Source organism: Aquabacterium sp. (assembly GCF_034003525.1).
GTDB lineage: Bacteria > Pseudomonadota > Gammaproteobacteria > Burkholderiales > Burkholderiaceae_C > Aquabacterium.
Map to the genome: position 1 here is coordinate 114,207 of NZ_JAVEYN010000005.1, position 56,824 is coordinate 171,030.

A 56,824-nucleotide genomic window follows, 5' to 3' on the forward strand; every position below is an offset into this window, starting at 1 on the left:
TGTTTTTCAAGCTGCTTGACATACTCGCCCACCTGGATGAGTTGCTTGCGCAGCTCACCCAGATTGACAGCCTGAACCACCTTGCCACGGTAGTCATTCTTGAGTTGGACCTCTTTGTCACGCTCGGCCTGCAGTTCATCGGCCTGCGAGGACAGCAGCAGATACCACCCAAAAAAGACCACCAAGCCAGCAGCCGCAATGAAAGCGACAATCTTGGGCAGCAGTGGCCATTGGCCTGGTTCGTTCGGGTTGAGGCCCCGGAACTGCTCCTGGGCCTTCTCGAACCACTCGTTCAAATCAATGTTTGGATTTGCCATCTTGCGCACCTCAGGACGGTTTGGCCGCGGAGGCAGAAGGTTGCGCAGCGCTGGCGGCAGAGGCCGCAGCTGCGGACACATCTGCAGGCCGCTTCAAACTGATGCGCACCGAGAAGTTGAACAGTCGCTTAGCATCACGCGGGTCTTTAGCTGCACCAACCGCCGCCTTGATCTCCTGCAACTCCGGACGCTCCAGCCACTCGGAATGGTTGCTGGTGTTGCGCAGGAACTCCGAGACACGCTCGTTGGACTGCGCCGTCCCGGTGATCATGACCGACTGACCGTTTTGCTTGACGGACGTCAGGTAGATGCCCTCGGGTGTCTGCTTGACCAGTTCGTTGAGCAGGTAGACCGGCATGTTGCGATCGGTCTGGAGGTCTTCCACGGCGCGTTGTCGTGCCTGCAGAGACTCGATCTCTGCCTTGAGCGAAGAGACGTCCTTGATCTCGGCGTCAAGCTTGCGGTTGGCCTCCGCCAGAAAATCATTGCGCGCCTGCTGACCGCTGATCATCTGCTGCTGGAAGGCATACCAGAGCCCAACCACCACAGCCCCAATGGCCACGGACGCGCCCAGACCTGCGAAAAAAGCCTGCTTGCGCAGTTGCCGTTTTTCCTCACGATGAGGCAAAAGGTTGATCAAAATCATGCGAGAAACCTCCGCATGGCCAGGCCACAAGCGGTGAGGTAAGAAGGCGCTTCGCGACGCAGCTTGCTTTCACGCACAGCCGAACCGAGCTTCATGCCCTCAAACGGATTGACAACCATGGACGCAAACCCGGTGAGTTCAGTGACCCGGTCTTTGAGGCCGGGCAAACCGGCCGTCCCGCCAGCCAGCATCACATAGTGCACCTTGTGGTGCGGGGTACTGGTGAAGAAATACTGCAGGGCGCGGCCGATTTCCTGCGAGAGGCTGTCGACAAACGGTCCCAGGATGGTGGACTGATAGTCTTCAGGCAAATCGCCCGAGAGCTTTTTGGCCTCGGCTTCCTCAAAGGAGAAACCGTACTGCCGCGAGATCAGCTGCGTGAGTTGCGAGCCGCCAAACGCCTGGTCGCGGTCATAGAGCAACTCATCATCGCGCAAGACTTTCAGGCTGGTGTTTTCAGCGCCGATCTCAAACAGGGCGATCAAGGCATCCCTGCCCTCACCCGGCAAGGCACTGACGATGCGCTGCATGGCCAGTCGAGAAGCATAGGACTCGATGTCGAGCACGGCGGGCTTCAAGCCTGCGGCTTCGGCCAGGGCCTGGCGGTCCTGCACTCGGTCTTTGCGTGATGCCGCGATCAGCACCTCGACATCACCGGCAGAAGTCGGGCTCGGACCCACGACGCAGAAGTCCAGGCTGACTTCATCGAGCGAGAAAGGGATGTACTGGTTGGCCTCGGCCTCCACCTGCATCTCCATCTCTTCTTCGCGCAGGCCGGCCGGCAGCATGATCCGCTTGGTGATCACCGCCGACTGAGGCATGGCCATGGCCACCTGCTTGGTACGCGTGCCGCTTTTGGCCACGACCTTGCGGACAGCGTCTGCCACCTCATCGAATTTTTCGATCTGGCCGTCCGCAATCCAGCCTTTTTCAAAAGACTCTGACGCAAACCGATCCAGAATGAACTCGCCAGACCCAGCCTGGCTCAACTCGACCAGCTTCACGCCCGATGAGCTGATGTCCAGCCCGATCATTGCCTGATGCTTGCGGCCTAGGAGCGTATCAATAAAGCTCACACCGTCTCCCATGCGCCCGTCAAAGACGCTGGATAGTTAATAAACCACTTTCAATGCTATCAGCAAAGGATTTGAAACAGAGGGGATAGTTGCCCTGAGTAATCCCCAATCCGTTGCGCCTTGCACACGCCTTACAAGCAGTTTCAATCAGGGCATGATCCTGAACAAAGCTCAGGGCTCCCGTCAGCGGGGCTTCGTCGGGAGTGGTGGCTTCCTATAATGCCCCCTGCATTCGAGCAGACCTCATGAGCCCATCAGAGCCTTCCAGCCACAGCCCCCCCGTCTCGGACACGCCACGCTCCGCCGCCAAAGCCTGGTGGCGTCGCTGGGTGCTGACACCTCTCCTGAAATTGGTTGGCCTGGCCTTTGCCGGCGCCTTGAGCGTGATGCTGCTGGTGGCCATTGGCCTGTGCGTGGCCTACCCCAACCTGCCGGAAGTGCACGGCCTGTCAAGCTACCAACCCAAGATGCCCATGCGGGTGTACGCCAGCAACGGCACCTTGATCGGTGAGTTTGGCGAGGAGAAGCGGCATTTCCTGCCGATCCAGGAAATCCCCAAGGTCATGCGTGACGCCGTGCTGGCCATTGAAGATGCACGGTTCTATCAGCATGGCGGTGTGGACTATCTCGGGGTGCTGCGCGCCGGGTTGGCCAATTTTGGCGAATCTCGCAGCCAGGGTGCGTCAACCATCACGATGCAGGTGGCTCGGAACTTTTACCTGCCGACCGAGAAAACTTTTACCCGCAAGATTTATGAGATCTTGCTGGCCATGAAGATCGAGAGCAAGTTGAGCAAGGACCAGATCCTGGAGCTCTACATGAACCAGATCTTCCTGGGTCAGCGTGCCTATGGATTTGCAGCGGCCAGCGATATTTACTTTGGCAAGCCTATCAAGGAAATCACCGTCGCCGAGGCGGCGATGCTGGCGGGCTTGCCGAAGGCACCGTCTGCGTACAACCCGATCCGCAACCCGCGCCGGGCGACCATTCGCCAGCAGTACATCATCGACCGGATGTACGAGAACCGCTTCATCACAGCCGAGCAGCGCGATGAGGCCAAGGGCCAGGCACTGCGCTATCGCACCAAGGCACCGATTCCGCCCTATGCGGAGTACGTGGCCGAAGCCGCGCGCTCCTTGATGCACGAGCAGTACGGAGCGGACGCCTACACGCGAGGCCTGCAGGTGTACACCTCGATGGACCTGGCCGAGCAAGAGGTGGCAACCAAGGCGCTGCGCAAAGGCCTGCTCGACTTTGACCGCCGCCAAGCCTGGCGCGGCCCCGAGGCCTACATCGAACTGCCCACCGATCCGAAGCAGGTGGACATCATGATCGCCGAGGCCCTGGAGGACCACCCGGACAGCGACACGCTGCGCGCTGCAGTGGTCACACAGGCCGAACCCAAGCGCGTGCTGGCATCCTTGCAGTCAGGCGAACAAGTGGACATCGGCCCGGACGGTCTGAAGGCTGTGGGCAAGGCTTTCACTGATCAGGCCAGCCCGAAACATCAGATTCGCCGCGGCGCCGTGATCCGTGTCGAGCAAGGTAGCGACGGGCAGTGGGCCGTGCGGCAACTGCCCGAGGTCGAGGGCGCTTTCGTGTCCATGGACCCGCGCACCGGACTGATCCGCGCCATGGTGGGTGGTTTTGATTTCGAGCGCAACAAGTTCAACCACGTGACCCAGGCCTGGCGTCAACCTGGCTCCAGCTTCAAGCCCTTCATTTACTCGGCCGCACTGGAGAAAGGCTTCACCCCGGCCACCGTGGTCAATGATGCACCGCTGTTTTACAACGCCGGCAGCACGGGCAGCCGCGCGTGGGAGCCGAAGAACTACGACGGCAAGTTCGAAGGCCCCATGACGCTGCGCCGCGCACTGGCCAAATCAAAGAACATGGTGTCGATCCGCGTGCTCGAGTCCGTGGGGACCCACTATGCCCAGAACTGGCTGACCAACTTTGGCTTTGACGCCGCCAAGCACCCCCCCTATCTACCCATGGCCTTGGGGGCTGGCTCGGTGACACCCCTGCAGATGGCAGACGGCTATGCGGTATTCGCCAACGGCGGTTACCGCGTGAACCCCACACTGGTGCTGAAAGTCACCGACGGACGCGGGCATGTGCTAGCGCAGTACCGCCCAAATGTCCTGGACGAGCGCATGCGTGGCATTGATGCACGCAACGCCTTCGTCATGAACAGCTTGCTGCAGGAAGTGGCCCGCACAGGTACCGCCGCGCGCGCACAGGCCACCCTCAAGCGCCCCGACTTATTTGGCAAAACCGGCACCACCAATGACTCGATGGATGCCTGGTTTGCCGGCTACCACCCCACCCTGGTGGCCGTGGTGTGGATTGGCTACGACCAGCCACGCAAACTGGGCGACCGCGAAACCGGCGGCGGTTTGGCGCTGCCGGTGTGGATCGACTACATGGCCACCGCCCTGCGCAACACCCCGGTGACGGAACTGAGCCCGCCGGAGGGCGTGGTCAACATCGGGGGCGAATGGTTCTACGAAGAGTACACGCGCAGCAGCGGGGTACGCGATGTGGGCCTTCAGAGCCCAGAGGCAGAAGCGGGTACGCCGTCCACCCCGTCGGCATCCGAAAAGAGCGACATTCTGGACATGTTCGGCAAGCCAACGGGGGAGTGAGGCCCACTCCAGGGCCAACTCCTCGCCAGCTGCATCTCGTCAGAAGGTCAGGCCGGGCTTGCTTTGCTCGCTGGCGCAGGCCGAGAGTAGCGCAAAAAATTCGTCACCGCTGCGGGTGTCACGCCAGAGGCCTTCACCGTCCAGCCGGAAATGGAACCCCCCACGGCGTGCCGCCAGCCACAGCTCATGCAGCGGCGGTTGCGCGTTGACAATCAGCTGAGAGCGGTTAGGCAAGGTCATCGTCAACATGCCGCCAGTGCGTGCCGTGTCGATGTCGACCACATCGTCTTCCAGCCACCGATCCACCGTGGACTCGATGCGCGACAGGGCCGCCCGGATGGCTGCGTCGTACTGCGCGTCGCTCAGTCCGTAAGGGGAATCGGGATGGGACATGTCGGCTTCCTTAGAATGCGGGAATGAAAAGCAAGACACAAATTCTACGAGGCGCACTGGCCATCGCCAGTCTTTCGCTCATGACCCTGCTGACAGCAGGCTGCGGCATGAAGGGAGCCTTGTACCTCCCCGCACCTGCAGCGAGCTCCGCTCAACCCTCTACTCCGCCATCCAAATGACACTCCCCGGCTCCCCGTTTCTGGCCTACCGTGGCCAGGACCTCTTCATGGACGACCTCTCGTTGGGCGACATCGCACGCGAGCATGGCACCCCGCTGTATGCGTATTCGCGCCGCGCCATGCTGGCTGCACTCGCTCCTTATCAGAAGGCACTGCAGAGCCGCCCGCATCTGGTGTGCTTCGCCGTCAAGTCCAACTCGAACCTGGCTGTGCTGCAGACCTTTGCCCAGGCCGGCTGCGGGTTTGACATCGTGTCCGGCGGCGAGCTGGAGCGCGTCCTTGCCGCAGGTGGCGATGCGGGCAAGGTGGTGTTCTCCGGGGTAGGCAAGTCACGCCGTGAGATGAAGCAAGCGTTGGAGGCCGGCGTGCGCTGCTTCAACGTGGAGAGCACGGCCGAGCTGGAGGTGCTGTCGGAAGTGGCCACACAGTTGGGCCGCACGGCGCGGGTCAGCCTGCGCGTGAACCCGGATGTGGACGCCGGCACACACCCCTATATCTCGACCGGGCTCAAGGGCAACAAGTTTGGTGTGGCGCATGAGGTGGCCGTGGCCACGTATCAGCGCGCCGCCCAACTGCCAGGCATCGAAGTGGCGGGCATTGACTGCCACATCGGCTCGCAGATCACGGAGATCGCACCCTACCTGGATGCACTGGACCGTGTGCTGGACCTGGTGGAGGCCATCGAGGCGACCGGGGTCACCTTGCACCACCTGGATCTGGGTGGTGGCCTGGGCATCACCTACACCGACGAAACGCCGCCTGCGGCTGACGTGCTGATTGCCCAGTTGCTGGCCAAAATCGATGCCCGTGGACATGGGCACCGCGAGATTGTGTTCGAGCCCGGCCGTTCGCTGGTGGGCAACGCGGGCGTGCTGCTGACGGAAGTGATGTTCCTCAAGCCGGGTGAGCAAAAGAACTTCTGCGTGGTGGATGCCGCCATGAACGATTTGATGCGCCCCGCGTTGTACGAGGCCTTCATGGGCATCGTGAACACGCGGCAGCGGGACAGCGCCACCGAGCTGTGGGATGTGGTCGGACCGGTCTGTGAGTCTGGCGACTGGCTGGGGCGCGACCGACAACTGGCGGTTCAGCCAGGGGACGTGCTGGCGGTTTTGTCCGCGGGTGCCTACGGCATGACGATGGCCAGCAACTACAACACGCGCGGCCGGGCGGCCGAGGTGATGGTGGATGGAGCACAAGCGTGGGTGATTCGGGAACGTGAAGTACCCAGCGATCTGTTCAAGCACGAACATTTGCTGCCACGCTGACCCCAATTGAAGGGTTAACCCTTCAATTGGAATTTCAGACTGCGTAAATATGTTGCCATATTAAGACGGAACGAAAACGTCTAAGGGTGAGTCCCGAGGCGACGTCACTCGCCGACTGCTTCAATACATTGACCCTTTACGGGCACCGCGCAGGTGGCAACGCAAGCCTCCCACCACTCGGATTTACGTCAATATATTGGAGCGATTCATGAAAACAACCCTCGTGGCCTTGGCCGCGCTGAGCGCCGCTGCTGGCGCATATGCCCAATCGTCCGTCACGATCTACGGCGCCTTGGATGCCAGCGTGGCGTATGTGAAAAACCCGACGGACAAGACGGACAAGTCAGCCACCTACCTGAACGACAGCGCGATTACAACCTCGCGTTGGGGCATGCGCGGCACCGAAGACCTCGGCGGAGGCCTGAAGGCCAACTTCAACCTGGAAAGCGACGTCAACATGGGCACCGGGGCCAACAACCCCGCAGGCATGTTCCGTCGCTCAGCCTATGTCTCCCTGGCAAGTGACCAGTACGGAGAGCTGCGCCTGGGCCGCGCGACATCGGTGGCCGTTGGTCATGTTGTTTCTGGCGGCATTGTCCTTCCCAGCAATGCCATGCACGGCACCATGCTGATCGGCGCAGGGTTGGTTCCCGACTTCTTCGTGGCCAACGCCATCACCTACGTTTCGCCGTCGATCTCTGGTCTACGCGCCTCGCTCCAGTACGCTCCAGGTGAGGTGGCGGGTGACAGCAGCGCAGGCAGCTCGACTCATGCGGCTTTGAAGTATCAAGGCGGCAATTTCACGCTGGGCGGCGCTTACGTGAACGTCGAAGAGTCGGCTTCAGGAAATGACGATGGCCGTAAGTGGTACACGGTTGACGGCACCATCACACTGGGTCAGGTCAAGCTGGGTGCGGCTTACTACGACGTGGACCATGGTACCGGCGCCATCACCGCCAGCAAGGTCGACAACCAAGGCTATATTTTGAACGCCAGCTATCAGTTGGACCCCAAAGTCACCTTGTTTGCCGGCCTCATCAAGAGCCTGCAGGATTCGTCTGCCGTTTCACTGCAAGCTCGCTATGCACTGTCCAAGCGCACCACCGTGTACGCAGTCGTCAACCGTGCGGACAACGGCAACGAAGGTGTGAACTTCATCCCGATGTACATCGACGCAGCCAAGGGTGTTCCTAACGCCAAGCAAACCGGTGTCGCCCTTGGCGTGATCCACGCGTTCTAACGCTGAGTTGAACTGTTGCTCACACGACGTGATTTGCCGCGGCGTGTGAGTTCCAGTCAGCAGGCGACCGACACGACGGTGGTTTTGCCCTGCAGAAAATTAGGAGAAACACCAGGATCGACGTCTTCTTAATCGCGAGAAACGTCGCTAACTGGCAACGGTTTAGGTATCCGACTAGGTTCTGCCCCTAGTCCGAAAAAGCCAGCGGGCAGTTTCAATCGAATCACCCCCCCACATGCGGGGTGTGCGACGCGCAAAGCAACCCGCTTTGGCCGCCGCCTCAACAAGATTGGAACCCTGACCATGAAGAAGACTCTCGTCGCCCTTGCAGCACTGAGCGCCACCGCAGGCGCGTTTGCACAGTCGTCAGTCACGCTGTACGGCATTTTGGATGCCAGCGTGGGCTATGTGAACAAGGCCAACACTGCCGGCAAGTCCGCTGTCTACATGAACGACAGCGCCTTGCAGTCGTCTTACTGGGGCCTGCGCGGCTCTGAAGACATTGGCGGCGGATTGAAGGTGAACTTCAACCTGCAGTCCGATGTCCGCACCGACACCGGCGCAGGCAATGCCGACTTCTTCCGCCGCGAGGCCAATGTCTCCTTGGTCAGCGCCACCTACGGCGAACTGCGCCTGGGACGCACGATGTCACCCGCCATTGCCAACGCGCAAGGTGGCGTGGTGACGCCGGGTAACAGCATTGGTGTTTCCGCTGCTGCAGCCACAGGCACCTCTCTGGACTTCTTCACCAAGAACGCCATCACCTACTACTCCCCCGTGATGTCTGGCGTCCGCGCCACCTTGCAGTACAGCCCTGGCGAAGTCGCGGGCGACTCCAGCGCCGGCCGCAAAATGGCCGGCTCGCTGGTGTACACCTCAGGAGCGTTGCGCCTGGGCGCTGCAGCCCAACAGGTCAACGGTGCGACCGACGGAGAAACCTCTCGCACCTGGTACAACGTGAACGGCCAATACACCTTGGGTGCATTCAAGCTGGGTGCTGGATGGTACAAAGTTGACCAAGGCGACACTCTTGACAAGTGCGCAACTCCCACTGGCGCCACTGCAGATGTGTGCCGGGTTACGTCAATTCCATCGAGCCATGGCTACAACCTGAGCGTAGGCTACCAAGTCAACCCCCAAGCGATCGTGTCGGCCACGTACGTGCACAACAACCAGGATTCTTCGCTGTTGAACCTGCAGGCCCGCTACGCCCTGTCCAAGCGTACGACCACGTACGCGATGATCGCCATGGCGGACAATGGCACGAAGGGTGTGAACTTCACACCGTACATGTTCGCAGTCAGCGGTATGGCCGACAAGAAGCAATCAGCCTTTGTACTGGGTATGATTCACGCATTCTGATCAGAGCTGCGTCAAACCCAAAAGCGCCTTCGGGCGCTTTTTCCATGTCCGCGCTGGTGTGCGCCACACACTGATCTCACATCATTCGAACTTGCTCAAAAACAATGGGGCATGAAAAAACCGCCCGAAGGCGGTTTTGAAGTTCGTGCACAAGCAACGAATCAGAAGGTATGGCGAACGCCTGCCCCGATGTAAGTGCTCTTACCGCCCGGGTTGATACCAGCGCCAGCGAACACAGGGGTTTCGCGAAGACCAAGAGCGGTTGCGATGACGTCAGGACCGCCCTGAACCGGGCCGATCGGGCTGCCACCCAGGGTGAAACCAGCAGCGTTAGAAGCCGTACCTTCGTCGTCACGAATTTGAACCGCACGTGCGTACAGCGTGGTGCGCTTGGAGAGCGCATACTCCGCACCCAGCATCAGGCCAGTGTCTTTACCCTTGGTGAAGTTCTTGAACTTGATCTGGGAGACTTGACCCGAGAAGGTCCATTGATTCACGGGCACGCGAATGCCAGCAGCCACAAACTGAATCTTCAGATTGCCGTCACCGGTGCTGCCATTTACATCATAACGACCTTGGCCAAACGCAGCATCCAGCAAAATGCCATTCGAAGGCATCACGTACTTGATACCGAGGTTATACGCTTGGTAAGTATCCAAGGTGATGCCTGCAACTGCAGCGGCGGGCAACTTGGAGCTCACAACGGACACCGACGCATCGTCGAACTCGTTACGATGGTAGCCAATCGTGGCGTTCAAAGCGGAGTCGAACGCGTAATTACCGAAGAAACCAACAGAGCGACCGACCTTGGAGTCGGAGGCTTCAGCGCCGGCACCCGCAGCACCCAGAATGCCGCCCGAAGCAGAGGAAGCCGAACCGCCGCGCTGTGCGTTCACTTTCGAATACGCGCCAGCGTTAGGCGAGTACGCCAGCGAGCCAGTAAAACCACCCGCCTTCAGCCAGTAGCTGATCTGGTTGTCTTGGCGGACCATCAGGTTGTTTGTTGCACCACCTTCAATGAAGAGGTCGGTGGCACCAAAGCGCTCACCGGTCACAAATGCGGTGGAATAGAAAATCGGGGCATATTGACGACCCAGGCGCACTTCACCGAATGGCGTCGTCAAACCAACATAACTTTGACGGCCAAAGATGCGCCCGTCTTGACCCAAAGCACCTGTGTCGTGGCCCAGTTGCCCTTCCAGCACAAAAGAGGCCTTGTAGCCGTCACCCAGATTTTCTTCTCCTTTCAAACCAAACGAGGTCTGCGAAGAACCGCTGGGAGAAACACGCGTCACGCGACCCGGCGCGGCCAAGATACCCGCTGAGGTTGGGACGCCCGGGGCCAATGCAACACCCTTAGTCACCTTAACGTTGTCCACGCTGACGTCAGCGTTACCGTACAGGGTCAGGCTCGATTGAGCGAAAGCGGTACCGGCACCGAAGGTGGCCAGAGCGAGCGCAGCTGCAGTGGTCAGCGCGGTTTTTTGCATCTTGAATCTCCTAATAAAACCCAGGGAGGGTGTCGTGAATTGTTGCTGGCACACCCCAAGAGAGACTCACGGGTTTACACCAGTTTGTGGTCAGCACACTACACACGATGAAGATAGTTCAGCCAGTTGGTAACACTCCGCGGGGCTTAGAAACGACAAAAGGGGCCAAAGCCCCTTTTGCATTCACCTCAAACGAGGTGACTCAGAACTTGTGGCTCAGGCCCAGCGCCACGCCGCTGGAACGCTCACCCTTCACTCCGGTCAAGCCACCTACCGCGATGGCAGACTGTTCATCGTTCGACACGGTGGTTGCCAAGGCGTAGACCGACGTACGCTTGGACAAGCTGTAGATGCCCTTCAACGCAACGATGGTGGCGTCGGCATTGTCTCGAATGGCCGCCCATTCGCTGGCGCGAGAGACAGAGGCCTGAAGCGCGAAAGCACTTGCCAGCGGCACATCCAGACGGACGCCATACAAGTAACGCGCGCCATCCAAACTGATGCCCGAGGCATTGCGGTTGTAGTACCCCGTCACCTTGGTAGCGGTGAAATCGTATGACAGGTAGGCCAGCGCCGACCGCTCCTCGGCGCCAAGGTCGTTGGCCTTGGCTTCCAGGTAAGCAGCGCCAGCACCAAACGCGCCTACGGTGTACTGCAGGCTCAAACCGTAAAGGCGGCCAGTCTTGTCACCGGCGGTTTCGGCGCCGAGAACCTTGGGCTCTCCGGCTCTTGTGCTGTACTGCACTTGCGCGGTCAGTCCGTCGACCAACTTGGGCAGCACGTAGGTGATGCTGTTATCCACACGGCGGTATTTGACAGCGGCCAGCGTCTGGGCAGCGCTGAAGTCATCGTAAGACTGGGCGCCCAGGATATTGCTGTTGCCAGCCAGTGCACCGATCGAGGAGTCCGTGCGCCCCAAACGTAATTCACCGAAACCGCCGCTCAAGCCAATCCATGCCTGACGACCAAAAAAGCGCGTGGAATCGGCTGCACCGGTATCAGGCTTGACGGACGCCTCCAGAGCGAACACGGCCTTCAGGCCGCTACCCAGGCCTTCAGTACCTTTGAGGCCAAAGCGCGAGGAAGCCAGATTGTCAGAACTGACACGGGTGACGGTGTCGCCTGCCTTGACGCTTTCGACGGATGCATCCACCACGCCATAGAGGGTCAGCGAGGATTGAGCGGAAGCCACTGAGGCGGCCGACACGATGGCCAGCGCAAACAGTTTCTTGTTCATGGTTTCTCCCTTGGGCAAAACGCAGCCGCCAACACGGCGCCGGCAGTCCATCGGTGATTATTCTCCGATGCTGACTTGTCCGGGGTAACCGAAAGTCATTGCGTCGTTAGGCGACGACACAGCCAAGCCCGTTAAACGCAAGAAAAAAGGGGCCGAAGCCCCTTTTGATTGCCCAGCGGTCTGAAATGAATCAGAACTTGTGGCTCAAGCCGATGGCAAAGCCGCGAGCGGTCTCGCCGTTAGCAACGGCTGCGCCAACGTCACGGTTCAGGTTATCGTCGTTCTTGACGTTGGTGAACAGTGCATACACAGAGGTGCGCTTGGACAGGCTGTAGATGCCCTTCAGTGCGACGATGGTGGCGTCTTCGTCGGCTTTAACGCCAAACTTGCCGTCCTTGACTTGCGACACCGAAGCCTGCAGTTTGAGGTCCTTGCCAACCGGCACATCCAGACGACCGCCCACAACTTGCACCTTTTCAGCTTGGCCGTCGCGCTTGTCTTGCTCAAAGTAACCGGTCAGCTTGGCCACGCCGAAGTCGTAACCCAGGTAAGCCAGCACGCCAGTGTCATCCACGGAGGCGGTGCGCTTGGCTTGGATGTAGCCCAGGCCAGCACTGAAGCCGCTGGCTGCGTACTGAACGTTCAGGCCGTAGTGGCTGCCAATCTTGTCAGCGTTTTCAGCAACAGGCGCACCCTTGGTACCGTATGCGGTGCTGTACTGCACTTGAGCGGACAGTCCCTCCACAAACTTGGGGAGGATGTAGGTGATGGCGTTGTCGGTACGGCGATACTCATCAGCTGCAAAGGTCTTGGCGATCTTCAGATCGTCGTAGGCTTGTGCGCCGAGGATGTTGCTGTTACCAGCCAACAGGCCAATCGAAGTGTCTTGACGGCCGAAGCGCAGTTCACCGAAACCACCGGACACGCCCGCCCAAGCTGCGCGATCAAAGAAGCGATCCTTGGCGGCACCGGTGTCCACATCCAGAGCAGCTTCCAACACGAAGTTGGCCTTCAGGCCGCCGCCGAGGTCTTCGGTGCCCTTGAAGCCCAGACGCGAGGATGCCAGGTTGTTGGAGGTGACGCGGGTCACGGTATCGGTGCCCTTGACGCTTTCCAGCGAAGCGTCAACCACGCCGTACAGCGTCACGGAAGATTGAGCGAAAGCAGCCGAAGAGGCAGCGATGGCGGCCAGAGCCAACAGGGTCTTTTTCATGGAATTCTCCAAAGTTGAACTACACGCTTCAGCGATGTCGTGAGACGGTGGACGGGTGCTTGGCACCTCGGTTGTGAGCCTGAGAAGCCAGGCCGCGGTCCGCTGAAACTGATGGCATTGCAGCAAAGTTCTGTGACAGATGTGATGACAGCTTTGTCATATGGATATGCACCCTGAATTTCTGTTGCATTGGCGCAACTGGGGTGCCCCGCGGATAATCCGGGCATGAGCATCCAGACCGACGACTTCGACGCCCCTCGCCGGACGCGCATCACGCCCGTCAACCCTTTTGTGAGTGACACCGCCGACCGCGTGGTGGGCGCCGCGGTGACCTCCCCCCTCGAAGACGTGATGGAGCGGGCCCTGCGCCCGAAAGACCTGGAAGAGTACGTCGGCCAGGCCAAAGCCCGAGAACAGCTAGAGATCTTCATTGGTGCCGCGCGCAAGCGGGGTGAGGCGCTGGACCATGTGCTGCTGTTTGGCCCACCCGGCCTGGGCAAGACGACGCTGAGCCACATCATTGCCACCGAGTTGGGTGTGAACCTGCGCCAGACCTCAGGGCCGGTACTGGAGAAACCAAAGGACTTGGCCGCCATCCTGACGAATCTGGAGCGCAATGACGTCTTGTTCATCGACGAGATCCACCGACTGAGCCCGGTGGTGGAGGAGATCCTCTACCCGGCGCTGGAGGACTATCAGATCGACATCATGATTGGTGAAGGGCCTGCCGCCCGCTCGATCAAGCTCGACCTGCAGCCTTTCACCCTGGTGGGTGCCACCACCCGCGCGGGCATGTTGACGAACCCTTTGCGCGATCGCTTCGGCATCGTGGCTCGGCTGGAGTTCTACTCGGCGCAGGAGTTGCAGCGCATCGTGACGCGCTCGGCGGGCCTGCTCGGCGCACCGATTGACCCGGAAGGGGCCATGGAAGTGGCGCGGCGCTCACGCGGCACGCCACGCATTGCCAACCGACTGCTGCGCCGGGTGCGTGACTACGCCGAGGTGAAGGGCAATGGGCGCATCACGCGCGAGATGGCCGACAAGGCCCTGGCGATGCTGGATGTGGACCCGGTGGGTTTTGACGTGATGGACCGCAAACTGCTGGAGGCCATCATCCACCGCTTCGATGGGGGACCGGTCGGCTTGGACAACGTGGCCGCCGCCATTGGTGAGGAGCGCGACACGATCGAGGATGTGATCGAGCCCTACCTGATTCAACAGGGCTATTTGCAACGCACGCCGCGCGGGCGCATTGCCACGGCGACGGCGTTCCGCCACCTGGGTCTGCAGGCGCCTCAGGGGGACAGCCTGCTGGACTGATCAGCGGGCCAGGGACTGCGCGGGCCGCTCAGCGGCGGCGCAGGATGTGGACGTATTCCTCGCGACCGTCGCCTTGCAGGGCTTGCTGGTCAAGCAAGTCGTTGCCGGTCTGGCGGGCAAAGGCCTGGAAGTCGCGCACGGAGCCGGGGTCGGTGGCCAGGACCTTGAGGATCTCGCCGCTGTGCATGTCGGACAAGGCTTTCTTGGCCTTGAGGATGGGCAAGGGGCAGATCAGGCCGCGGGCGTCGAGTTCTTTGTGGATGTCCATGGCGATGCGGGCTGGTGGATCGGTCTGTGTGGATCAGGCCGGGAAGACCCCGGTGGAGAGGTAGCGGTCACCCCGGTCACAGACAATGAACACGATGGTGGCGTTGCTCAGATTCTGCGCCAATTGCAGGGCGGCCCAGCAGGCACCCGCGGCCGAGATGCCGCAGAAGAGCCCCTCTTCGGCCGCCAGACGACGCGCCATGTCTTCGGCATCGGCCTGGCTGACGTAGATAAGCTCGTCGACGCGGCTGGGGTCGTAGATCTTGGGCAGGTAGGCCTCGGGCCATTTGCGGATGCCGGGGATGCGTGAGCCTTCTTGCGGCTGCGCGCCCACGATGCGCACCGCGGGGTTCTGCTCTTTCAGGTATTTGGAGACGCCGGTGATGGTGCCGGTCGTGCCCATGGCACTGACGAAGTGGGTGATCTGGCCTTTCGTATCCAGCCAGATTTCGGGGCCGGTGGTCTCGTAGTGCACCGCCGGGTTGTCGGGGTTGGCGAACTGGTCGAGCACCACACCCTTGCCTTCACGCACCATCTGGTCGGCCAGGTCGCGGGCGTATTCCATGCCACCGCTCTTGGGCGTGAGGATGAGCTCGGCGCCGAAGGCCTTCATGGTCTGGGCGCGCTCGATGCTGAGGTCTTCCGGCATGATCAGGACCATGCGGTAGCCGCGGATGGCGGCGGCCATGGCCAGTGCGATGCCGGTGTTGCCCGAGGTGGCTTCGATGAGGGTGTCGCCGGGCTTGATCTCACCGCGCTCTTCGGCGCGACGGATCATGTTGATGGCGGGGCGGTCTTTGACAGAGCCGGCCGGGTTGTTGCCTTCGAGCTTGGCCAGGATGACGTTGCCACGGGCCGCGTTGTCTGCCCCAGGGATGCGCTGCAGGCGCACGAGGGGGGTTTTGCCAATGGCGTCTTCAAGCGTGGGATAGGTCATCGCGGCCAACCATTCTCTGCAAACAAAAAGAGCCCCTGGATCGGAGCTCTTGATGGCATTGCGTGGTGCCCCGGGCCGGACTCGAACCGGCACTCCTTGCGGAACCGGATTTTGAATCCGGCGCGTCTACCAATTTCACCACCAGGGCATTTGTGTGAAGATTCGAAGGATAGCACAAGCCAACACGCCCTGACGAGGGCTGCACCGCGCGTGACGTTCTATGATGCGTTTCTGCAATCTGACCGACGCGCCGCATGCCTCCTTTGCCTCCCATCACCCAGGCCCTGCTTCTGATCAACGTGGCCTTGTTCTGCCTGGACCTGGCTTTTGGTCACCTGCTGTCTCAGTTCATGGCCTTGTGGCCTTTGCAGAGCGGCTACTTCATGCCCTGGCAGGTGGTGACCTACGCCTTCATGCACGGGTCGATGGGGCACATTTTCTTCAACATGATGGGCTTGTGGATGTTCGGTAGCGAACTCGAACGCATCTGGGGGCCGCGTCGTTACCTGCAGTTCCTGTTGGCCAGCGTGCTGACGGCCGCAGCCTGTCAGCTGATCATTTCGATGCTGGGCGGCTGGATGAACCCCACCGTGGGGGCCTCGGGCGGCCTGTTCGGCCTGCTGCTGGCCTACGGGATGATGTTCCCCAACCGCACGATCATGCCGCTGTTCCCGCCCATTCCGATGAAGGCCAAGGTGTTTGTGGCGGTGTACGGTGGCCTGGAGTTGTTCCTGGGCGTGACGGGCACGACCTCGGGCGTGGCGCACTTTGCGCACCTGGGTGGCATGCTGGGCGGCTGGCTGATGCTGCGCTACTGGCGCGGTCAGCCACCATTCAAGCCTGGCCGCGGGCCACATCGGTTCTGAGCCCGTAGCCCAAGAGCGACCCGGCCAGCGACACCCATCAGGCGGGTCAGATGGAACGGGTTGCTGAAGCTTCGGCGTCTTTGCCATCGACTGGCATGACGGCCCGGTAGGCATGCCAGGATGCGTGGCCGAGCACCGGGCCTACGACCAGCAAGCCCAGGAAGCCAGGCAGCAGGGCCAGCACGATCAAGCCTGAAATCAAGGCTGCCCACAAGAGCATCACGCCCGTTTGCGTGCTGACCAGTCGCATGCTGGCCAGACCGGCAGAGATGGCGTCCACACCCCGGTCCAGGATCATCGGCATGCTGATGACGCTGATGGCATAGATGAGCGCCGCGAAGATGCCGCCCACCAGCGTGTAGGTCACGAAGAAGGTCAGGTACTCCTCGGTCAGAAAAGACGAGAGGGGGCCAGTGAAGTCAGGCATGCCGGTGAAGCTGATCGCGAAGACGATCATGGCGGCGCGGCCCCACAGCATCTCCAGAACCAGCAAGATGGCCGCGAAGATGGCCAGTTGCGCGCTGCTGATGCGCCAGGCGGTGAGGGAGCGCCAGAAATTTGGCGGCTCGCCGCGCTCCAGGCTGCGGCTGACCTGGTACAGGCCCAAACACAGAAAGGGGCCCATCAGCAGAAAGCCGGCCGACAAGGCCAGGGTGTACTGCGGCGCGAACTCGAACACCGCGAGCAAGGCCCAGCCCATCAAAACAAAGCAGGCACCATAAAACAGGCCGATCGACGGGGCACACAGGAAATCGGCCCAGCCACGCTGCAGCCAACGCAGCGGATCGCCCCAAGACAGGGTGGCCAGTGGCATGTCCAGCACGCTGGGCGGGCGGGCAGTTGCGGCAGCTGGATCGCTGCGGCTTGACTGCGAGGGCGTGGCCGCCCAGGCTGCGGAGCTGTCAGCGGAGGCAGGAGGCTGGTGGTCCTCACGCTGATGCCCGAAGGAAGACACCGTCCAGTGGCCGTGGTGACGCTTGAGGACCGAGCGCCGCCGGGTGCCCCGTCGGCGGGAGACGAGAACGTGATGCGACAAGCGACCGACCGTACCCATACGCCCTCCTGCTGGAAGTCATGCTGACCACACAGTACGCCGCCACTGGGAGATCGTCATTGGGAAAAGCACGGACCCGGCGAGGGTCGCGTGCGGATACAGCCGTCACGCAGCCACTGTTGCCCGTGGCCTGCAACGAGGACTCATTGTCCCGATTGAATGGCCGTCAGGGCCTGATCCAGTTGCTGCAGGGTGCGCGGGATGTGGTGCCACTTCTCCAGACCGAACAGACCCAGACGGAAGGTGCGGAAATCGGCCGGCTCGTCGCACTGCAAGGGCACCCCGGCTGCGGTCTGCAGGCCCAGGGCCAAGAATTTCTTGCTGGACTGGATCTCGGGGTCGGTGGTGTAGCTGACCACGACGCCCGGCGCCTGGAAGCCCTCGGCGGCCACGCTCTCGTAGCGGTGGCGGGCCAGCAAGGCGCGCACTTCCAGACCCAAGGTGATCTGCTCCTGGCGTACTTTCTCGAAACCATAGGCCTCGGTTTCGGCCATGGCTTCGCGCAGGCGCACCAAGGCGTCGGTGGGCATGGTGGAGTGGTAAGCGTGGCCGCCGCCCTCGTAGGTTTTCATGATCTGCAGCCACTTCTTGAGGTCCATCGCGAAGGTGCTGCTTTGGGTCCCGTCGATGGCCTGGCGGGCGCGCTCGCTGAGCATGACCATGGCGCAGCAGGGCGAGCTGCTCCAGCCTTTTTGGGGCGCCGAAATCAGGATGTCCACGCCGGTGGCCTTCATGTCCACCCACATGGCGCCCGAAGCGATGCAGTCGAGCACGAACAGGCCGCCGACAGCATGCACAGCGTCGGCCACGGCCTTGAGGTAGTCGTCGGGCAAGATCATGCCGGCGGCGGTCTCCACGTGCGGGGCGAAGACCAGAGCGGGCTTCTCGCGCGCGATGGTGGCCACGACCTCCTCAATCGGGGCCGGCACCCAGGGGCTCTGCGAGTCGTCACGCAGGCGGCGCGCCTTCAGGACGGTGTGGCTGGCCGGGATCTGGCCCATGTCGAAAATCTGGGTCCAGCGGTAGCTGAACCAGCCGTTGCGGATGACCAGCACGTGCTGGCCGTGGGCAAACTGGCGTGCCACCGATTCCATGCCGAAGGTGCCGCTGCCGGGCACCAGGGCCACGGAGTGCGCGCTGTACACCCGCTTGAGCATGGCCGAGATGTCGGTCATCACGCCCTGGAAGCGTTTGGACATGTGGTTGAGCGCGCGGTCGGTGTAGACGACCGAAAACTCAAGCAGACCGTCGGGATCAATGGCAGGAAGCAGTCCAGGCATGGCAGTCAGTGGCAGAGTCGATGTACTGCGTTCAGCCTAGCACACCGCCCTGCCCTCACGCCGCAGGCGCATCCCTGAGCGAAGCGGGGTTTAGCCCCCGCGTCGCACGCGCAGGACCTCGTCAAGGATCAGCAACACCGCCCCCACACTGATGGCGCAATCGGCCACGTTGAAGGCCGGGAAATGGCCGCCGGGGAAAATGCCCGAGAGGAAGGCCCAGTGGAAATCCAGGAAGTCCACCACATAGCCGTGCACCAGACGGTCGATGACATTGCCGATGGCGCCACCCAGGATGAGCGTGAGCGCCCAGGCAAACAGCTTCTGATTGCCATGCTGGCGCAACATGTAGACGATGAAGACCGTGGCCGCCGCCCCCAGGCCGACGAAGAACCAGCGTTGCCAGCCCCCCGCCCCCGCCAGGAAGGAGAAGGCCGCCCCGGTGTTGTGCGCCCGCACGATGTTGAAGAAAGACCAGACCTCGCGGCTGTCACCGTGCTGCATCCAGCCGACGATGAGCACCTTGGTGAACTGGTCGAGCAGGATGATGATGGCGGCGATGCCGAGCCAGGGCAGCAAGCCCTGGTTTTGGCTACCGCGCGAGGTACCGCCGGAAGACTTCTTGGTGGCCATCAGGCGTGCTCGCGGTGTTCGCCGTCACCGTGCAGGTTGCTCTCGCAACGGCCGCAGATCGTCGGGTGCTCGGGGTTGACGCCCACGTCGTCGCGGTAGTGCCAGCAGCGCTCGCACTTGACGGCCTTGGAGGGGTTGACCTCGATCTGGGTGCTGTGGCCTTCGGCCAGCTCAACGCTGGAGACGATGAGCACGAACTTCAGGTCGTCGCCCAGGCTGCGCAAGTCGGCCAGCAGACGCTGGTCGTCGGCGTTGATGGTGACGAACAGGTTGGCTTGCAGCGAGGCGCCCACTTCACCACGGGTGCGCACTTCTTCGATCTGGCGGTTGACCTCTTCGCGGAAGGCGCGGATGCGCGACCACTTGGCCAGCAGCTCGGTGTCCTTGTCGGCCTCGTGGAAGTCCCAGTAGGTCTCGGTGAAAATGGTCTCGCCACCGTTGAAGATCTTCCAGGCCTCTTCGGCGGTGAAGCTCAGGAACGGGGCAATCCAACGCAGCATGCCGTTCGTGATGTGCCACAGCGCGGTTTGCGCAGCGCGGCGAGCCTTGCTGTGGGTGGCGCTGGTGTAGAGGCGGTCCTTCAGAACGTCGAGGTAGAAAGCACCGAGGTCTTCGGAGCAGTACACCTGCAGCTTGGCGACCACCGGGTGGAACTCGTAGCGCTCGTAGTGGGCCAGGATGTCTTCCTGCAATTGCGAGGCACGGGCCAGGGCGTAGCGGTCGATTTCGAGCAGCTCGCTCAGCGGCACGGCGTCGGTCGCCGGGTTGAAGTCGGACGTGTTGGCCAGCAGGAAGCGCAGGGTGTTGCGGATGCGGCGGTAGCCGTCGACCACGCGGGCGAGGATCTTGTCGTCGATGCCCAGGTCGCCGGAGTAGTCGGTGGAGGCGGCCCACAGGCGGATGATTTCGGCGCCCATCTTGCCGGACACCTCTTGCGGGGCGACCACGTTGCCGACCGACTTGGACATCTTGCGGCCCTGGCCGTCCACGGTGAAGCCGTGGGTCAGCAGGCCCTTGTAGGGCGCGCGACCGTAGATGGCGCAGGCGGCCAGCAGGGAGCTGTGGAACCAGCCACGGTGCTGGTCGTGGCCTTCGAGGTAGAGGTCGGCTTCGTGCAGCTCGTCGTGGCCGGCGTCAGGGTGGCTGCCCTGGGCGGGGTTGAGCACGTGGAAGAAGGAGGTGCCCGAGTCGAACCACACATCCAGAATGTCGGTGGACTTGGCGTAGTCGTCGGCTTGGTCACCCAGCCAGGCGGCCATGTCCAGCGTGGACCAGGCTTCGACGCCGCCCTGCTCGACGAGGTCAGCGGCCTTGTCCATCAGGGCCATGGTGTCGGGGTGCAGCTCGCCCGTCACCTTGTGCAGGAAGAAGGGCAGCGGCACGCCCCAGTTGCGCTGGCGGCTGATGCACCAGTCCGGGCGGTTGGCGATCATGTCGCGCAGGCGGGCGCGGCCGTTCTCAGGGTAGAACGTCGTGTGGTCGATGGCGTCCAGCGCGGTCTGGCGCAGGGTCTTCTCGGCCTTGTCGGTGGTGAAGACGCCCTCGCCTTCGTCCATGCGCACGAACCATTGAGCGGCGGCGCGGAAGATGACGGGCGTCTTGTGGCGCCAGCAGTGCGGGTAGCTGTGGACAATGTCCTGGGTGGCCAGCAGGCGGCCGTGCTCGCGCAGGGTCTCCAGCACCACCGGGGCAGCCTTCCAGATGTGCATGCCACCGAACAGGGGCAGTTCGGCTTCGTAGACGCCGTTGCCTTGCACGGGGTTGAGGATGTCGTCGAACTTCAGGCCGTGGGCGATGCAGGAGTTGAAGTCGTCCACACCGTAGGCGGGCGCGGCGTGCACGATGCCGGTGCCGTCTTCGGCGCTGACGTAGTCGGCCAGGTAGACGGGGGCTTCGCGGTTATAGCCTTCGTGCACATGCGCCAGCGGGTGCTTGAACTTGAGGCCTTCGAGCTTGGCGCCGGTGGTCGTTGCGATGACCTTGCAGTCGTCGGCCGCAAAGCCGTAACGGGTCACGGCTTTATCCACCAGCGATTCGGCCAGCACCAACAGGCCCTTGGGCGTGTCGACCAGGGCGTAGCTGAGTTCGGCGTGGACGTTCAGGGCCTGGTTGGCGGGGATGGTCCAGGCGGTGGTGGTCCAGATCACCGTGAAGGCGTCTTTGCTCAGGCTGCTGAGGCCAAAGGCGGCGGCCAGCTTGGCGGGCTCGGCGCTCGGGAAGGCAACGTCGAGCGTCTGCGACTTCTTGTCGGCGTATTCGATCTCGAACTCGGCCAGGGAGGAGCCGCAGTCGAAGCACCAGTACACGGGCTTGAGGCCACGGTAGACGTAGCCGCGCTCCATGATCTTCTTGAGCGCGCGGATTTCGTTGGCTTCGTTGCCGAAGTCCATGGTGCGGTAGGGATGGGCCCAGTCGGCCAGCACGCCCAGGCGCTTGAAGTCGGTGCGTTGCCCGTCGATCTGCTCGGCGGCGTAGACGCGGGCCTTGGCTTGCACGTCGTCGCGGCTGAGGTTGCGGCCGAAGGTTTTCTCGATCTGGTTTTCGATGGGCAGACCGTGGCAGTCCCAGCCGGGCACGTAGATGGCGTCCATGCCCTTGAGCTGGCGCGCCTTGACGATCATGTCCTTGAGGATCTTGTTGACGGCGTGACCGATGTGAATGTTGCCGTTGGCATACGGCGGGCCATCGTGCAGCACAAACTTGGGCGCGCCTTGACGGGCGGCGCGCAGCTTGTCGTACAGACCGTTTTGCTCCCACTCGGCCACCCAGAGAGGCTCACGTTTGGGCAGGTCCCCCCGCATCGGGAAGGGGGTGTCCGGCATGTTCAGCGTGGCGCGGTACTTGGACTCGGGCGCCTCAGCGGGTTTGGCGCCGCCCTTCTTGGCTTCTTGTTGGCTCTTGCCGGGCTTGGCGGTCTGGTCTTGGCTCATGGGGGCTCAGGGTTCGGCTTAAACGCCGCGCCGCTGAGCCTCGAAAAACCCGCGCGCGTCGGCAATGTCTTGGTGAATGGCGGCCTGCAGGGCCTCCAGGCCGTCGTAACGGGCCTCGTCTCGCAACTTGTGCAAGAGCTCTACGCGCACGATTTTACCGTAGCCCCCTTCCTTGCCGAGGGCCGCGGGCCAATCAAAGCAATGGACCTCCAGCAGGACACGGCCGGCGTCTTCCACCGTGGGGCGCACGCCCAGGCTGGCCACGCCCTCCAGGGGCTGCTCGGCCAAGCCGTGGGTGCGCACGGCAAAGATGCCGGATGTGGCGGGCTTTTCGTGTCCGAAACGCACATTGAGGGTGCGGCAGTCGAGGCTGCGGCCCAGCTTGGCGCCGTGAACGACGTGGCCGCTGATGGTGTAGGGGCGGCCCAGCAGGCGCTCGACCTGGGCCATGTCGCCTGCCACCAAGGCCTCACGAACCACCGACGATGACACCCGCAGGCCATGCACCTCGTAGCTCATCATGCGGGCGACATCAAAGCCCTGGCGGTTGCCTTCGGCATCGAGCAGGTCGTAGTCGCCGGCGCGTTTGGCGCCGAAACGGAAGTCGTCGCCCACCAGCACGTAGCGGGCCTTCAGGCCGTTCACCAGCACGTCATCGATGAAGGCCTGAGGGCTGAGGCTGGCCAGGCGCTGGTCAAAAGGCAGCACCACAACCTGGTCAACGCCGCAGCGCTCCAGTTCAGAGAGCTTGTCGCGCAGGGTCCCGATGCGGGCAGGAGCCAATTCCGGCTTCCCGGTCACCGCGGCAAAGTAGTCACGCGGATGGGGCTCGAAGGTGAGGACGGTGGCAGGCAAGCCGCGATGCTGTGCCTCATTGCGCAGCAGCGCCAGCATCGCCTGATGCCCACGGTGGACACCGTCGAAATTACCGATGGTCAGCGCACAGGCCGGCGCCAGTGCTGCATGATGGAATCCGCGAAAGATCTGCATGGAACGCATTATCCCGCCTGTCCGTGGGTCCACTGACGCTGCGCCGGCAGAGCGTGATGGAAAGGCGAATTTCAGCCAGATTCCCGAGGCCAGAGACCCTGCCCTCTCACCTTCTGTCCGAGAATGTCAGGAGATCCCGCTGATGCGCCCTCACCGACGCCCACCATGCTGCCCAAGCGCCTCGCTCTCCCTCTGCCAGCCCTCTTGATCCTGCCCATTCTGGCGCTCGCCCTGACCTTGTCTGGCTGGGTCTGGGGGGTTCTACGCCACCAGCAGGCGGGCGCCGATCAGCGTCATGCGCGCGAAGAGTTGCGCCAGGGCATGCAGGTGGCGCGGGTGATGTTGCAACCCATTGGCCAGCCGTCGCCGCACGAACCCGTGACGTTGCGAGTGCCCCCGGCCGCCCTCCAGGCGGGGCTTCAGCAGGCCATGCACAGGATGCCCAATGTGGCGGTGGTGGTCCTCACCCAGGAGCGCGTGGACGGCGCCTGGCAACCCAGCACCGGAGAGGAGCCGGCCTGGACGAAGGCCTACGAGGCCCTGAGCCTGCTGGAACGCCAGGCCCTGACCGCCCCCACCCCCGATGGCAGCCCGACGGAGTTCGACGCCAACGGTCAGGTGCATGCGACCTTGTCGGTGGCGAGCCCGGAGGCGCCCGGTGGTCGGGTCGTGGTGTGGCTGCGCGCTGAACCCAATGTCACCGACCCGGCTTGGGCGCGGACGCGGTGGCAGTTGTTGCTGGGCGTACTGGTGGGCAGCTTGTTGGCCGGCGGCCTGCTGTGGCAGCAAGGCGCACGACTGCGTGAGGGCATGCGCGCCCTGAGCGGCTGGACCCATCGGGCCACGCAGGAGGAATGGCCGGAGGTGCCGGTGCCCGCCGGCCCGACTGAGTTGCGCCTGCTGGGCTTGCGGATGCGCGAGCTGACCAACTATCGCCACCACCGGGAAGACGACATTCGCCAGACGGCGTTTCGCGACACGCTGACGCACCTGCCCAACCGCGCCTACTTTCAGGTGCGTCTGGATCAACAGATCAACGAAGCCCGGCAAGGCCAGCACAGTGGCGCCCTGGTCACCCTGGACATCCAGCGGTTCAAGCATGTCAACGCGGTGCTGGGCCAGGCCTCGGGTGACACCCTGCTGCGCAAGGTGGCCCTGCGCTTGTCGGCCACCTTGCCGGATGCGCACCACCTGTTGGGCCGCGTGGGCGGCAACCAGTTCGCCTGCCTGATTCCCCGCGCCGACAAGGTGAGCGCCACGCAACTGGCCAAGCGCCTGCTGCACAGCATGGACACGCCCTTCGAGCTGGACGGTCAAGCCATTGACCTGATGGCGCAGGCGGGCGTCGCCTTGTTCCCGGAAGACGGCCGCAACGCCAATGAGCTGCTGTCTCACGCAGAGATGGCGATGAATGCCGCCCGGCAGAAGGTCACCAGCGTGATGGTGTACAGCCCGGACATGGACCCGGACCAGGCTGCGTCCTTGAGCCTGCTGACCGAGCTGAAACAGGCGGTGAACCGCCACCAGTTGCAACTGCACCTTCAGCCCAAAATCTGCCTGAACACGAAAGCGGTGCTGGGGGCCGAGGCCCTGATCCGCTGGCGACACCCGGAGAAGGGCCTGATCCCGCCGGATGTGTTCATCCCGTTTGCCGAGCAGACCGGCTTCATCCGCGTACTGAGTTTGTGGGTCGTCGACCAAGCCGCCACCATCTGGCGCCAATGGCATGACGCGGGGCTGCCCCTGAAAATCGCCGTCAACCTGTCCGCGCACGACCTGATGGACCGCGACCTGCCCCAGCACCTTCACGCGATCCTGACCCGCCACCAGGTGCCGCCGGGTGCCATGGTGCTGGAGATCACCGAAGGGGCCACGATGGACGACCCCGCGCACGCGCAACAGATCCTGACCCGCCTGAGCGAATTGGGCTTCCTGCTGTCCATCGATGATTTCGGGACCGGCTACTCCTCGCTGGCCTACCTGAAGACGCTGCCGGTGCACGAGTTGAAGATCGACAAGTCCTTCGTGCTGAACATGCAAAACGACCTCAACGATGCCAAGATCGTGCGCTCGGTGATCGACCTGGCGCACAACCTGGGCATGTCGGTGGTAGCCGAGGGGCTGGAGTCGGCCAAGAGCTGGAAGCTGCTGGAAGGGCTGCACTGCAACGAGGCACAGGGCTTCTTCATCAGCCCACCCATGCCTGCGGGCGAGTTCGTGGACTGGGTACGCGCCTGGCAGGCGCCCAGCGTTCAGGACGAGTACCTGAACACCGACTTCACCAACATCCTCTGACCGCCCCGGTCACCGGGATCAGGGCAGGACGATGGCGGGGTCTTCGATCCAGCGCCATTGCCCCGGGGCCAGATCCTCGGGCAGGGTCAGGCGCCCGATCTGGCTGCGGTGCAGGCCTTCGACCCGGTTGCTGACGGCGGCCACCATGCGCTTGACCTGGTGGTACTTGCCTTGCAGGAGGGTCAGGCGCAGGTGACAGGTCTCGCCCTCGCCCACCGGTTCGGCCGCGTCGGCCAGCACCGGGGTGGGATCGTCGTCCAGCACCACGCCTTTGCGCAGTTTCTCGCACATCGCGGGCGTGACCGGGTGTTTGCAGGTGACCTCGTAGACCTTGGGCACATGGTGCTTGGGCGAGGTGAGTTTGTGCAGCAAGGGGCCGTCGTCGGTCAGCAGCAGCAGGCCGGTGGTGTCCTGATCGAGCCGCCCGACGGGCTGCAGGCCACGACGGCGCAGCGGCACTGGCAGCAGGTTGTGCACGCCCGGCCAGGCGCCTGGCTTGAGCGAGCATTCATAACCCGGCGGCTTGTGCAGCATGATGAGCGCCTTGACATGGGTGACCCAGGGCTGGCCATCGACCATCAAGCTCAGGCGGTCTTCCAGGAAAGCGGCATCGGGGTCGTCGACCACCTCGCCGTTGACCTGGACCAGGCCATTGAGGATCAGCCCTTCGCACACCCGGCGCTCGCCAAACCCCTGACCAAACAGGATCTGATCGAGGGTGTTGTGCCCGGCGGGCAGGCGTGGTCGTTTGGCCATGGTGCAAAAAGTCAGAAAGTGGAGACCCGGTCCGGATCAGGCCGCCATTGTGCAACCAGTCGGCGTGTGCCCGACTCTCGCGCGCCGTCAGAAACGACGCTGCAGGGTCATGGTGCCGTTTTCCTGCTTCATCTGAAAACGCGACAGGAAACTGTTGCCCAGCAGGATGTAGGGCATGCCCATGGGCATCACGGCCGCCTCGACGTTGTGCACCTCGACGTCCTGGATGCGCACGGTGCCCAGGCGGATGCGGTACCCGGTGGTCACCCCATTGGCCGTGTGGGCCTGCATGCGCTGACCGATCTCGAAATTGATGCCCAGGCGTTTGGCTTCGGCTGCGCCCATCGAGATCATGGTCGCGCCGGTGTCGACCACGAACTGGGTACTGCGGCCGTTGATGCTGCCCTGGGTGACGAAGTGGCCGCCTGAGCCCGCTGTCAGCACGATCTGGGTGCCGCCACTGCCACCGCTGCGCGCACCCACGCTGACGGGTGCGCCCCCCAGCACCACCGTCTGGCGCTGCCCGCCGATCTCGACCACGGTCTGATCGGGCGTGACGCTGATGACCTTGACGCCCTGGTACGCCTCACCCGCGGCCAACGCCTTGGGCTGGCCGCCATTGATGACCAGCAAGGCCTTGCGGCCCATGCCGCCGGTCATGGCCACGCTCTGCGCCAGGGCCGCGCAGGCACACAGGGTCAGGCTCGCGCTCAACAGAATCTGACGCATCGGGTGGGCGTGGGACATGGCTTGTGCTCAGTCGCGGAAGTTGTCGAAGGACAGCGGCGCGTCGGCGATGTCTTTCTTGACCAGTGCCATGGCAGCCTGCAGGTCGTCGCGCTTGGCGCCTTGCACGCGCACTTCTTCGCCCTGGATGCTGGCGTTGACCTTGAGTTTGCTGTCCTTGATCAGCTTGGTGATCTTCTTGGCCAGTTCGGCTTCGATGCCGGCCTTGATCTTGAGGACCTGCTTGACCTTGTCGCCGCCGATCTTCTCGACCTTGCCAACGTCCATGAAACGGATGTCGACCTTCTGCTTGGTGAGCTTGTTGTAGAGCACGTCGCGCACCTGGTCGATCTGGAAGTCCGAGTCACCGAAGACGATGACCTGCTTGTCCTTCTTGTTGAATTCGACGGCGGCGCTGGTGCCCTTGAAGTCGAAACGGGTGCCGATTTCCTTGCTGCTGGTGTCGACGGCGTTGCCGACGGCTTCCAGGTTGGGATCGAGCTTGATGTCAAAACTGGGCATGGGTTCTCCTTTGTCTGCGAAAATTCTGCCATGCACACACCGTCTGCCGCCGACTCTTCGCCAGTTTCTTCTGCTTTGCTCGATCTGGAGCGCGGCGCGAGCCTGCGGGAATTCAACACTTTTGGCCTGCCGGCGACCGCCCAGACACTGGTGCATGTGCACTCCGAGGCCGATGTGAAACGCGTGGTCAACGACCCGGAACTGGGTCGCGCACCCAAGTTCATCCTGGGTGGCGGCAGCAACCTGGTGCTGACGCAGGACGTGGACCGCTGTGTGCTGAAGATGGAGATTCAAGGCATTCGCCTGCTGGAGACGCGCGACGACGCCTGGATCGTGGAGGTGGGCGCGGGCGAGCGTTGGCACGACACGGTCGCCTGGTGCCTGGACAACGGCCTGCCCGGCCTGGAAAACATGGCGCTGATTCCGGGCACGGTGGGCGCCGCGCCGGTGCAGAACATCGGCGCCTATGGGGTGGAGCTCAAAGACCGCTTCGAATCGCTGGACGCGGTGGACCTGGTCACCGGGCGCACGGTGACGCTCACCGCCGAGCAATGCCGCTTTGGCTACCGTGACAGCGTGTTCAAGCAGGCTCTGGCGGGCAAGAGTGTGATCACCACTGTGCGCCTGCGCCTGCCACGTCCCTGGCAGCCGGTGCTGGGCTACCTGGAGCTGGAGCGCAAGATGGCCGAGACGGGCATCACTACCCCGGATGCACGACAGATTTTCGACTGGGTGTGCGATGTGCGGCGCGCCAAGCTACCCGACCCAGCCGTGATCGGCAACTCGGGCAGCTTCTTCAAGAACCCGGTGGTGACGGCCGAACAGTGTCGCGACATCATTGGCCGCGACCCGCATGTGGTGCACTACCCGCTGGAAGACGGCACGTTCAAGCTGGCGGCCGGTTGGTTGATCGATGCCTGTGGCTGGAAGGGCAAATCGATTGGCCGCGCCGGGGTGTACGAGCGCCAGGCGCTGGTGCTGGTGAACCGTGGCGGCGCCAATGGGGCCGAGGTGGTGACGCTGGCACGGGCGATTCAAGAGAGCGTGTACGGGCGCTTTGGCATCCGGCTGGAGCCGGAGCCGGTGGTGGTCTGACTCCCCTACTGTGCCAGAAACAAGAAAGCCGCTCCGAGGGGCGGCTTTGTCATGGGCGCTTGGCGCCGCAGGCATCAACCGAAGTGGCAGATGTAGTGGTAGGGCTCGCCCTCGACCTTGATCTCGAAGGACGAGTTGCCGGGCACGTTGAAGCTTTCGCCGGGGCCGTAGGTCTTCCATTCGCTGGAACCGGCCAGCTTGATGGTGGCCTTGCCTGCAACGGTTTCCATGATTTCAGGGGCACCGGTGTTGAAGGTCAGCGTGGCGGGCAGGATCACGCCCACGGACTTGCGCACGCCATCGGCCAGGGTGACGGTGTGCGACACGCACTTGCCGTCGAAATAGACATTGGCTTGGGTGGCGACGCTGCCGGCCAGGGTGGTGGTGGTCATGTGTGTCTCTCCAGAATGACAAAAGGCCGATGCGCAGGCACCGGCCCCTCACAAGGTTTTACTGTGCGGCCTTCTTGGCAGCGGGCTTGACGGCCACTTTCTTGGCAGCCGGTTTGGCAGCAGGCTTCGCGGCCGGCTTGACCGCAGGCTTGGCAGCACGGCTGGCACCGGCACGCTTGGCCTTGACGTTGGCACCGATGCGCAGGCGCAGGGCGTTGAGCTTGATGAAGCCCGCAGCGTCAGCCTGGTTGTAGGCGCCGCCGTCGTCGTCAAAGGTGGCGATGGTGGGGTCGAACAGGCTGTCGGTGGCGGACGCGCGGCCCACGCACATGATGGTGCCCTTGTACAGCTTGAGCTTGACGGTGCCGTTGACGGTGGCTTGCGAGGCGTCGATCAGGCCTTGCAGCAGTTCGCGCTCGGGGCTGAACCAATAGCCGTTGTAGACCATGCGGGCGTAACGCGGCATCAGGTCGTCCTTCAGCGCCAGCACTTCGCGGTCGAGTGTGATGGACTCGATGGCGCGGTGGCCGGTCAGCAAGATGGTGCCGCCCGGGGTTTCGTAGCAGCCGCGGCTCTTCATGCCGACGTAGCGGTTCTCGACCTTGTCGAGGCGACCGATGCCATGCTTGCCGCCGATTTCGTTCAGCTTGGTCAGCACGGTGGCGGGCGACATCTTCACGCCGTTGATGGCGACGACGTCACCCTTGGCATAGGTCAGCTCGATGATTTCGGGCTTGTTGGGCGCCTTCTCGGGCGAGACCGTCAGGCGCCACATATTGGCTTCGGGCTCGAAGTTCGGATCTTCCAGCACGCCACCTTCGTAGCTGATGTGCAGCAGGTTGGCGTCCATCGAGTAGGGGGCGCCGCCCTTGCGCTTCTTGAAGTCGACCGGGATGCCGTGCTTGTCAGCGTAGGCCAGCAGCTTCTCACGCGACAGCAGGTCCCACTCGCGCCACGGCGCGATGACCTTGACGCCAGGCATCAGGGCGTAAGCGCCCAGTTCGAAACGGACCTGGTCGTTGCCCTTGCCGGTGGCGCCGTGCGAGATGGCGTCGCCCTTGGTCTTCTTGGCGATTTCGATCAGGCGCTTGGCAATCAGCGGACGGGCGATGGAGGTGCCCAGCAGGTATTCGCCTTCGTACAGCGCGTTGGCGCGGAACATCGGGAACACGAAGTCGCGCACGAACTCTTCGCGCAGGTCTTCGATGAAGATGTTCTCGGGCTTGATGCCCATCTTCAGGGCCTTGGCGCGTGCGGGCTCGATCTCTTCACCCTGGCCGATGTCGGCGGTGAAGGTGACGACTTCGCAGTTGTACTCGTCTTGCAGCCACTTCAGGATGATGGACGTGTCCAGACCGCCAGAGTAGGCCAGCACGACTTTCTTGATCTTCTGGGCCTTGTCGGCAGCAGCAGGGGCAGCGACCGGCTGGGCAGCAGGTGCCGCCTTGGGGGCCTTGGCAGGCTTGACGGGCTTGGCGACGGGCTTGGCGGTTTTGGACATGGTCGAGTCTAGATGGAGAAACGAAAGTGCCGATTTTAGACGCGCCAGGCTGCGCTGTCTTGTGGGGGGCACAAACAATCGGTGGCACGCGGCAGGCGAGCGTGTCGCCGCGCTCAGAACAAGCCCAGTTGCGGCGAGGCTGGACGCAAGGCGCGTGGATCGAAAGTGCGACCGTCGAGCGCCGGCAAGCGCCGTTGCAAGCCATGACGGGCCACGGCCTTGTGCACGCGCTGCGCGATCAACTGGGCCCAGACGCCCTCGCCTTTCATGCGCCATGCGAAGTCCGCATCGTAGTCCTTGCCGCCGCGCAGCTCGCGCACCCGGGCCATGATGCGCTCAGCCTTGTCCGGCACATGGTGGCCGAGCCATTCTTCGAACAGCGGCTTGACCTCCCAAGGCAGGCGCAGCACGGTGTAGTGGATGGACTGCGCGCCCGCTTGCGCCGCGGCCTCGATGAGCGACTCGATCTCCGGCTCGTTGAGAAAGGGGATGATGGGGGCCACGTTGACGCCGACGGGCACACCGGCCTCGGCCAGGCGCTGGATGGTCTGCAGGCGGCGGTGCGGTGCGGCAGCACGAGGCTCGAGCTTGCGGCACAGCGCGGCGTCCAGCGTGGTGAGGCTGATCATCACATAGGCCTGCTGACGCGCGCCCGCTTGGGCCAGCAGGTCGATGTCGCGCTCGACCCCGCTGGACTTGGTGATCAGGGTGTAAGGGTGCTGGCAGGCGTTGAGCACCTCCAGCACACCCCGGGTGATACGCCACTCGCGCTCGATGGGCTGGTAGGGATCGGTGGCCGAGCCGATGTTGATGGGGCTGCAGACGTGGCTGGGCTTTTGCAACTCCTGCCTCAGCAAGGCCGCGGCGTTGACCTTGGCGACCAGGCGGGTTTCGAAGTCCAGGCCGGGCGAGAGGTTGAGGTAGCTGTGGGTGGGGCGGGCGTAGCAGTAAATGCAACCGTGCTCGCAGCCCCGGTACGGATTGATGGACCAGGTGAAGGGGATGTCGGGCGACTGGTTGCCCGACAGGATGCTGCGGGCCTGCTCGGGCGTGACCTGGGTGACGGTCGGCAACATGGCCTCGGGTGCATCCTCGTCGCCTACCCCACACCCGTTGGCCCAGCCATCGTCCACAGCTTCGCGAACGTGCCCGGCAAAGCGGTGGGCCAGGCGCGTCGCCGTCCCCCGCCCTTTCACGGGCAGATGCTGTAGGCGGGCATCGGGCAGCGGCGTCATGCACTGTATTTTCATACAGTTTCACGGAGCGTACACGCCTCAACTTAGACTTAGAGGGCCTTGGCCTCCCAGTTGTGGCGCCAGGCGACAAAGTCGGCCGCCGGCATGGGCTTGCTCACGAAATAGCCTTGCGCCTCGTCGCAACCCCAGTCACGCAAGCGCTGCAGGATGGCGTCGGTTTCGACGCCTTCGGCCACCACGCTGAGGCCCAGGTTGTGCGCCAGGTCGATGGTGGAGCGCACGATCTTGGCATCGCTGTCGTCGTCCGCCATGCCCATCACAAAAGACTTGTCGATCTTGAGTTCGCTGACGGGCAAGCGTTTGAGATAGGCCAGGGAGGAGTAACCGGTCCCGAAGTCGTCGATCGACAGCTTGAAGCCTTGCTCGGCCAGACGGTTGAGGGTGGACTCGGCACGCTGGGGATCGTCCATGATCGCGCTCTCGGTGATCTCCAGGCAGAAGGCCTCGGCCCGCACGCCATGGCGCACCATGATGGCGGCGAGCTTCTGCGGCAGCTCCAGGTCGAGCAGGTCACGGGTGGAGAGGTTGATGGCCACGCGCAAGGCCCCGCCGACTGGCTGGAGGTCGCGCGACTGCCGCGCCACCTCTTCGAACATCCACAAGGTGAGTTGCCGCACGAAGCCCGTTTGCTCTGCAAACGGGATGAAGACCATGGGAGGCACCAGGCCACGGGTGGGATGCTGCCAACGCACCAGCGCTTCGGCCGCGCTGACCCGTCCTGTGGCGATGTTCAACTTGGGCTGCAGGAAGAGCCGCAGTTCATGGTGGACCAGGGCGTGTCGCAGGTCGCTGAGCAGAGACAGGGTCTGGGTGCTGGAGGAGTCCAGCTCCGGCGCATAGCGCATCACCCCGGCGGTGCGGGCCTTGGCAGCGTGCATCGCGATCTCGGAGCGGCTCATCAGGGTATCGGCGTCCGCGCCATCCTGCGGCCAGCAGGCGATGCCCATGCTGGCACTGAGGTCCACATTCTGCTCGCCCAGCGCCAGCGAGGCCTCAAACCCGTGGGTGATGCGCTCGGCCACGGCCAAGGCCGCCGGGGCATCGGTGTGGGTCAGCAACAGGACAAACTCGTCCCCGCCCAAGCGGGCCAGCAGGTCGGTGGCATCGCCCACGTGCTGCTGGAGGCGAGCGGCAACCGCTTTGAGCAATTCGTCCCCAAAGGCATAGCCCAGCACATCGTTGACGTGCTTGAAGCGGTCGAGGTTGAGGGTGAGGACCACCACCGAGGTCTGGCCAGGCTCACCGATGGCGGCCACCAGGCGATCGCGGAACTGCTCGCGGTTGGGCAGGCCGGTGAGCCGGTCCCAATAGGCCAGCCGCAAGATCTGCTCACGCTGCTGCGCGAGGCTGCCACGCATGCGGTCAAAACCCCGTGCAAGCAGGCCAACCTCATCGCCGCGTTGAGTGCCTTCGATGGCGACGTCGAAGCGGCCCTGCTCCAGCAGGCCGGTGACGTCGGTGAGGTCCTTGAGCGGACGGGTCACACGGCGGCTGGCAAGGTGGCTGCCCAGCGCAAACAGCACCAGCCCCCCCAGTGTGATCAAGACGAGGTGGACCTGCAAGTCCTGGTAGGGCCCACGTGCCTCGGACAGCGAACGCAAGAACACCGTGCGCAGGGCACCATCCATCGCGTCCAGCGGCATTTGCCGCACGGCCAGCACGTCGTCGGCCAGGCTCACGTCGGTGGGCGCGTCGCGCACGATGTGGGCCAGTGCGGTTTGCTGGGCTGCAGGCAAGGTCGAGACCACGGGCACTGGCGCCTGGTCGGCCGGGGTGTACACGACCGAGACATGCACGTTGGACAGCCGCACGAAATCGGCGGCCAGCCCTTGGTCGAGCGGAAAGCCCATCAACACCCAACCGATCAGGGCCGGCGCTTTCACCGGCACCATGACGAACTGGTAAGGCTGCTGTGCGATGCGCGTCACGCGCCCGCCCTGGCTTCCCTTGGCCAGTTGCTCGCCCAGTTGGCGAATGACGGTGGGAGGGACCGTTGCCGCCCCCGCGCTGACGGTGGCTTGCTGGAAATCGGGAGACAGGAACACCGCCATCGCCGCACCGATGCGCGCGCTGCTGTTGTCGAGCGCCGAGGCAATGGTGTCGCGGTCGCCACTGCCGATGGCAGAGCGGAAGCCGAAATCGGCCGCCAGCACGACCGAGGCTTCACGCAGGCGTTGCGCCCGCAGCTCCAGCAGACGCAGCCAGACGCGCTGGGCCACGGCCAGCTCGGTCTGCACGCTTTGCCGAACCAGACGCTCGACGGCAGCGCGCACCACGGCGCCCCCAGCGGCCTGCACCACCAGCAGCAAGACCAGCATCACCAGCACGATACGGTTGGCGAGGGAGAGGTTGCGCCACGATGGCGAGGGGGGCAGGCTCATGGCGCTTCCAACCCTCGCAGCACCACACGCACCTGCGTGGCATCGGCGCCCACGTTCAAGGCCTGGTCCTGGGCCGGGGCTCCGACGGGCAGCCGCTGGTGCCACAATCGCAAGCGGTAGGCTCCTGATGGCACCTCGGTCAGCTGGGCCCGCCCATCGGCGCCGCTCTGGGTGCGGTAGGGGGTGTCCACAACCACCACCCAGGAAATCATCTGGTCATGGATGTTGCAGCCCAGCACGGCCACGCCAGCTTGGTCGAACACCACGGGCTGGGCCGGGGTGCCCACGTAGAGCTTGAGCTCGAAGCGCTTGGCCGGCGAAAACGAGTACACATGGTGACGGACGGTGTCACGGTTGGGAAAGCTGACCGGCGTGCCCCGTGTCACCAGCAGAACCTCGGGCGCAAATCGCCGGTTCTGTTGCGACATCTCGGCCATCTCCATGGGCCGGACGGCCTTGCTGGCCTGGGGAGAGTCCAGAAAGACCACCGCTTGCGGCACGGGCGCCCCGCGCTCATCCACCACGGTGACTTGCACTGTGGCGGCCATGGTGGCGCCGACCAGCAGGCTCAGCGCCCCGGCCACACCCCAGCGGCGCCCCTCACGGCTCAATCGCCACCCCGCGCAGTGCCTGGCCTTGTCCGATGGTGCCCAGCAAGGTGGCCCGACCGGTACTCAGGTCGATCTGGTAGAGACGGCTGCGGGCATCCGTGTAGGTGGTCAGTGCGGCCAGGGCCACATTGCGCACGTCCGAGATGTCGAACGACACCTGCCGCAATGGCCCGAGGCCCAAGGGGCCGACCGTGATCAGTGCGCCACCGTTGGGAGAGACCACCGGGGTGACGCCCTCGGCGCTGCCCAGGGTCACGAGGCTGCCTTGCGCCATGTCGATGGCGTAACCGGTGGTCAGCTTGTCGTCCCGCGTGTTGTAGGTGTAGGCCATGCCGGCCACACGGGGCTGAGGCAAGCCCGCACCCACGCGGTGCAAGGCGCCATCGTCCTGCACACCAGGACGCACGGGGTCCCCGTCCACCTGGGCACCGGCATCGGGATGCACGCGCAGGTTGCGTCCGGTCTCATCGATGACGCGGATGCGATCGACCACCGGGTTGAAATCCACGCCATAGGCCCGGTCAGCCGACACATTCAGAGGCTGTGGCGACACGCGTTGGAGGCGGGCTTGTGCCGTGTCCACGGTGTACAGGTGCCCGCTGCTGCCCAGGGCATACAGCACCCCACGGGCCACTCGGTAATCCATGCCCAGGATGACCTCGCCGGCTGCCAGACCTTGTAGCGGCTTCTGACTCACCACGACACGAGGCTGGATCGCCTTGAACTGCAAGAGCTGGTGATCAGCCGTGACCGCCCACAGCGTCTCGGGACGATCGGCGTTGACCGGTTCTGGCGTGGCAGGCGCGACCGCACAGGCCGACAAACCACACACCCACACCAACGGCAAGCTCAGGCGCCGCACCCGCCGGCAGGCCACGTCAAATTGAGGAGGCAATTGCATGCGGATCATCATAGCCCTGCGGGTCTTCACGGCTGTGGCGAGATGGCGGGTCGACGACGACTTGTTCACAGACAGTGCAAACCGCACGGTGCGTCCCGCCCCCTGAAGGCCGACCGTCAGGACCAGACCACAGACGCCGAGAACACGTAGCCCGCGCCGTACACCGTCTTGATGATGCGGGGGGCCATGGGGTCGACTTCGATCTTGCGACGCAGGCGCGAGATGCGCACATCGATGCTGCGGTCCATGGGCGACAGGCTGCGGTGTCCCACCAGTTGCTCGCGGGTGAGGATCTGGTGGGGGCGCTCCAGAAAGGTCCGCAGCACCTGCACTTCGGCGACGCCCAGCAGGTGCTCGGTGCCATCGTCGGATCGCAGGGTGTTGGCCGAGCAGTCGAGCGTCCAGGTCAGGAAGCGGGCCACGCGGCGCGACTCGCTCTGGCCGCCGCCCGGCACCTGGCCACGGCGGCGCAGGATGCTGCGCACACGGGCCACGAGTTCGCGCGGCTCGAAAGGCTTGGTGACATAGTCGTCGCCACCCAGCTCCAGGCCCATGATGCGGTCAGCCGTGTGGCCACGGCCGCTGAGGATCAGCAGACCGCAGGGACACTGCTGGCTGATCTGGCGCACCAGGTCGATGCCGTCCATGTCGGGCAGGCCCAGGTCGATGACGCACAGATCAGGACGACGCACGGGCAAGCGGCGCAGGACGCTGGCGCCCGTGTGAAAGCACTCCACCTCGAAGCCGAACTCGACCAGCACCGATTGCACCAGGCGGGCGATCGAGAGCTCGTCCTCGATCACGAAGATGAGGGCCGGGGCGGTGTTCACGGGCTCAGGCTTTCGAGGGCCGCGGCCAGGTCGCGGGTGCTGAAGGGTTTGGGCAAGACGGGCAGGTCCATGAGCTCGTCGCCACTGGGCGCGCAGCCACTCATCAGCAGGATCTGCATATGGGGCCGCTGCAAGCGCGCGAGGCGTGCCAGGCCCACCCCGTTCATCTCACCGGGCATCATGATGTCGGACAAAAGCAGCTTGATATCGGGCATTTGCACAAGGATATCCTGTGCTTCCTGCGCATGAGCGGCCTCGATGACGGCGAAGCCCAGATCGAGCAGGCTGCGGCGCACGACGCGACGCACATCGGGGTCGTCTTCCACCAGCAGGGCCACGCCACGGCGGCTTCGGTCGGAGGCACAGTCGGCCTCGTCGAGCGCAGGTACGTCGGTGGGTACTTCGATGGCTGGCAGGCACAGCGAGACGGTGGTGCCCTGCCCCGGCGTGCTCTCCACCTGGATGGCACCGCCCGACTGGCGCACAAAGCCGTACACCATGGACATGCCCAGGCCCGTGCCGCTGCCGGCCTGCTTGGTGGTGAAGAAGGGCTCGAAGATGCGGGAGACGGTGGCGGCGTCCATGCCCGCGCCATCGTCGATCACCTCCAGGCAGACATAAGTGCCCGGCTGCACGCGCTGGCGCTCGGCCTGGCGTTCGTCCACGGTGTGGGTGGACGTGCGCACCACGATGCGGCCGTGCGACCGGGTGGCATCGCGGGCGTTGAGGATGAGGTTGACCAGGGCGTTTTCGAGCTGTGTCGCATCCACCCAGGTCCAGGCGGGATCGCTCCCCAGTTCGACGTCCACCTGCAGGGTCACGGGCAAGGCTGGCCGGACCAGACGCGTCACCGACTGCGTGAGCGCCGTGACGTCGACCGCCCCCGCCTGCAACGGTTGCTGACGCGCAAAGGTCATCAAGCCGCGGATCAGCTCGGCGCCACGGCGGGCGGCGGCAATGGCGGGGCCCGTGAACTCGGTGACCAGCGGATCCTGCGGGCGGGCATCGGCCAGAGCCGAGAGGTTGCCGATGATGACGGTGAGGATGTTGTTGAAGTCGTGCGCCAGACCGCCGGTGAGCTGGCCCATGGCCTTCATCTTCTGTGCGCGCACGACCAGCGCCTGCGACTGCTTTTCTTGCGTGACGTCGAAGGTGAGCTCGAAGCAGCCCACGACCTCGCCGTCGGCCGCCATGTCGGGGACCAGCGTGGTACGCACGGCCAGGGTCTGGCCGGCGATGGTGTGCAGCTCGTAGTCGAAGGTGACGGCCTCCCCCGCCAGGGCGCGGCTGATGTTGGGCTTGATGCGCTCGTACACATCCGAGCCGAGGAACTCGCGGGCGCTGATGGCCTCGGGCTGCTGGGGGTCGAGCCCGAACCAGTCCTGGTAGCCACGGTTGACGTAGGTGTAGCTGCGGTCGGCACGGAAGTAGGCCACCAGCGCGGGGATCGAGTCGGTGACCAGGCGCATCTGGTGCTCGCTGCGACGCAGCGAAGCGGTGATCTGCTCATTGGCCTCCAGGGCTTCGCGCAAGCGCTGGTTACTGGCCTGCAGTTCGGCGGTGCGCGCCTGCACGCGCGACTCCAGCTCGGCATTGGCCTGACGCAGGGCCTGCTCGGCGCGGCGCGACTCGGTCACATCGGAATACAGGGTGACGAAACCGTGGCCCGGCAAAGGCTGGCCGGTGATGCGCAGCACGCTGCCGTCGGGGCGCACACGCTCGATGTCATGAGACACGAACTCACGTGCCCGGTCCACGCGCAAGGCCACGGCGGCGTCGATGTCGTCCTCGCCGTACTCGCCACGCTGTGCGTTGTAGCGGATGAAGCTCTCGAACGAAGCGCCCACGAAAGCCAGATCGGCCGGGAAATCGAGCAACTGCAGGAAGGCGCGGTTCCAGGCGACCAGCTTCAGGTCGGCGTCGAAGACGGTGAGACCCTGGTCGAGCAGGTCGAGGCCCGCTTGCAAGGTTTGTTGACGCCAATGGCCGGTGTCAGTTTGCAAGGCGGCATCAGGGTGGGTCACGCGGGTCTCCGGTTGCGAGGCTCAAAGCCTGCTGATTCTAGGCAGCGCACCGCGCCTGGAACACACCGAATCCGGCTTGCAAACATTCGTCACATTTGCTGGGAGGTGGTGAAAAAGTCCTCCCCGATCATCCGCCCCAACGTGATCTGAAGCGTCAATCCAAGCACAGGTCACGCAACACGAAGGCGAACGCCCGCTTATTGATCAGTATAAACCCTTGGTTTGAGATTGACAAGGCGGGTTGTCGCAAAAACCCACAGCACACAAGGCTGCGGGGGACTCGACCCTCCACCGACACCCGAAGGAGAAAACGCATGGCGCTGCAGCGCGAACACGGGGCAGAACACCCCTACTGGCCCCTGGGGCCGTTCAAGATCCGACTGCCCTTCATCCACTACCGATGGGAATTCCCTGAAATGATTCAGGGGCTGATCATGTTTGTGGTCAGCCTGGGGATGATCCCCTTGTTGATGAAGTACCTGGGCATGCCATACGAGGCCGCGCTCGCGTTCTGCGTGGTGGCCGGCGTCGGCTACCTGCTGCCCGCCTTGATGGGGGTCCCTCTGGTGCCGGGCTGGATCACGCCGGCCATCCCCGTGGTCTTGCTCTACCTACAGGCGTTCGAGCCTGGGCCGGAAGCCGTCAAGGCCATGATTGCCTTGCAGATCCTGGTGTTCATCATCTTCCTGGTGCTGGGCCTGACTGGCCTGGGCAACAAGCTGGTGAAGATCATTCCGAACTCCCTGAAGTCGGGCATCATCATCGGCGCCGGTATCGCGGCCATGATGGGCGAGCTCAAGACGGGCGGTCGCATCGACAACACCCCGATCTCGCTGCTGATCGGCTGCATCGTGTCGGCGTACGTGCTGTTTTCGCTGTCCTTCAAGCACTTCGTAGAACACAGCCGCTTTGCCAAGATGATTTCCAACTTCGGCATGATCCCCGGCATGATCATCGCCATGCTGGTGGGCTGGGCGGTCAGCGAGTACCCCCTGCCAACGATCGAGTGGGGCATCACCCAGCCTGACTTCAAGCTGATGGCCAACTACCTGATCTTCAACGTTGGCATGCCCAGCACGGACATGTTCCTGCTGGCCATCCCTACGGCCCTGATCGCCTACGTGATCGCCTTTGGCGACATCCTGGTGGGCTTCACGTTGTGCCAACGCGTCGAGCACCTGCGCCCCGACGAGAAGATCGAGATGAACGTGACCCGCGTGCACCTGGTCACCGCCATCCGCAACGCCCTGCACGCCGTGCTGGCGCCGTGGCCAGGCCTGGCTGGCCCGCTGTGGACCGCGGCCCACGCGACCATCGCCGAGCGTCACTCGCTGGGTCGCAAGGCCATGGACTCCATCTACAGTGGTGGCGGCACCTTCTGGATCACGGGCCTGATCGCGGTCTTCATCTTGCCCCTGGTAACGGTGTTCAAGCCGGTGCTGCCCATCGCCCTGTCGCTCACCCTGGTGCTGACGGCCTACATCTGCATCATGGTCGGCATGGAGGAGTTGAAGAACTCCGCCGAGCGTGGCGTGGCCGGCATCGTGGCCGTGACCCTGGCCATGCCCGACCCCAAGGCAACCGTCTACGCCGTGGTGATCGGTCTGATCCTGTACTGGCTCATTGAACGACCCAATGCCGCACAGCGTGCCAAGGAGGACCTGTCGGTGCTGGCGGACAAGACCAGCGACATCGAAGCTGGCAACGAGCACGGCGTGGCCAACCGCTGACGCGGCGCCTTACACGCCAGCCCTGCCCCCAAGACCTGAGCGCTGCAAACATTCGTCATGTTTGCCCTCAGGTCTTGCAACAGTGCTGACCCATCATATGCCGCCACGGAAGTGAGTGATCAGGCTCCGCGAGGCGCCATGACCAGACATCCCTGAACATCACCATGAACACAGCAAACCCTTACAACATGGGTCTGGACAAGAACCCAGCCAACCATGTCAGTCTGTCGCCGCTGAGCTTTCTGAAGCGCACCGCGGCCATCTACCCCGACCGCCTGGCCATCATCTACGGTGAGCGTCGCCAGACCTGGGCCGAGACTGCTGCACGCTGCCGCCGCCTGGCCAGCGCCCTGCAAGCCCGTGGCATTGGCCGCGGTGACACGGTGGCCGTGATGCTGCCCAATGTGCCCGCCATGCTGGAAGCGCACTTCGGCATCCCGATGACCGGTGCCGTGCTCAACACGCTCAACACCCGCCTGGACGCCGAAGCCGTCGCCTTCCAGCTGGAGCACGGTGAAGCCAAGGCCCTGTTGACCGACCGCGAGTTTGCACGCACGATGCGCGCCGCCCTGGACATGCTGGGCCGGAGCGACATCCTGGTGGTGGACGTGGAAGACGACACCGCGCCTCCTGGAGACAACCTGGGCTCGATCACCTACGAAGCCCTGCTGGCCGAAGGCAACCCCGAGCACCCCTGGTACCTGCCCGGCGACGAGTGGGATGCGATTTCGCTGAACTACACCTCGGGCACGACCGGTAACCCCAAGGGCGTGGTCACCCACCATCGCGGCGCTTACCTGAACTCCGCCAGCAACGTGATCTCGTGGAACCTGCCGCAGCACACCACCTACCTGTGGACGCTGCCGATGTTCCACTGCAATGGCTGGTGCTTCCCTTGGACGATGGCCCTGATCGCCGGCACCAGCGTGTGCCTGCGCCGCATCGACCCGGCCGTGATCTTCTCGCTGATCAAGGCGCACCACATCACCCACATGTGCGGTGCGCCCATCGTCTACAACCTGCTGATCAGCGCGCCTGCCAAGCTGCGTGACGGCCTGAACCACACGGTCAATGGCCTGATCGCCGGCGCTGCTCCCCCGGTCGCCGTGATCGAAGGCTGCGAAGCTGCCGGCATCAACCTGACCCACGTCTACGGCCTGACCGAGGTGTACGGCCCCGCCGCCATCTGCGCCAAGCATGACGAGTGGGAGACCCTGCCGATCGAAGACCGCGCCCGCCTGAACGGTCGCCAGGGCGTGCCCTACGCGCTGCAGGAAGACGTGACCGTGCTCGACACGATGACGATGGAGCCGGTGCCCTGCGATGGCGTGACCATTGGCGAAATCTGCTTCCGCGGCAACGTCGTGATGAAGGGCTACCTGAAGAACGAGAAGGCCTCTGCCGAGGCGTTTGCCGGCGGTTGGTTCCACACGGGTGACCTGGCCGTGCGCGATGCCAGCGGCTACATCAAGATCAAGGACCGCAGCAAGGACGTGATCATCTCAGGCGGCGAGAACATTTCGTCGGTCGAGGTGGAAGACGCCCTGTTCCACCACCCCGCCGTGATGTCGGCCGCCGTGGTGGCCGAGCCCGACCCGAAGTGGGGCGAGGTGCCTTGTGCCTTCGTCGAACTCAAGCCCGGCCACGAGCTGACCCAGGAAGAGCTGATCGAGTTCTGCCGTCAGCACCTGGCCCGCTTCAAGGTGCCCAAGCGTGTGGTCTTTGGTGAACTGCCCAAGACGTCCACCGGCAAGATTCAGAAGTTTGTCCTGCGTCAGCAGGTGAAGTCGGCCAGCGCCATCGAGTGATGCGCGGCATGAGGCGCTGTGTGATGCAACGCCTCACGCCCCCGACGGTTTCCATACGAGGTTGATATGTCTAGTTACCAAGCGCCCGTGCGCGACATGCTGTTCACGATGAAGGAAGTGGCAGGGCTGGAGGGCATCTGCGCCCAGCCCGGTTTCGAGGAAACCACGCCCGACCTGGTCGAGGCCGTGCTGGAGGAAGCCTCGCGCTTCGCCACCGGCGTGCTCGATCCGCTGAACTGGCCGGGTGACCAGCAAGGCGCCCGCTGGGACAACGGCATCGTGACCGCGGCCGACGGCTTCAAGGAGGCCTATGCGGCCTTCTGCGAAACCGGCTGGAACGGCATGCCCGCCTCGCCCGAGTTCGGTGGCCAGGGCCTGCCCACGCTGGTCTCGACCGCGGTGCTGGAGATGTGGAAGTCGTCAAACATGGCGTTCTCGCTGTGCCAGATGCTGACCCTGGGTGCGATCGAAGCCCTGGTGCACCACGGCAGCCCCGAGCTGCAACAGCGTTTCCTGCCCAAGATGGTGTCGGGTCAGTGGACCGGCACGATGAACCTGACCGAGCCACAAGCCGGATCGGATTTGTCGGCCATCCGTACCCGCGCCGTGCCGGAAGGTGATCACTACCGCATCAGCGGCACCAAGATCTTCATCACCTGGGGCGAGCACGACATGGCCGAGAACATCGTCCATCTGGTGCTGGCCCGCCTGCCCGATGCGCCTCCGGGCGTGAAGGGCATCTCCTTGTTCGTGTGCCCCAAGTTCCTCGTCAACGACGATGGCTCATTGGGTGAGCGCAACGACCTGGTCTGTGCGTCCATCGAGCACAAGATGGGTATTCATGCGAGCCCCACGGCCGTGATGTCTTTTGGCGACGGACCTGGCGCCATCGGGTATCTGGTCGGCGAACCTCACAAGGGTTTGGGCTACATGTTCACGATGATGAACTACGCCCGACTGAATGTGGGCCTGGAAGGCGTGGCAATTTCCGAGCGTGCCTACCAGCGTGCCCGCGCCTATGCCATCGACCGCGTGCAAGGCCGTACCCTAACCGAAGGCAGCCGCGGCATCATCGGCCACCCCGATGTGCGCCGCATGTTGATGGACATGAAGGCCCGCACCGAAGCCATGCGTGCCCTGGCCTACTTTGCCGCGGCGCAGATGGACCGCGCCCACAGCCATCCGGACGAAGCCACACGCACCCAGAGTCAGGCCCTGGTCGATCTGCTGATCCCCATCGTCAAGGGCTGCTGCACCGAACAGGCCCAAGGCATCACCGCCGACGGCGTGCAGATCCACGGCGGCATGGGCTTCATCGAAGAGACCGGCGCGGCGCAGTACGTGCGTGACGCCCGCATCACCACCATCTACGAAGGTACCACCGGCATCCAGGCCAATGACCTGATCGGCCGCAAGCTGGTGCGCGACGATGGCGTGACGATGAAGGCGCTGCTGCACACGGTTTCGGCCGAAGCCCAACGCCAGGTCGGCAGCGGCGACCCTGTGCTGCAAGCACTGGGACAAAGCCTGCAACGCGGCCTGGAAGCGCTGTCGCAAGCCACCGAGTGGATCCTGACCCGCGCCAACCAGAGCCCGGCCGCCACCGCGGCGGGCGCCGTGCCCTACCTGAAGCTGTGCGGCACAGTGCTGGGTGCCTGGCTGATGAACCGCGCGGCCGAAGCCGCCCAGCGCCAGCTGAGCGAAAACGGCCAAAACGATGCTTTCCTGAGCGCCAAGGTCATCACCGCACGCCACTACCAGTACCACGTGCTGGTCGAGGCCAATGGCTGGCGTGACCGCGTGATCAATGGCGCCATCAGCACCCTGGCTCTGCAAGACGACCAGTTCTGATCCGCCCACCAGCGGGTATGCGACGATGGGCGTGCCGGCCCATCCTTTGGCGGCGTGTCCTCACCGGGACACGCCTTTTTTCTGCCCGATCAGCCCTCGCCGTAGACCACGGTGGCCTGGGCGTCGGGCATCAGCTCTTTCAGGCGCAGCAAGGCCGCGTCACTCGGGTAGACACGGGCCTGGTCACCCAGGTCCAGCTCGCCGCGGGCCGAGATCTCGGGCGTGCGGCGCTCCACCACCACGCGCAGGTTCAGCCCCTGGTAGGTGTCCGGCAGATCGGGTTGAGGCGCCTCGACGCGCCGCGCCGGGAACTCGCGCAGCAACTCGTCCACCGGCAGCTTGCCATCGCGGGCGGTCAAGCGCACGAAACGCGCGAAGCGGCAGCGCGCCGCCGCCAGGCTCATCACCGACTGCACATTCAAACGCAAGCCGCCCGAGAAGCGATCGGTCTGCACCTTGCCGGTGATGATGACCAGTTCATCGTCCTTGAGCAGGTCCTTGTTGGCGTCCAGCGTGTCCTGGTTGGCCACGGCCTCAATGGTCTCGCTCTTGTCGTCCAGCTTGAACAGCCCCACCCGGCCGCGCGTGCCATTGATGACGCGCAGCTCGCTGATGATGCCGGCCACCACCTGGGGTTCGCGGCTGTCTTTCAGGTCGCCAATGCGCTGGCGCGCGAAGCGGCGCACCTCCGACTCGGCCTCGTCGAACAGGTGGCCCGACAGGTAAAAGCCGATCGCGGTCTTCTCCAGCCCCAGCCGCTCTTTCAGCGTCCAGGGCTCGGTGGGCACCAGATCGGGCTCGTTGGTGGACGCGGCATGGCTGTCGCCAAAGTCGAACAAGCCGCCCTGGTCGGCATTGGCTGCCAGCGTGTCGGCGTACTCGAAGGCCAGCGCGGTGGACGCCAGCAGGCCCGCGCGATGCGGCTCCAGCGAATCGAAGGCACCCGCCTTGATCAGCGCTTCGACCACACGCTTGTTGACCAGCTTGCGGTCCACGCGCGAACAGAAATCGAAGAAGCTCTTGAACGGGCCGTTCTCCGTGCGCTCGCGCACGATGGCCTCGATGGCGCCCTGCCCCGTGCCCTTGACCGCACCCAGCGCGTAGCAGATCGTCTTGTCGTCGATCGGGACGAAGCGCCACGCGCCATGGTTCACATCGGGCGGCGTGAAGGTGATGCCGAAGTTCTGCGTGGCATCGTCGTGGAAGATCTTGAGCTTGTCGGTGTCGTCGCTGGCGACGCTCATGTTGGCTGAGAAGAATTCAGCCGGGTAGTGCGCCTTGAGCCAGGCCGTGTGATACGCCAGCAGGGCATAAGCGGCAGCGTGCGACTTGTTGAAGCCGTAGCCCGCGAACTTCTCCATCAAGTCGAAGATCTCGTTGGCCAGCTCGGTGCTGATGCCGTTCTTGGCCGCCCCCTCCGCGAAGATGCCGCGGTGGTGCTGCATCTCCTCGACCTTCTTCTTGCCCATCGCGCGGCGCAGCAGGTCGGCGCCGCCGAGCGAGTAGCCCCCCACGATCTGGGCCACCTGCATCACCTGCTCCTGGTACACCATGATCCCGTAGGTTTCCTTGAGCACCGTCTCCATCAGCGGGTGCGGGTAGGTCACCTCTTCCTTGCCGTGCTTACGGGCGCAGAAGGAGGGAATCAGGTCCATGGGGCCCGGACGGTACAGCGCCACCAGGGCAATGATGTCCTCGAAGACGCTGGGCTTGGCGTCACGCAGCATGCCCTGCATCCCGCGCGATTCCAGCTGGAACACGGCCACGGTCTTGCCTTCGGACAGCAGCCGGTAGGACTTGGCGTCATCCAGCGGGATCTTGGCGAAGTCGAAGTCCTTCTGATCCGGGTGCCGCGCGACGATGTAGTCCTTGGCCAGCTCCAGAATGGTCAGCGTGGCCAGGCCCAGAAAGTCGAACTTCACGAGGCCGATAGCTTCCACATCGTCCTTGTCGTACTGGCTCACAGCCGAATCGCTACCCGGCTGCATGTACAGCGGGCAGAAGTCGGTGATCTTGCCCGGGGCGATCAGCACGCCCCCGGCGTGCATGCCGATGTTGCGCACCATGCCTTCCACGCGCATGGCCAGCTCCAGCAAGGCGGCCACTTCTTCCTCGGCCTTCTCGCGCTCTTCCAGCTCGGGCGCTTCCTTGCGGGCGTAGATCACGCCGCCATCGGGGTTCTCGGGCACGCGCGCCAGCGTCACGGTCTTGCCGGGCGGCGCCGGAATCAGCTTGGCAATGCTGTCCACATGGCCATAGCCCATGCCCAGCACACGGCCCACGTCGCGCAGCGCGGCCTTGGCGGCCATCGTGCCGAAGGTGGCGATCTGCGAGACGGCATCGCGACCGTAACGGTCCTTGACATAGTCGATGACGCGGTCGCGGTTGCCCTGGCAGAAGTCGATGTCGAAGTCGGGCATCGAGACCCGCTCGGGGTTCAGGAAGCGCTCGAACAGCAGGTTGTACTTGAGCGGGTCCAGGTCGGTGATCTTGAGCGCATACGCCACCAGCGAACCGGCCCCCGAACCCCGGCCCGGACCCACCGGGCAGCCGTTGTTCTTGGCCCAGTTGATGAAGTCCTGCACGATCAGGAAGTAGCCCGGGAAGCCCATCTTCAAGATCGTGTTGATCTCGAAATCCAGCCGCGCCACATAGGTCGGGCGCTGCGCGTTGCGCTCGGCCTCGTCGGGGAACAGGTGCAGCAGGCGCTCTTCCAGGCCCTCGTGCGACAGCTCGCGGAAGTAGTCCTCCATGGGCTGCGGCTCGCCGTTAGGCATGATCGGCGTCGGGAAGTTGGGCAGCTGCGGCTTGCCCAGCACCAGGGTCAGCGCACAGCGGCGTGCGATCGCGACCGTGTTGGCAATCGCCGAAGGGATGTCGGCGAACAACGCCTCCATCTCTGCCGTGGTCTTGAAGTGCTGCTCGCGCGTGAAGCGCTTGATGCGCTTGGGGTTGCCCAGGGTCTCGCCCTCGGCAATGCAGGTGCGTGCCTCGTGGGCCTCGAAATCGTCGGGCTCCTGGAACTGAATCGGGTGGGTGGCCACCACGGGCAGACCCAGCCGGGCGGCCAGCGGTACGGCCGCGCGGATGTAGGGCTCGTTCGTGGCGTGTCCGCTGCGCTGCAGCTCAATGTAAAAGCGGTTCGGGAAAGCGGCCGCCAGCTTGCGCGCCTGGGCCTCGGCCTTGGGCATGTCGCCATGTGACAGCGCCTGCCCCACCAGGCCCATTTCGGCCCCTGATAGGCAGATCAGCCCCTCGTTGCGCTCGCACAGCGAAGCCCAGTACACCCAGGCATGGCTGCGCTGGCCCGGCGCCGTCCAGGCCTCACCCAGCAACTCCGACAGACGCAGATAGCCCTGGCGGTTCTGGACCAGCAGCAACAAACGCGTGGGCGCCTTGCCCGGCTCCTCGGGCTCCAGCCACACATCGGCACCGATGATGGGCTGGACGCCCTTCTTCTGTGCGCTCTTGTACAGCTTGAGCGCCCCGAACAGGTTGCTCAGGTCCGTGACGGCGACGGCCGGCTGGCCATCCTGGGCCGCGGCCTTGACCAGGTCGTCGATGCGGACGGTGCCGTCAACAACGGAATATTCGGAGTGGGAGCGCAGGTGAACGAAAGGCATCCGGCCATTGTAAGAACCCTAGGCCCTTGTCTCTGCCGGCCCCATGGACCAGGCCCGCATGTCCGCCCCGGAGGGGTGCTGGAACACCCGCAAGCCGAACTCGGGCAGGATGGCCAGCAGGTGGTCGAAGATGTCTGACTGAATGCCCTCGTAGGCCACCCATTCGGTCGTGTTCGTGAAGCAGTAAATCTCCATCGGCAACCCGTCCGACGTGGGGTCCAGCTGGCGCACCATCAGCGTCATGCCTTGGTGGATCCCCGGCTGTCGGCGCAGGTAGCGCTCCACATACATCCGGAAAATGCCCACATTGGTCACGCGCCGGCGGTTCACCACATCCCGGTCGGTGCCCGGCGCACGGGCGTTCCACTCCGCCAGCTCCGCCTCCTTCGCGGCCAGGTAGTCTTTCAGCACATCAAAGCGACTCAACGCCTGGGCTTCGCCATCGGTCAAAAAGCGGATGCTCTGCTGGTCCAGGTAAACGCTGCGCTTGATGCGCCGCCCGCCCGACTCCGTCATGCCCCGCCAGTTGCGGAACGAGTCCGAAATCAGCCGCTTGGTGGGGATGTTGGTGATCGTCTTGTCCCAGTTCTGCACCTTCACCGTGTGCAGGGCAATGTCGACCACGCCACCGTCCACGCCAATTTGCGGCATCTGGATCCAGTCGCCCACCCGCACCATGTCGTTCGAGCTCAACTGCACGCTCGCCACCAGGGACAGCAGCGTGTCTTGGAAGATCAGCATCAGCACCGCCGCCATCGCCCCCAGGCCGGACAGCAGGATCAGCGGCGAGCGGTCAATCAAGGTGGCGATCATCAAGATCGCCGCCAGCGCATAAATGACGATCTTGACCACCTGCACATAGCCCTTGATGGGGCGCTGCGCCGCATCCGGCCGGCGCTGCCACACGGTGTTGACCAGGTCCAGCAGGTTGGCCAGCGCCAGCGCCACCGTCAGCACGATGAAGGCGCCGCACACGTTCTGCACCACGGTCACCACCGCCTCCGGCAACTCAGGCACGGCCTGGATGCCCCAGGTCAGCACCAAGGCAGGCACAACATGCGCCAAGCGCGAGATCACCCGCAGCGCCCTCACCTCGGGGTCCTGCGCCATGGAGGTGGACTTCAAGACCCGGTCCACGCTGCGCAGCAAGATGTGCTTGGTCAACCAGTCGGCCACCCACGCCAAGGCCAACAAGGCCGCCAGGGTCAGCACGGTGTAGGACACAGGGTGGCGTTCCAGCCACGCCATCAACTCGGGAGCATGTTCTTGCATGCCCCCAACCTTACCGCTTAATCACCCTTCTTGCATTTGACCAAATGCATTAACCCCTGATAGGGCAACAAATTGGTCCGCACCACCTGGTCGATCGGCTCGGCAAAGCCATGCTGCATCCAGCGCGCCGCCAGCAGCACGTTCAGCCCGATCATGCCGTCGGCCAGCAAGGGCAGGCTGATGCCCTCCAGCTGCTCGGGCGGCAGCAGGCGGGTCAGATGCTGCTTGAGCAAGGCGGAGTAGTCGCGCGCCGTTGCGCCGCTCATGGCGGCCACCTCGTCACTCACGGCCAGCGAGTCCACCAGCATGATGCGCCCGCGCCGCGGGTCATCGCGGATGAACACCAGGAACACCCGCATCGCCGGGGCCAGCATCGCCAGCGGGTCGGAAGACCGCGGTAACTGCGCCATCGCGGCCAGCGTCAGCGCCATCAACTGCTCACGCAGCTCGCTGTAGGCGGCCAGGAACAGTTCCGGCAGCGTCTTGAATGACTCGTAAAAATAGCGCTCTGTGAGGTGCGCCGCCACGCACACCTCGCGTACCGTGGCGCCATGAAAGCCCTTGGTGCCAAACACCTCGATCGCCCCTTCGATCAGCTTGGCGCGCCGCAGACGCTGGCGCTCTTCGGGCAACACGCCGCCATAGCGACGCTTGTTCAAGGGGGGGGTATCGGAAAGACTGACGTCCATGGGAAGACCTATATTCACAGACCCTATTGTCAGCTTATAGTTTGACAACATTAATTGTCACAACGTAAACCCTTCACTCACGGGTCGTGCGCATGAGCATCCAAGCTGTCCTCACCAACCTCGTCCTGCGTTACCAGTTCAAGCGCGCAGGGCGGGGGCCGCTGAACGTGCACAAGGCGCGGCACATGGTCAACAAAATGGCCAAGCGCTACCCGCCGCCCCCCAAAGACATCGCGCACACGCCGCTGGCAGGGCGCACGGGCGCGGGCCTGTGTTCGGCCGAGTGGCTCAGCGTGGCCCACCCGCAACGCACGGTGCTGTACTTCCACGGTGGCGGCTACTTCTTCTGCGGACTGGACACGCACCGCCCCACCTGCGCCTACCTGGCCCGCACCGCCCAGGCCCGCGTGCTGTCGGTGGACTACCGCATGGCCCCCGAACATGTCTTCCCAGCCGCCGTGAACGACGCCGTCGCCTGGTGGAAGGAGTTGCTTGACCAGGGCTTCCAGCCCTCGGAAGTCGTGTTCGCGGGGGACTCGGCCGGCGGCGGCCTGGCTCTGGCCTGCATGCTCGCCGCGCGCGAACAGGGCCTGCCCCTGCCCGCCGGGGCCGTGCTGTTCTCCCCCTGGACCGACCTGTCCTGCTCCGGTGAGACCATGCGCACCAAGGCCGATGTGGACGTGATGTTCAACCCCGAGTCCCTGCCCGAGGCCGCGGCGCTCTACCTGGCGGGCCAACCGAGCACCACGCCCCTGGCATCGCCGCTGTTTGCCGACCTGCATGGCCTGCCTCCGCTGATGATCCACGCCAGCGAGCACGAAATTCTGCTGGCCGACTCGACCCGCCTGCACGAACGCGCCCTCGCCCAAGGTGTGCGCAGCGAGCTGCACCTCAAGGCCAAGATGCCGCACGTGTGGCCCACCATGCTGATGCTGCCGGAGGCCCGCCAGACCCTGCAGCACTGCGGCGAGTTCATCGCCCGCGTCACCCGCCACAGCGCAGCCGCCCAGCAGGCATGATGCAGCCATGAACTGGTTCAAACGTTTGTGGTGGTCGGCCGTCGTGCTGGCCTTGGTGTTGGCTGGCGCCATCGCCTGGAGTTGGGAGCCCGACCGGCAACTCGGCCAACTGGTCGCCCGCTGGGCCCCCGAGCCCTCACGCTTCATCGAGCTCGACGGCATGCAGGTGCACATCCGCGACACCGGCCCACGCAACGACGCAGCGCCCCTCCTGCTGCTGCACGGCATGTCGTCCAGCCTACACAGCTTCGAGGGCTGGCAAAGCGCACTGCAAGGCGAGCGCCGCGTCATCAGCGTCGACCTGCCCGGTTTCGGCCTGACCGGCCCCAGCCCCCAGGGCGACTACCGCATCGAGGTCTACAGCCGGTTCGTCTTGCGCCTGCTCGACACGCTGGAGGTCAAGCGCGTGGTGCTGGCCGGCAACGCCCTGGGCGGTGAAATCGCCTGGCAAACCGCCTTGCTGGCCCCTGAGCGGGTGCAGAAACTGATCCTGATCGACGCCGACGGCTACCAACCGGCCGTGCTGTCCATGCCCTTGGGTTTCCAGATTGCCAGCATGCGGGGCTTGCGCTGGGTGTCCGAGCGCATCCTGCCTCGCCCGCTCATGGCCGCCAGCCTGCGCAGTGTGTTCGGCGAACCCGAACGGGTCACCCGGGAGCGCATCGACCGTTACTTTGAGCTGAACCTGCGCGTGGGCAACCGCCGCGCCCTGTTCCAACGCATGGACCAAGCCACTTTCGGTGAAAGCGCGCCCTTGATCCGGCGCATCACGCAGCCCACCCTGGTGCTCTGGGGCGAACGCGACGAGATGATCTCGCCCGACCTGGGCTCACGCTTCTGCGAAGACATCCCCCGCTGCCGCCTCGTGACCTTCCCCCAACTGGGCCACCTGCCGCAAGAAGAAGACCCTGCAGCCACGCTTCAGGCCGTGCGGCCCTTCCTGGCGTCATGAACCCAAGCCTGTTTGGCCCCTCAACGCCAAAAATGTCGGGATGACGATGAGGCAAGCGGCCATAAAACCGCTACGCTTGCCCCATGTTCAGTTATCGACACGGATTCCACGCGGGCAACCACGCCGATGTGCTCAAGCACATGGTGCTGGTGCAGGTGCTTGAGCACCTGCTGCACAAAGACAAACCCTTCTGGGTGATCGACACCCACGCGGGCGGGGGCCTCTACGACCTCACCAGCGGCTACGCCACCAAGAGCGGCGAATCCACCACCGGCATCGCCACCCTGTGGCCGCTGCGCCGCGACAAGTCCATCCCCGAAGCCGTGCGCAGCCTGCTCAAGCAGGTTGCCGCGCTCAACGATGGCGACGAGCTCAAGTGGTACCCCGGCTCACCGCAACTGGCTGCGCAGATGCTGCGCGAGGGCGACCACCTGCGCCTGTTCGAACTCCACCCCACCGAGATCAAGCTGCTGGAAAACCACTTTGCCGGCGTCAAGCGTGGCGTGAGCATCCAGGGCGCCGATGGTTTTGCCAGCCTCAAGGGCTGTCTGCCTCCGCCGCCGCGACGTGGCCTGGTGCACATCGACCCGCCCTACGAGAACAAGGATGACTACCGTCGCGTTCTGCAAACGCTGAAAGACGCCATCCCCAAGTTCAGCTCGGGCACCTATGCCATCTGGTATCCCGAAGTGGCGCGCCGCGAGGCCATCCAGTTCCCGGCCCAACTCAAGCGCATGGCAGCCGAGTTGCCCAAGGTGGACTGGCTGCACGCCACCCTGCGCGTCAAGGGCGCCGAGCGCGATGGCGTCGGCCTGTTCGGCAGCGGCATGTTCATCATCAACCCGCCCTACACCCTGTACGACAAACTGGCCGTGGCCCTGCCCTGGCTGGTCGAAACCATCGGCCAGGACGATCACGCGGCCTACACGCTCGAAGCCCAGCAAAACTGAGCGGGCTGGAGCTGACCGGGCTGAGATGGCGGGCAGCACGACGCTTGCCCGCGCTCGCGATCAGGCGCCCAGGTCGAAGACCAACACTTCGGCCTGGCGTCCCTGGCTCAAGCTCAGCTGGCTTTCACCCTCCAGCTTGAGGGCATCGCCGGCCTTCAAGGCATGGCCATTCACGCTCAACTCGCCGCGCGCCAGGTGCACATAGGTCTTGCGTGCGGCGTCCAGCGGCACCTCCAGCGCCTCGTCGCCATCAAACAAGCCAGCCGACAGCGTGGCGTCGGCATGGATGGTCACCGAACCCTCGCGCCCATCCGGTGAGGCCACCACCCGCAGGCGACCGCGCTTGTCGGCTTCGGCAAAACCCTTTTGCTCGTAACCCGGGCGCAGACCCCGCTGTGCAGGCTGAATCCAGATCTGCAGCATGTGTGTGGTGTCGTACAGCGCCTGGTTGAACTCGCTGTGCAGGATACCCGTGCCCGCCGACATGCGCTGCACCTCACCCGGCACGATGCGCGCATCGTTGCCCTGGTTGTCCTTGTGCCAGATGGCGCCCTGCAGCACATAGGTGACGATCTCCATGTCGCGGTGGCCGTGCATGCCAAAGCCGCGCCCCGGCGCGATCATGTCGTCGTTGATGACACGCAGCGGCCCGAAGCCCATGTGGGCCGGGTCGTGGTACTCGGCAAACGAAAAGCTGTGGAAGCTCTGCAGCCAGCCGTGGTCGGCGTAGCCGCGGTCTTCAGATCGGCGCAAGGTCAACATGGCGAGGCTCCTTCAATGTGTGCATCCTGGCTATCCACTGTAGAAGCGACGGGGCCTTTGGCGGCTGCGCCCGACTGATGGCATCATTCAAACAAATTGAATCAAGCCCATGAGTGACCGCCGCCAAGCCCTCACCCCCGAAGCCCTGCAGATGATGGACACCATCGCGCGCACCGGCAGCTTCGCAGCGGCCGCCCGCGAACTGGGCAAGGTGCCCTCGGCCCTGACCTACAGCGTGCGCCAGCTCGAAGACGCGCTCGACGTGCTGCTGTTCGACCGCCGCAGCCGCCAGGCTCGCCTCACGGCTGCCGGCGACGAACTGCTGCGCGAGGGGCGCCTGCTGCTGCAACAGATGGACGCCGTGGCCAACCGGGTCAAGCGCGTGGCCTCTGGCTGGGAGGCCGAGCTCACCATCGCCGTGGACAAGGTCATCGCCCCCCACGCCATCTTTGACCTGATCGAAGGCTTCTACGCGGTGAAACCGCCCACCCGCGTGCGCATGCTCAGCGAGGTCATGAACGGCACCTGGGAGGCGTTGGCCTCGGGCGCAGCCGACCTGGCCATCGGCATCCCGGGCGACCGCATCACCAGCCCTGGCGTGCGGATGGAGGTGATCGGGGACCTGCCCTTCGTGCTGGCCGTGTCGCCCCACCACCCGCTGGCCCAGGCCGAAGAGCCCGTCAGCCAAACTGTGCTGGCACAGCACCGCATCGTCGCCGTGGCCGACACCGCCCGCGGCATCGAGCCCATGACCATCGGCATCCTGCCCGGTCAGGACGTGCTGACTTTGCCCTCCATGTCGTCCAAGCTCGAAGCGCAGATGCGCGGCCTGGGCTGCGGCTTCCTGCCCGAACCCATGGTGCGCCCCTACCTGGCCAACGGCCAACTGCTCAGCAAAGCGGTGAGCGGTCCTCCCCGCGTCACACGCATCCACTACGCCTGGCGCCAGGGCGAGACGCCCCCCGGCATGGCCCTGACCTGGTGGCTGCACCAACTCAGCAGCCCCACCACCCGCCAGGCCCTGATGGACCTGCATGGAGGTCTGCTGCTGTGAGCCAGGCCACGCCACACCCCGACGAGGCGCCACCCCACGCGCCGGACACCCTGTGCGATGTCGGTCACGACGGTGAGAGCCTGATCGGCCACTATGTTGGCCGGTTCGCGCCCTCCCCCACCGGCCCGCTGCACGCCGGCTCCCTGGTGGCGGCGCTGGCCAGCTGGCTGGATGCGCGCGCGCACGGCGGGCGCTGGCTGGTACGCATCGAAGACGTGGACACCCCGCGCTGCGTACCCAGCGCCGATCAACTGATCCTGTCGCAACTGGCCGCCTGCGGCCTGCACCCCGATGCCCCCCCGGTGTACCAAAGCCAGCGCGGGGATCTGTACCAGGCGGCGCTCGACTGCCTCGTGGCCGCTGGCCATGCCTACCCTTGCGGCTGCACCCGCGCCGACATTGCCCAGGCCAACGCGGCGCTGGGTCTGAGCAAAGCTCGCCACGGCGACCTCGTCTACCCCGGCACCTGCCGCCCCGACCGAGGCGGCCTGAAAGGCAAGCCCGCCCGCGCCTGGCGCCTGCACGTGCCGCCCCGCGCCGACACGCCCGACGGCCTGTGGCACTGGCACGACCGCCGCCTCGGCCCGCAAAGCCAGAACCTGGCCGAGGCCGTGGGCGATTTCGTCATCCGCCGAGCCGATGGCCTGTGGGCCTACCAGCTCGCCGTGGTCGTGGACGATGGCGAGCAAGGCGTCACCGACATCGTGCGCGGCGAGGACCTCACCGACAACACACCACGCCAGCTTTGGCTGCAGCAGTGCCTGGGTCTGCCCACACCGCGCTACCTGCACACCCCGCTGGTGTGCGGTGCCAACGGCGAAAAGCTGTCCAAACAGAACGGCGCCGAAGCCCTGTCCCTGGCCGACCCGCTGTCCACCTTGCAGCAAGCGGGCCGCGCACTGGGGCTGTCCGCAGAGGGAACCACGCCAGGCGACTGGCTGGCCGCCGCCGTCACGGCCTGGCAAGATCAGTTGACGCGCTGGCCTTTGCGCTGAGCCACTCACAGCAGGCTCAGGCGACTTTGGCGGCTTGGCTCTCGCCCCCTCCGACGCAGCAGGGGCCATCGCCGGGATCAAACCCGCTCGACCACCATGAAGTGCTTGCGCACCGGCTCGATCACCTCGAACGCGCCTACGAATCCGGCCGGAATCACGGCCCCCTCGCCTGCGCGCACATCCACCCAGCCACCTCCGGCATCGTGCAGGCGCACATGCCCACTCAGCACAAAGAAGTACTCTTCCTTGTGCGCCGGAAACACGATGCGCCAGCGCCCCACCTCACACGCCCAGATGCCCGCACTCGTCTGCCCATCGGCCGACTCGTACAGCGTCCAGGTTTCCCGTCGCGGGTTGCCCTGCTGCAAGCGCTCCGGCCTCGGGTGGTCGATGACGCCGCCTTGCTCAGGCGGATCAAACCGGACAATGGCCGGCGTCGCAGCAGGCTGCCCGTCTTTCACAGACTCGCTCATGCCGCCTCCCCCGCAGCCGCCTCAGCATCCGTGGCAGCCTCCACCACCGGCGCCACATCGATCAGGAAGTGCTGACGGTAATACGCCAACTCATCAATCGACTCGTGGATGTCGGCCAGCGCCGTGTGCTTCTGCGCCTTCTTGAAGCCGCTCACCAACTCCGGCCGCCAGCGCCGCGCCAGCTCCTTGAGGGTGCTCACATCCAGGTTGCGGTAGTGGAAAAACGCCTCCAGCTTGGGCATGTAATTCGCCAGAAAGCGCCGGTCCTGGCAGATCGAATTGCCGCACATCGGTGACTTGTTGGTGGGCACATACTTCTTCAGGAACGCGATCACGGCGTGCTCGGCCTCCGCCTCCGTCACGGTCGAGGCCTTGACCCGGTCGATCAGGCCGCTCTTGCCGTGCGTGCCCTTGTTCCACTTGTCCATGCCATTGAGCACTTCGTCGCTCTGGTGGATCGCCAGCACCGGCCCCTCCACGCGCACCGTCAGCTGCGGATCGGTCACCACCACCGCGATCTCGATGATGCGGTCGCTCTGGGTTTTCAGCCCGGTCATCTCCAGATCGATCCAGATCAGGTTCAAATCGCTCTTGGCCAAGACCGGGGTCGCCGGGGCCTCCGAGGGCACGGGCGTGCCGGGGGTCACATCACTCATGGGCATCACACAAAACGGTTGTCCGGCCCGGTAGGCAGGCGAGTCGGTCATTTTCCGGCACAGACACCTGGGCACAGGGATTTGCACGCCGGACGAGTCCCGGATTGTGCGGGCAAACGTACACTCCCGGTCATGCCATCCAGCACCCTGACCTTGCTTTTCGCGGCCTTCATCGTCGCCTCCCTGCTGACCAAACTCTGGCTCGACACCCGCCAGGCGCGCCACGTGGCCCGCCACCGCGACACCGTGCCCGACGCCTTCGCCCCGCACGTGCCCGCACTCAGCCACCAGCGCGCCGCCAATTACACGCTCGACAAGCTGCGCTTTGGCCTGCTGAGCACCGCCGTCAGCACCGCC

Annotated in this window: 48 protein-coding genes, 1 tRNA gene and 1 pseudogene (1 of these 50 running past the window's edge); 18 read left to right on the plus strand and 32 right to left on the minus strand. The window is 64.2% G+C overall.

Going from position 1 to position 56,824, the window contains the following annotated elements:
* The 3 genes in view from RBT42_RS04920 to RBT42_RS04930 are tightly spaced (at most 10 nt apart) and all read right to left on the minus strand, a layout consistent with a single transcriptional unit that may run on beyond the window.
* A protein-coding gene (locus tag RBT42_RS04920; protein WP_320362751.1) for a type 4a pilus biogenesis protein PilO crosses the window boundary here: on the minus strand, positions 1-317 show its 5' end (the start). It extends 367 nt beyond the left edge of the window; 317 of the gene's 684 nt are visible here — the first part of the coding sequence; its start codon is at positions 315-317; the stop codon falls past the left edge of the window.
* Positions 318-327: 10 nt separating this feature from the next.
* Positions 328-963, minus strand: a complete 636-nt coding sequence (locus tag RBT42_RS04925; protein ID WP_320362752.1) for a PilN domain-containing protein — start codon at positions 961-963, stop codon at positions 328-330.
* A complete protein-coding gene (locus RBT42_RS04930; RefSeq protein ID WP_413785854.1) occupies positions 960-1,997 on the minus strand; it encodes a pilus assembly protein PilM in 1,038 nt (345 codons plus the stop codon). The genes RBT42_RS04925 and RBT42_RS04930 overlap by 4 nt, the downstream gene beginning before the upstream one ends.
* A 287-nt stretch (positions 1,998-2,284) precedes the next feature.
* Here RBT42_RS04930 and RBT42_RS04935 point away from each other — a divergent pair, with 287 nt between their 5' ends.
* Complete coding sequence (locus RBT42_RS04935; RefSeq protein ID WP_320362754.1) at positions 2,285-4,687, plus strand: penicillin-binding protein 1A; 2,403 nt, start codon at positions 2,285-2,287, stop codon at positions 4,685-4,687.
* A gap of 39 nt (positions 4,688-4,726) precedes the next feature.
* Here RBT42_RS04935 and cyaY read toward each other — a convergent pair whose 3' ends face one another.
* On the minus strand, positions 4,727-5,080 hold the full coding sequence (cyaY, locus tag RBT42_RS04940) for an iron donor protein CyaY (RefSeq protein ID WP_320362755.1): 354 nt from the start codon (positions 5,078-5,080) through the stop codon (positions 4,727-4,729).
* 23 nt (positions 5,081-5,103) lie between these two features.
* On the opposite strand from cyaY, the gene lptM reads away from it, so the two are divergent.
* The 4 genes from lptM to RBT42_RS04960 all read left to right on the plus strand — a co-directional run bounded on the left by lptM (position 5,104) and on the right by RBT42_RS04960 (position 9,129).
* Entirely contained in the window at positions 5,104-5,259 is a 156-nt protein-coding gene (lptM, locus tag RBT42_RS04945) for an LPS translocon maturation chaperone LptM (protein ID WP_320362756.1), read from the plus strand.
* Positions 5,256-6,527, plus strand: a complete 1,272-nt coding sequence (lysA, locus tag RBT42_RS04950; RefSeq protein WP_320362757.1) for a diaminopimelate decarboxylase — start codon at positions 5,256-5,258, stop codon at positions 6,525-6,527. Before lptM ends, lysA begins: the two co-directional genes overlap by 4 nt.
* Before the next feature lie 208 nt (positions 6,528-6,735).
* Complete coding sequence (locus RBT42_RS04955) at positions 6,736-7,767, plus strand: porin (protein ID WP_320362758.1); 1,032 nt, start codon at positions 6,736-6,738, stop codon at positions 7,765-7,767.
* Positions 7,768-8,070: 303 nt separating this feature from the next.
* The gene (locus RBT42_RS04960; RefSeq protein WP_320362759.1) at positions 8,071-9,129 is read left to right on the plus strand and encodes a porin; all 1,059 of its coding nucleotides are present in this window, start codon (positions 8,071-8,073) and stop codon (positions 9,127-9,129) included.
* A gap of 161 nt (positions 9,130-9,290) precedes the next feature.
* Here the strand turns inward: RBT42_RS04960 and RBT42_RS04965 are convergent, their stop codons facing one another.
* The 3 genes from RBT42_RS04965 to RBT42_RS04975 form a co-directional block, all read right to left on the minus strand.
* Positions 9,291-10,619: a porin gene (locus RBT42_RS04965; protein WP_320362760.1), complete on the minus strand. Its 1,329-nt coding sequence runs from the start codon at positions 10,617-10,619 to the stop codon at positions 9,291-9,293.
* A gap of 202 nt (positions 10,620-10,821) precedes the next feature.
* Positions 10,822-11,856, minus strand: a complete 1,035-nt coding sequence (locus RBT42_RS04970) for a porin (protein ID WP_320362761.1) — start codon at positions 11,854-11,856, stop codon at positions 10,822-10,824.
* 190 nt (positions 11,857-12,046) lie between these two features.
* Positions 12,047-13,069: a porin gene (locus tag RBT42_RS04975; RefSeq protein ID WP_320362762.1), complete on the minus strand. Its 1,023-nt coding sequence runs from the start codon at positions 13,067-13,069 to the stop codon at positions 12,047-12,049.
* A 225-nt stretch (positions 13,070-13,294) separates the two neighbouring features.
* Between RBT42_RS04975 and ruvB the strand changes: the two genes are divergently transcribed.
* Positions 13,295-14,389, plus strand: coding sequence for a Holliday junction branch migration DNA helicase RuvB (gene ruvB, locus RBT42_RS04980; protein ID WP_320362763.1), 1,095 nt, complete (start codon positions 13,295-13,297; stop codon positions 14,387-14,389).
* 28 nt (positions 14,390-14,417) lie between these two features.
* Here the strand turns inward: ruvB and RBT42_RS04985 are convergent, their stop codons facing one another.
* From RBT42_RS04985 to RBT42_RS04995, 3 genes are all read right to left on the minus strand, one after another.
* The gene (locus RBT42_RS04985) at positions 14,418-14,657 is read right to left on the minus strand and encodes a sulfurtransferase TusA family protein (protein ID WP_320362764.1); all 240 of its coding nucleotides are present in this window, start codon (positions 14,655-14,657) and stop codon (positions 14,418-14,420) included.
* A gap of 33 nt (positions 14,658-14,690) precedes the next feature.
* Entirely contained in the window at positions 14,691-15,593 is a 903-nt protein-coding gene (gene cysM / locus RBT42_RS04990; protein ID WP_320362765.1) for a cysteine synthase CysM, read from the minus strand.
* 63 nt (positions 15,594-15,656) lie between these two features.
* Positions 15,657-15,741 (minus strand) — tRNA-Leu (locus RBT42_RS04995).
* 106 nt (positions 15,742-15,847) lie between these two features.
* Between RBT42_RS04995 and RBT42_RS05000 the strand changes: the two genes are divergently transcribed.
* Positions 15,848-16,459: a rhomboid family intramembrane serine protease gene (locus RBT42_RS05000; protein WP_320362766.1), complete on the plus strand. Its 612-nt coding sequence runs from the start codon at positions 15,848-15,850 to the stop codon at positions 16,457-16,459.
* 46 nt (positions 16,460-16,505) lie between these two features.
* Here the strand turns inward: RBT42_RS05000 and RBT42_RS05005 are convergent, their stop codons facing one another.
* From RBT42_RS05005 to RBT42_RS05025, 5 genes are all read right to left on the minus strand, one after another.
* Positions 16,506-17,513 carry a DUF2189 domain-containing protein gene (locus RBT42_RS05005; protein ID WP_320362767.1) on the minus strand — a complete coding sequence of 336 codons (1,008 nt, stop codon included), beginning with the start codon at positions 17,511-17,513 and terminating at the stop codon, positions 16,506-16,508.
* A gap of 143 nt (positions 17,514-17,656) precedes the next feature.
* Positions 17,657-18,793, minus strand: a complete 1,137-nt coding sequence (locus RBT42_RS05010) for an aminotransferase class V-fold PLP-dependent enzyme (RefSeq protein WP_320362768.1) — start codon at positions 18,791-18,793, stop codon at positions 17,657-17,659.
* Positions 18,794-18,883: 90 nt separating this feature from the next.
* Entirely contained in the window at positions 18,884-19,423 is a 540-nt protein-coding gene (gene lspA / locus RBT42_RS05015; protein ID WP_320362769.1) for a signal peptidase II, read from the minus strand.
* Positions 19,423-22,245 (minus strand): isoleucine--tRNA ligase, encoded by a 2,823-nt coding sequence (gene ileS / locus RBT42_RS05020; protein ID WP_320362801.1) that lies wholly within the window; start codon positions 22,243-22,245, stop codon positions 19,423-19,425. Before ileS ends, lspA begins: the two co-directional genes overlap by 1 nt.
* A 126-nt stretch (positions 22,246-22,371) precedes the next feature.
* Positions 22,372-23,343: a bifunctional riboflavin kinase/FAD synthetase gene (locus RBT42_RS05025; RefSeq protein WP_320362770.1), complete on the minus strand. Its 972-nt coding sequence runs from the start codon at positions 23,341-23,343 to the stop codon at positions 22,372-22,374.
* A gap of 165 nt (positions 23,344-23,508) precedes the next feature.
* On the opposite strand from RBT42_RS05025, the gene RBT42_RS05030 reads away from it, so the two are divergent.
* On the plus strand, positions 23,509-25,638 hold the full coding sequence (locus tag RBT42_RS05030; protein WP_320362771.1) for a bifunctional diguanylate cyclase/phosphodiesterase: 2,130 nt from the start codon (positions 23,509-23,511) through the stop codon (positions 25,636-25,638).
* 18 nt (positions 25,639-25,656) lie between these two features.
* Here the strand turns inward: RBT42_RS05030 and RBT42_RS05035 are convergent, their stop codons facing one another.
* The 3 genes from RBT42_RS05035 to RBT42_RS05045 form a co-directional block, all read right to left on the minus strand.
* The gene (locus RBT42_RS05035; RefSeq protein WP_320362772.1) at positions 25,657-26,394 is read right to left on the minus strand and encodes a 16S rRNA pseudouridine(516) synthase; all 738 of its coding nucleotides are present in this window, start codon (positions 26,392-26,394) and stop codon (positions 25,657-25,659) included.
* 87 nt (positions 26,395-26,481) lie between these two features.
* Entirely contained in the window at positions 26,482-27,141 is a 660-nt protein-coding gene (locus tag RBT42_RS05040; protein ID WP_320362773.1) for a retropepsin-like aspartic protease, read from the minus strand.
* Between the two features lie 9 nt (positions 27,142-27,150).
* Positions 27,151-27,642, minus strand: coding sequence for a YajQ family cyclic di-GMP-binding protein (locus RBT42_RS05045; RefSeq protein WP_320362774.1), 492 nt, complete (start codon positions 27,640-27,642; stop codon positions 27,151-27,153).
* 30 nt (positions 27,643-27,672) lie between these two features.
* Between RBT42_RS05045 and murB the strand changes: the two genes are divergently transcribed.
* Positions 27,673-28,737 carry a UDP-N-acetylmuramate dehydrogenase gene (gene murB, locus RBT42_RS05050; protein WP_320362775.1) on the plus strand — a complete coding sequence of 355 codons (1,065 nt, stop codon included), beginning with the start codon at positions 27,673-27,675 and terminating at the stop codon, positions 28,735-28,737.
* A gap of 74 nt (positions 28,738-28,811) precedes the next feature.
* Here murB and RBT42_RS05055 read toward each other — a convergent pair whose 3' ends face one another.
* The 8 genes from RBT42_RS05055 to RBT42_RS05090 all read right to left on the minus strand — a co-directional run bounded on the left by RBT42_RS05055 (position 28,812) and on the right by RBT42_RS05090 (position 38,633).
* Positions 28,812-29,129, minus strand: coding sequence for a pyrimidine/purine nucleoside phosphorylase (locus RBT42_RS05055; protein ID WP_320362776.1), 318 nt, complete (start codon positions 29,127-29,129; stop codon positions 28,812-28,814).
* A 58-nt stretch (positions 29,130-29,187) separates the two neighbouring features.
* Positions 29,188-30,630, minus strand: coding sequence for an argininosuccinate synthase (locus RBT42_RS05060; RefSeq protein ID WP_320362777.1), 1,443 nt, complete (start codon positions 30,628-30,630; stop codon positions 29,188-29,190).
* 113 nt (positions 30,631-30,743) lie between these two features.
* Positions 30,744-31,856, minus strand: a complete 1,113-nt coding sequence (locus tag RBT42_RS05065; protein ID WP_413785855.1) for a PA0069 family radical SAM protein — start codon at positions 31,854-31,856, stop codon at positions 30,744-30,746.
* Between the two features lie 59 nt (positions 31,857-31,915).
* A complete protein-coding gene (locus RBT42_RS05070; protein WP_320362779.1) occupies positions 31,916-34,267 on the minus strand; it encodes an EAL domain-containing protein in 2,352 nt (783 codons plus the stop codon).
* The gene (locus RBT42_RS05075) at positions 34,264-34,815 is read right to left on the minus strand and encodes a methylamine utilization protein (RefSeq protein ID WP_320362802.1); all 552 of its coding nucleotides are present in this window, start codon (positions 34,813-34,815) and stop codon (positions 34,264-34,266) included. Before RBT42_RS05075 ends, RBT42_RS05070 begins: the two co-directional genes overlap by 4 nt.
* Before the next feature lie 52 nt (positions 34,816-34,867).
* A complete protein-coding gene (locus RBT42_RS05080) occupies positions 34,868-35,779 on the minus strand; it encodes a DUF4394 domain-containing protein (protein ID WP_320362780.1) in 912 nt (303 codons plus the stop codon).
* Positions 35,780-35,895: 116 nt separating this feature from the next.
* Positions 35,896-36,609, minus strand: coding sequence for a response regulator transcription factor (locus tag RBT42_RS05085; protein ID WP_320362781.1), 714 nt, complete (start codon positions 36,607-36,609; stop codon positions 35,896-35,898).
* Positions 36,606-38,633 (minus strand): PAS-domain containing protein, encoded by a 2,028-nt coding sequence (locus RBT42_RS05090; RefSeq protein ID WP_320362782.1) that lies wholly within the window; start codon positions 38,631-38,633, stop codon positions 36,606-36,608. The genes RBT42_RS05085 and RBT42_RS05090 overlap by 4 nt, the downstream gene beginning before the upstream one ends.
* Positions 38,634-38,947: 314 nt before the next feature.
* Between RBT42_RS05090 and RBT42_RS05095 the strand changes: the two genes are divergently transcribed.
* The 3 genes from RBT42_RS05095 (at position 38,948) to RBT42_RS05105 (ending at position 44,022) form a co-directional block, all read left to right on the plus strand.
* Entirely contained in the window at positions 38,948-40,363 is a 1,416-nt protein-coding gene (locus RBT42_RS05095) for a solute carrier family 23 protein (protein ID WP_320362783.1), read from the plus strand.
* Between the two features lie 164 nt (positions 40,364-40,527).
* Positions 40,528-42,171: an acyl-CoA synthetase gene (locus RBT42_RS05100; RefSeq protein WP_320362784.1), complete on the plus strand. Its 1,644-nt coding sequence runs from the start codon at positions 40,528-40,530 to the stop codon at positions 42,169-42,171.
* Between the two features lie 66 nt (positions 42,172-42,237).
* Positions 42,238-44,022 (plus strand): acyl-CoA dehydrogenase, encoded by a 1,785-nt coding sequence (locus tag RBT42_RS05105; RefSeq protein WP_320362785.1) that lies wholly within the window; start codon positions 42,238-42,240, stop codon positions 44,020-44,022.
* An 89-nt stretch (positions 44,023-44,111) separates the two neighbouring features.
* Here RBT42_RS05105 and dnaE read toward each other — a convergent pair whose 3' ends face one another.
* Genes dnaE through RBT42_RS05120 form a run of 3 tightly spaced genes read right to left on the minus strand, consistent with a single transcriptional unit; the run spans position 44,112 to position 49,606 of the window.
* Entirely contained in the window at positions 44,112-47,645 is a 3,534-nt protein-coding gene (gene dnaE / locus RBT42_RS05110) for a DNA polymerase III subunit alpha (protein ID WP_320362786.1), read from the minus strand.
* 18 nt (positions 47,646-47,663) lie between these two features.
* Positions 47,664-48,917 carry a mechanosensitive ion channel family protein gene (locus tag RBT42_RS05115; RefSeq protein WP_320362787.1) on the minus strand — a complete coding sequence of 418 codons (1,254 nt, stop codon included), beginning with the start codon at positions 48,915-48,917 and terminating at the stop codon, positions 47,664-47,666.
* A 17-nt stretch (positions 48,918-48,934) separates the two neighbouring features.
* Entirely contained in the window at positions 48,935-49,606 is a 672-nt protein-coding gene (locus tag RBT42_RS05120) for a TetR/AcrR family transcriptional regulator (RefSeq protein WP_320362788.1), read from the minus strand.
* Positions 49,607-49,698: 92 nt separating this feature from the next.
* On the opposite strand from RBT42_RS05120, the gene RBT42_RS05125 reads away from it, so the two are divergent.
* The 3 genes from RBT42_RS05125 (at position 49,699) to RBT42_RS05135 (ending at position 52,527) form a co-directional block, all read left to right on the plus strand.
* The gene (locus RBT42_RS05125; RefSeq protein ID WP_320362789.1) at positions 49,699-50,625 is read left to right on the plus strand and encodes an alpha/beta hydrolase; all 927 of its coding nucleotides are present in this window, start codon (positions 49,699-49,701) and stop codon (positions 50,623-50,625) included.
* 7 nt (positions 50,626-50,632) lie between these two features.
* Positions 50,633-51,577, plus strand: a complete 945-nt coding sequence (locus RBT42_RS05130) for an alpha/beta hydrolase (protein WP_320362790.1) — start codon at positions 50,633-50,635, stop codon at positions 51,575-51,577.
* Positions 51,578-51,660: 83 nt separating this feature from the next.
* On the plus strand, positions 51,661-52,527 hold the full coding sequence (locus RBT42_RS05135) for a 23S rRNA (adenine(2030)-N(6))-methyltransferase RlmJ (RefSeq protein ID WP_320362791.1): 867 nt from the start codon (positions 51,661-51,663) through the stop codon (positions 52,525-52,527).
* A 60-nt stretch (positions 52,528-52,587) separates the two neighbouring features.
* Here RBT42_RS05135 and RBT42_RS05140 read toward each other — a convergent pair whose 3' ends face one another.
* A complete protein-coding gene (locus RBT42_RS05140) occupies positions 52,588-53,289 on the minus strand; it encodes a pirin family protein (RefSeq protein WP_320362792.1) in 702 nt (233 codons plus the stop codon).
* Positions 53,290-53,398: 109 nt separating this feature from the next.
* Between RBT42_RS05140 and RBT42_RS05145 the strand changes: the two genes are divergently transcribed.
* Both RBT42_RS05145 and gluQRS read left to right on the plus strand, forming a co-directional pair.
* A complete protein-coding gene (locus RBT42_RS05145) occupies positions 53,399-54,343 on the plus strand; it encodes a LysR family transcriptional regulator (RefSeq protein WP_320362793.1) in 945 nt (314 codons plus the stop codon).
* 80 nt (positions 54,344-54,423) lie between these two features.
* Positions 54,424-55,338, plus strand: a complete 915-nt coding sequence (gene gluQRS, locus RBT42_RS05150; RefSeq protein WP_320362803.1) for a tRNA glutamyl-Q(34) synthetase GluQRS — start codon at positions 54,424-54,426, stop codon at positions 55,336-55,338.
* Between the two features lie 77 nt (positions 55,339-55,415).
* On the opposite strand, the gene RBT42_RS05155 is transcribed toward gluQRS, so the two are convergent.
* Together RBT42_RS05155 and orn are read right to left on the minus strand one after the other, a co-directional pair.
* The gene (locus RBT42_RS05155; protein WP_320362794.1) at positions 55,416-55,811 is read right to left on the minus strand and encodes a cupin domain-containing protein; all 396 of its coding nucleotides are present in this window, start codon (positions 55,809-55,811) and stop codon (positions 55,416-55,418) included.
* A complete protein-coding gene (gene orn / locus RBT42_RS05160; RefSeq protein WP_320362795.1) occupies positions 55,808-56,467 on the minus strand; it encodes an oligoribonuclease in 660 nt (219 codons plus the stop codon). The genes RBT42_RS05155 and orn overlap by 4 nt, the downstream gene beginning before the upstream one ends.
* Before the next feature lie 132 nt (positions 56,468-56,599).
* On the opposite strand from orn, the pseudogene RBT42_RS05165 reads away from it, so the two are divergent.
* Positions 56,600-56,824 (plus strand): annotated as a pseudogene (locus tag RBT42_RS05165) (M48 family peptidase); the annotation flags it as partial.

Excerpts from the sequence above, each read along its gene's own strand:
- RBT42_RS04925 (WP_320362752.1), bottom strand. The coding sequence starts at position 963 with ATGATTTTGATCAACCTTTTGCCTCATCGTGAGGAAAAACGGCAACTG.
- RBT42_RS04930 (WP_413785854.1), bottom strand. The coding sequence starts at position 1,997 with ATGATCGGGCTGGACATCAGCTCATCGGGCGTGAAGCTGGTCGAGTTG.
- RBT42_RS04935 (WP_320362754.1), top strand. The coding sequence starts at position 2,285 with ATGAGCCCATCAGAGCCTTCCAGCCACAGCCCCCCCGTCTCGGACACG.
- cyaY (WP_320362755.1), bottom strand. The coding sequence starts at position 5,080 with ATGTCCCATCCCGATTCCCCTTACGGACTGAGCGACGCGCAGTACGAC.
- lptM (WP_320362756.1), top strand. The coding sequence starts at position 5,104 with ATGAAAAGCAAGACACAAATTCTACGAGGCGCACTGGCCATCGCCAGT.
- lysA (WP_320362757.1), top strand. The coding sequence starts at position 5,256 with ATGACACTCCCCGGCTCCCCGTTTCTGGCCTACCGTGGCCAGGACCTC.
- RBT42_RS04955 (WP_320362758.1), top strand. The coding sequence starts at position 6,736 with ATGAAAACAACCCTCGTGGCCTTGGCCGCGCTGAGCGCCGCTGCTGGC.
- RBT42_RS04960 (WP_320362759.1), top strand. The coding sequence starts at position 8,071 with ATGAAGAAGACTCTCGTCGCCCTTGCAGCACTGAGCGCCACCGCAGGC.
- RBT42_RS04965 (WP_320362760.1), bottom strand. The coding sequence starts at position 10,619 with ATGCAAAAAACCGCGCTGACCACTGCAGCTGCGCTCGCTCTGGCCACC.
- RBT42_RS04970 (WP_320362761.1), bottom strand. The coding sequence starts at position 11,856 with ATGAACAAGAAACTGTTTGCGCTGGCCATCGTGTCGGCCGCCTCAGTG.
- RBT42_RS04975 (WP_320362762.1), bottom strand. The coding sequence starts at position 13,069 with ATGAAAAAGACCCTGTTGGCTCTGGCCGCCATCGCTGCCTCTTCGGCT.
- ruvB (WP_320362763.1), top strand. The coding sequence starts at position 13,295 with ATGAGCATCCAGACCGACGACTTCGACGCCCCTCGCCGGACGCGCATC.
- RBT42_RS04985 (WP_320362764.1), bottom strand. The coding sequence starts at position 14,657 with ATGGACATCCACAAAGAACTCGACGCCCGCGGCCTGATCTGCCCCTTG.
- cysM (WP_320362765.1), bottom strand. The coding sequence starts at position 15,593 with ATGACCTATCCCACGCTTGAAGACGCCATTGGCAAAACCCCCCTCGTG.
- RBT42_RS05000 (WP_320362766.1), top strand. The coding sequence starts at position 15,848 with ATGCCTCCTTTGCCTCCCATCACCCAGGCCCTGCTTCTGATCAACGTG.
- RBT42_RS05005 (WP_320362767.1), bottom strand. The coding sequence starts at position 17,513 with ATGGGTACGGTCGGTCGCTTGTCGCATCACGTTCTCGTCTCCCGCCGA.
- RBT42_RS05010 (WP_320362768.1), bottom strand. The coding sequence starts at position 18,793 with ATGCCTGGACTGCTTCCTGCCATTGATCCCGACGGTCTGCTTGAGTTT.
- lspA (WP_320362769.1), bottom strand. The coding sequence starts at position 19,423 with ATGGCCACCAAGAAGTCTTCCGGCGGTACCTCGCGCGGTAGCCAAAAC.
- ileS (WP_320362801.1), bottom strand. The coding sequence starts at position 22,245 with ATGCCGGACACCCCCTTCCCGATGCGGGGGGACCTGCCCAAACGTGAG.
- RBT42_RS05025 (WP_320362770.1), bottom strand. The coding sequence starts at position 23,343 with ATGCAGATCTTTCGCGGATTCCATCATGCAGCACTGGCGCCGGCCTGT.
- RBT42_RS05030 (WP_320362771.1), top strand. The coding sequence starts at position 23,509 with ATGCTGCCCAAGCGCCTCGCTCTCCCTCTGCCAGCCCTCTTGATCCTG.
- RBT42_RS05035 (WP_320362772.1), bottom strand. The coding sequence starts at position 26,394 with ATGGCCAAACGACCACGCCTGCCCGCCGGGCACAACACCCTCGATCAG.
- RBT42_RS05040 (WP_320362773.1), bottom strand. The coding sequence starts at position 27,141 with ATGTCCCACGCCCACCCGATGCGTCAGATTCTGTTGAGCGCGAGCCTG.
- RBT42_RS05045 (WP_320362774.1), bottom strand. The coding sequence starts at position 27,642 with ATGCCCAGTTTTGACATCAAGCTCGATCCCAACCTGGAAGCCGTCGGC.
- murB (WP_320362775.1), top strand. The coding sequence starts at position 27,673 with ATGCACACACCGTCTGCCGCCGACTCTTCGCCAGTTTCTTCTGCTTTG.
- RBT42_RS05055 (WP_320362776.1), bottom strand. The coding sequence starts at position 29,129 with ATGACCACCACCACCCTGGCCGGCAGCGTCGCCACCCAAGCCAATGTC.
- RBT42_RS05060 (WP_320362777.1), bottom strand. The coding sequence starts at position 30,630 with ATGTCCAAAACCGCCAAGCCCGTCGCCAAGCCCGTCAAGCCTGCCAAG.
- RBT42_RS05070 (WP_320362779.1), bottom strand. The coding sequence starts at position 34,267 with ATGAGCCTGCCCCCCTCGCCATCGTGGCGCAACCTCTCCCTCGCCAAC.
- RBT42_RS05075 (WP_320362802.1), bottom strand. The coding sequence starts at position 34,815 with ATGGCCGCCACAGTGCAAGTCACCGTGGTGGATGAGCGCGGGGCGCCC.
- RBT42_RS05080 (WP_320362780.1), bottom strand. The coding sequence starts at position 35,779 with ATGCAATTGCCTCCTCAATTTGACGTGGCCTGCCGGCGGGTGCGGCGC.
- RBT42_RS05095 (WP_320362783.1), top strand. The coding sequence starts at position 38,948 with ATGGCGCTGCAGCGCGAACACGGGGCAGAACACCCCTACTGGCCCCTG.
- RBT42_RS05100 (WP_320362784.1), top strand. The coding sequence starts at position 40,528 with ATGAACACAGCAAACCCTTACAACATGGGTCTGGACAAGAACCCAGCC.
- RBT42_RS05105 (WP_320362785.1), top strand. The coding sequence starts at position 42,238 with ATGTCTAGTTACCAAGCGCCCGTGCGCGACATGCTGTTCACGATGAAG.
- dnaE (WP_320362786.1), bottom strand. The coding sequence starts at position 47,645 with ATGCCTTTCGTTCACCTGCGCTCCCACTCCGAATATTCCGTTGTTGAC.
- RBT42_RS05115 (WP_320362787.1), bottom strand. The coding sequence starts at position 48,917 with ATGCAAGAACATGCTCCCGAGTTGATGGCGTGGCTGGAACGCCACCCT.
- RBT42_RS05120 (WP_320362788.1), bottom strand. The coding sequence starts at position 49,606 with ATGGACGTCAGTCTTTCCGATACCCCCCCCTTGAACAAGCGTCGCTAT.
- RBT42_RS05125 (WP_320362789.1), top strand. The coding sequence starts at position 49,699 with ATGAGCATCCAAGCTGTCCTCACCAACCTCGTCCTGCGTTACCAGTTC.
- RBT42_RS05130 (WP_320362790.1), top strand. The coding sequence starts at position 50,633 with ATGAACTGGTTCAAACGTTTGTGGTGGTCGGCCGTCGTGCTGGCCTTG.
- RBT42_RS05135 (WP_320362791.1), top strand. The coding sequence starts at position 51,661 with ATGTTCAGTTATCGACACGGATTCCACGCGGGCAACCACGCCGATGTG.
- RBT42_RS05140 (WP_320362792.1), bottom strand. The coding sequence starts at position 53,289 with ATGTTGACCTTGCGCCGATCTGAAGACCGCGGCTACGCCGACCACGGC.
- RBT42_RS05145 (WP_320362793.1), top strand. The coding sequence starts at position 53,399 with ATGAGTGACCGCCGCCAAGCCCTCACCCCCGAAGCCCTGCAGATGATG.
- RBT42_RS05155 (WP_320362794.1), bottom strand. The coding sequence starts at position 55,811 with ATGAGCGAGTCTGTGAAAGACGGGCAGCCTGCTGCGACGCCGGCCATT.
- orn (WP_320362795.1), bottom strand. The coding sequence starts at position 56,467 with ATGAGTGATGTGACCCCCGGCACGCCCGTGCCCTCGGAGGCCCCGGCG.